47 protein-coding genes and 1 riboswitch (1 of these 48 running past the window's edge) are annotated in these 57,671 nt (G+C 39.7%); of the genes, 5 read left to right on the forward strand and 42 right to left on the reverse strand.

Going from position 1 to position 57,671, the window contains the following annotated elements; genetic code table 11:
• Positions 1-279 precede the first annotated feature (279 nt).
• From mntA to I0Q91_RS10525, 25 genes are all read right to left on the reverse strand, one after another.
• A complete protein-coding gene (gene mntA, locus I0Q91_RS10405) occupies positions 280-696 on the reverse strand; it encodes a type VII toxin-antitoxin system MntA family adenylyltransferase antitoxin (RefSeq protein ID WP_270454464.1) in 417 nt (138 codons plus the stop codon).
• A gap of 55 nt (positions 697-751) precedes the next feature.
• The gene (locus tag I0Q91_RS10410) at positions 752-1,018 is read right to left on the reverse strand and encodes a UPF0175 family protein (protein WP_270454466.1); all 267 of its coding nucleotides are present in this window, start codon (positions 1,016-1,018) and stop codon (positions 752-754) included.
• Between the two features lie 144 nt (positions 1,019-1,162).
• Positions 1,163-2,386: a Zn-dependent hydrolase gene (locus tag I0Q91_RS10415; protein WP_270454468.1), complete on the reverse strand. Its 1,224-nt coding sequence runs from the start codon at positions 2,384-2,386 to the stop codon at positions 1,163-1,165.
• A 349-nt stretch (positions 2,387-2,735) separates the two neighbouring features.
• On the reverse strand, positions 2,736-4,034 hold the full coding sequence (locus tag I0Q91_RS10420) for an amidohydrolase (RefSeq protein WP_270454470.1): 1,299 nt from the start codon (positions 4,032-4,034) through the stop codon (positions 2,736-2,738).
• A gap of 69 nt (positions 4,035-4,103) precedes the next feature.
• On the reverse strand, positions 4,104-4,571 hold the full coding sequence (locus I0Q91_RS10425; RefSeq protein ID WP_270454471.1) for a hypothetical protein: 468 nt from the start codon (positions 4,569-4,571) through the stop codon (positions 4,104-4,106).
• Positions 4,571-5,458: a DUF3100 domain-containing protein gene (locus tag I0Q91_RS10430; protein ID WP_270454473.1), complete on the reverse strand. Its 888-nt coding sequence runs from the start codon at positions 5,456-5,458 to the stop codon at positions 4,571-4,573. Before I0Q91_RS10430 ends, I0Q91_RS10425 begins: the two co-directional genes overlap by 1 nt.
• Positions 5,459-5,476: 18 nt before the next feature.
• Positions 5,477-6,694, reverse strand: a complete 1,218-nt coding sequence (locus I0Q91_RS10435; RefSeq protein ID WP_270454474.1) for a Zn-dependent hydrolase — start codon at positions 6,692-6,694, stop codon at positions 5,477-5,479.
• A 14-nt stretch (positions 6,695-6,708) separates the two neighbouring features.
• On the reverse strand, positions 6,709-7,887 hold the full coding sequence (locus I0Q91_RS10440) for a M20 metallopeptidase family protein (protein WP_270454475.1): 1,179 nt from the start codon (positions 7,885-7,887) through the stop codon (positions 6,709-6,711).
• A 33-nt stretch (positions 7,888-7,920) separates the two neighbouring features.
• Entirely contained in the window at positions 7,921-9,210 is a 1,290-nt protein-coding gene (locus I0Q91_RS10445; protein ID WP_270454476.1) for a serine hydroxymethyltransferase, read from the reverse strand.
• Between the two features lie 177 nt (positions 9,211-9,387).
• A complete protein-coding gene (locus I0Q91_RS14455) occupies positions 9,388-9,948 on the reverse strand; it encodes a helix-turn-helix domain-containing protein (RefSeq protein WP_270454477.1) in 561 nt (186 codons plus the stop codon).
• A gap of 187 nt (positions 9,949-10,135) precedes the next feature.
• Positions 10,136-12,892, reverse strand: coding sequence for an HD domain-containing phosphohydrolase (locus I0Q91_RS10455; protein WP_270454478.1), 2,757 nt, complete (start codon positions 12,890-12,892; stop codon positions 10,136-10,138).
• Positions 12,879-15,404, reverse strand: a complete 2,526-nt coding sequence (locus I0Q91_RS10460) for a diguanylate cyclase (protein WP_270454480.1) — start codon at positions 15,402-15,404, stop codon at positions 12,879-12,881. Before I0Q91_RS10460 ends, I0Q91_RS10455 begins: the two co-directional genes overlap by 14 nt.
• 185 nt (positions 15,405-15,589) lie before the next feature.
• Complete coding sequence (locus I0Q91_RS10465; protein ID WP_270454481.1) at positions 15,590-17,131, reverse strand: S41 family peptidase; 1,542 nt, start codon at positions 17,129-17,131, stop codon at positions 15,590-15,592.
• A gap of 37 nt (positions 17,132-17,168) precedes the next feature.
• Positions 17,169-18,986 (reverse strand): TolC family protein, encoded by a 1,818-nt coding sequence (locus I0Q91_RS10470; protein ID WP_270454482.1) that lies wholly within the window; start codon positions 18,984-18,986, stop codon positions 17,169-17,171.
• Positions 18,987-19,020: 34 nt separating this feature from the next.
• The gene (locus I0Q91_RS10475) at positions 19,021-22,080 is read right to left on the reverse strand and encodes an efflux RND transporter permease subunit (RefSeq protein ID WP_270454484.1); all 3,060 of its coding nucleotides are present in this window, start codon (positions 22,078-22,080) and stop codon (positions 19,021-19,023) included.
• On the reverse strand, positions 22,077-23,543 hold the full coding sequence (locus I0Q91_RS10480; RefSeq protein WP_270454486.1) for an efflux RND transporter periplasmic adaptor subunit: 1,467 nt from the start codon (positions 23,541-23,543) through the stop codon (positions 22,077-22,079). Before I0Q91_RS10480 ends, I0Q91_RS10475 begins: the two co-directional genes overlap by 4 nt.
• Positions 23,544-23,624: 81 nt before the next feature.
• Complete coding sequence (locus I0Q91_RS10485) at positions 23,625-24,293, reverse strand: TetR/AcrR family transcriptional regulator (RefSeq protein WP_270454487.1); 669 nt, start codon at positions 24,291-24,293, stop codon at positions 23,625-23,627.
• A 242-nt stretch (positions 24,294-24,535) separates the two neighbouring features.
• A complete protein-coding gene (locus I0Q91_RS10490; RefSeq protein WP_270454488.1) occupies positions 24,536-25,276 on the reverse strand; it encodes a family 16 glycosylhydrolase in 741 nt (246 codons plus the stop codon).
• 8 nt (positions 25,277-25,284) lie between these two features.
• Positions 25,285-25,362, reverse strand: a riboswitch (cyclic di-GMP riboswitch).
• 201 nt (positions 25,363-25,563) lie between these two features.
• A complete protein-coding gene (locus tag I0Q91_RS10495) occupies positions 25,564-26,298 on the reverse strand; it encodes a polysaccharide deacetylase family protein (protein ID WP_270454489.1) in 735 nt (244 codons plus the stop codon).
• Between the two features lie 20 nt (positions 26,299-26,318).
• Positions 26,319-27,488, reverse strand: a complete 1,170-nt coding sequence (locus tag I0Q91_RS10500) for a glycosyltransferase family 2 protein (protein WP_270454490.1) — start codon at positions 27,486-27,488, stop codon at positions 26,319-26,321.
• A gap of 365 nt (positions 27,489-27,853) precedes the next feature.
• The gene (locus I0Q91_RS10505) at positions 27,854-28,570 is read right to left on the reverse strand and encodes a hypothetical protein (protein WP_270454491.1); all 717 of its coding nucleotides are present in this window, start codon (positions 28,568-28,570) and stop codon (positions 27,854-27,856) included.
• A 13-nt stretch (positions 28,571-28,583) separates the two neighbouring features.
• Entirely contained in the window at positions 28,584-30,470 is a 1,887-nt protein-coding gene (locus tag I0Q91_RS10510; RefSeq protein WP_270454492.1) for a carboxypeptidase-like regulatory domain-containing protein, read from the reverse strand.
• 337 nt (positions 30,471-30,807) lie between these two features.
• A complete protein-coding gene (locus I0Q91_RS10515; RefSeq protein WP_270454493.1) occupies positions 30,808-32,865 on the reverse strand; it encodes a hypothetical protein in 2,058 nt (685 codons plus the stop codon).
• Between the two features lie 88 nt (positions 32,866-32,953).
• Entirely contained in the window at positions 32,954-33,976 is a 1,023-nt protein-coding gene (locus I0Q91_RS10520) for an ABC transporter substrate-binding protein (protein ID WP_270454494.1), read from the reverse strand.
• Positions 33,977-34,052: 76 nt separating this feature from the next.
• Positions 34,053-34,931 (reverse strand): periplasmic substrate-binding domain-containing protein, encoded by an 879-nt coding sequence (locus I0Q91_RS10525; RefSeq protein WP_270454496.1) that lies wholly within the window; start codon positions 34,929-34,931, stop codon positions 34,053-34,055.
• A gap of 626 nt (positions 34,932-35,557) precedes the next feature.
• Between I0Q91_RS10525 and I0Q91_RS10530 the strand changes: the two genes are divergently transcribed.
• Positions 35,558-36,250, forward strand: coding sequence for a hypothetical protein (locus I0Q91_RS10530; protein ID WP_270454497.1), 693 nt, complete (start codon positions 35,558-35,560; stop codon positions 36,248-36,250).
• Positions 36,251-36,333: 83 nt separating this feature from the next.
• Here the strand turns inward: I0Q91_RS10530 and I0Q91_RS10535 are convergent, their stop codons facing one another.
• Positions 36,334-36,765, reverse strand: coding sequence for a DUF8052 family protein (locus I0Q91_RS10535; protein ID WP_270454499.1), 432 nt, complete (start codon positions 36,763-36,765; stop codon positions 36,334-36,336).
• Positions 36,766-37,149: 384 nt separating this feature from the next.
• Between I0Q91_RS10535 and I0Q91_RS10540 the strand changes: the two genes are divergently transcribed.
• Together I0Q91_RS10540 and I0Q91_RS10545 are read left to right on the forward strand one after the other, a co-directional pair.
• A complete protein-coding gene (locus tag I0Q91_RS10540) occupies positions 37,150-38,457 on the forward strand; it encodes a hypothetical protein (RefSeq protein ID WP_270454500.1) in 1,308 nt (435 codons plus the stop codon).
• A gap of 57 nt (positions 38,458-38,514) precedes the next feature.
• Positions 38,515-39,372 carry a hypothetical protein gene (locus tag I0Q91_RS10545; protein ID WP_270454501.1) on the forward strand — a complete coding sequence of 286 codons (858 nt, stop codon included), beginning with the start codon at positions 38,515-38,517 and terminating at the stop codon, positions 39,370-39,372.
• An 88-nt stretch (positions 39,373-39,460) separates the two neighbouring features.
• On the opposite strand, the gene I0Q91_RS10550 is transcribed toward I0Q91_RS10545, so the two are convergent.
• The gene (locus tag I0Q91_RS10550; RefSeq protein WP_270454502.1) at positions 39,461-39,655 is read right to left on the reverse strand and encodes an HD domain-containing phosphohydrolase; all 195 of its coding nucleotides are present in this window, start codon (positions 39,653-39,655) and stop codon (positions 39,461-39,463) included.
• Between the two features lie 79 nt (positions 39,656-39,734).
• Complete coding sequence (locus I0Q91_RS10555; RefSeq protein ID WP_270454503.1) at positions 39,735-40,349, reverse strand: class I SAM-dependent methyltransferase; 615 nt, start codon at positions 40,347-40,349, stop codon at positions 39,735-39,737.
• A 224-nt stretch (positions 40,350-40,573) separates the two neighbouring features.
• Between I0Q91_RS10555 and I0Q91_RS10560 the strand changes: the two genes are divergently transcribed.
• Positions 40,574-41,896 (forward strand): CsgG/HfaB family protein, encoded by a 1,323-nt coding sequence (locus I0Q91_RS10560; protein ID WP_270454504.1) that lies wholly within the window; start codon positions 40,574-40,576, stop codon positions 41,894-41,896.
• Between the two features lie 12 nt (positions 41,897-41,908).
• Positions 41,909-42,769 (forward strand): hypothetical protein, encoded by an 861-nt coding sequence (locus I0Q91_RS10565; RefSeq protein ID WP_270454505.1) that lies wholly within the window; start codon positions 41,909-41,911, stop codon positions 42,767-42,769.
• Between the two features lie 54 nt (positions 42,770-42,823).
• On the opposite strand, the gene I0Q91_RS10570 is transcribed toward I0Q91_RS10565, so the two are convergent.
• From I0Q91_RS10570 to smc, 14 genes are all read right to left on the reverse strand, one after another.
• Positions 42,824-44,956, reverse strand: coding sequence for a diguanylate cyclase domain-containing protein (locus tag I0Q91_RS10570; protein WP_270454506.1), 2,133 nt, complete (start codon positions 44,954-44,956; stop codon positions 42,824-42,826).
• 333 nt (positions 44,957-45,289) lie between these two features.
• A complete protein-coding gene (locus I0Q91_RS10575; RefSeq protein WP_270454507.1) occupies positions 45,290-46,132 on the reverse strand; it encodes a ribonuclease HII in 843 nt (280 codons plus the stop codon).
• Between the two features lie 2 nt (positions 46,133-46,134).
• On the reverse strand, positions 46,135-47,010 hold the full coding sequence (ylqF, locus tag I0Q91_RS10580) for a ribosome biogenesis GTPase YlqF (protein ID WP_270454508.1): 876 nt from the start codon (positions 47,008-47,010) through the stop codon (positions 46,135-46,137).
• A 133-nt stretch (positions 47,011-47,143) separates the two neighbouring features.
• Complete coding sequence (gene rplS, locus I0Q91_RS10585) at positions 47,144-47,503, reverse strand: 50S ribosomal protein L19 (protein ID WP_270454509.1); 360 nt, start codon at positions 47,501-47,503, stop codon at positions 47,144-47,146.
• A 57-nt stretch (positions 47,504-47,560) separates the two neighbouring features.
• Positions 47,561-48,169: an RNA methyltransferase gene (locus I0Q91_RS10590; protein ID WP_270454510.1), complete on the reverse strand. Its 609-nt coding sequence runs from the start codon at positions 48,167-48,169 to the stop codon at positions 47,561-47,563.
• The gene (gene trmD / locus I0Q91_RS10595; RefSeq protein WP_270454511.1) at positions 48,156-48,917 is read right to left on the reverse strand and encodes a tRNA (guanosine(37)-N1)-methyltransferase TrmD; all 762 of its coding nucleotides are present in this window, start codon (positions 48,915-48,917) and stop codon (positions 48,156-48,158) included. The genes I0Q91_RS10590 and trmD overlap by 14 nt, the downstream gene beginning before the upstream one ends.
• 18 nt (positions 48,918-48,935) lie before the next feature.
• On the reverse strand, positions 48,936-49,472 hold the full coding sequence (rimM, locus tag I0Q91_RS10600) for a ribosome maturation factor RimM (protein WP_270454512.1): 537 nt from the start codon (positions 49,470-49,472) through the stop codon (positions 48,936-48,938).
• Positions 49,473-49,510: 38 nt separating this feature from the next.
• The gene (locus I0Q91_RS10605) at positions 49,511-49,741 is read right to left on the reverse strand and encodes a KH domain-containing protein (RefSeq protein ID WP_270454513.1); all 231 of its coding nucleotides are present in this window, start codon (positions 49,739-49,741) and stop codon (positions 49,511-49,513) included.
• Positions 49,742-49,764: 23 nt separating this feature from the next.
• A complete protein-coding gene (gene rpsP, locus I0Q91_RS10610; RefSeq protein WP_270454514.1) occupies positions 49,765-50,031 on the reverse strand; it encodes a 30S ribosomal protein S16 in 267 nt (88 codons plus the stop codon).
• Positions 50,032-50,086: 55 nt separating this feature from the next.
• Positions 50,087-51,424: a signal recognition particle protein gene (ffh, locus tag I0Q91_RS10615; RefSeq protein WP_270454515.1), complete on the reverse strand. Its 1,338-nt coding sequence runs from the start codon at positions 51,422-51,424 to the stop codon at positions 50,087-50,089.
• Between the two features lie 30 nt (positions 51,425-51,454).
• Positions 51,455-51,823, reverse strand: a complete 369-nt coding sequence (gene ylxM, locus I0Q91_RS10620) for a YlxM family DNA-binding protein (protein ID WP_270454516.1) — start codon at positions 51,821-51,823, stop codon at positions 51,455-51,457.
• Between the two features lie 216 nt (positions 51,824-52,039).
• On the reverse strand, positions 52,040-53,179 hold the full coding sequence (ftsY, locus tag I0Q91_RS10625) for a signal recognition particle-docking protein FtsY (RefSeq protein ID WP_270454517.1): 1,140 nt from the start codon (positions 53,177-53,179) through the stop codon (positions 52,040-52,042).
• A gap of 36 nt (positions 53,180-53,215) precedes the next feature.
• Complete coding sequence (locus I0Q91_RS10630) at positions 53,216-54,391, reverse strand: peptidase S7 (RefSeq protein ID WP_270454518.1); 1,176 nt, start codon at positions 54,389-54,391, stop codon at positions 53,216-53,218.
• 102 nt (positions 54,392-54,493) lie between these two features.
• Positions 54,494-57,671, reverse strand: partial view of a chromosome segregation protein SMC gene (gene smc, locus I0Q91_RS10635; RefSeq protein ID WP_270454519.1) — the 3' portion only. 440 nt of this gene lie beyond the right edge of the window; only the last 3,178 of its 3,618 coding nucleotides appear in the window; its start codon lies beyond the right edge, outside the window — the gene reads right to left on this strand; it ends in the stop codon at positions 54,494-54,496.

The following is a 57,671-nucleotide window of genomic DNA, read 5'->3' on the forward strand; positions in this document are numbered from 1 at the left end:
AACTTTACCATCAGTAATTTTCTCAGGCATAGCTTCCTCGCTTTCCCTTAATATAATTATATCATACTGCTGTTTTACTTACATAATCTTAATATACCTTTATTGGTATTATTTGTCAAGTGGTTTATTCTACTCTTATGATCAAAGCTAGAATCTCATTAACTTTAGCCAGCATTTATTACTGGATAAAAAAAGACCAGAGCTTATGGCCCTGGTAAGAAAGTTATTAAGAATATCTATCAAAAATTTGTTTTATACAATAATCAAAATCTTCAAGGTTTATCTAATTTCCTCCCTCAAACCTTCCTTGAAATCCTCCCTGAAACGTTTCATTTTTATCCTGTAATCAAAATAATACTTCAGGACATTTTCGATAAAATCTGCCGTTTTTATTTCATCCTGCTCATAGATCTTCTCGCCTTCTTTAATCACTTTATGTTTTAGCAAAATATTGCATTTATTAAGAGAGACAATATCGACTTCCTGGCCTATAATTTCCTCAATTTCAGCCTCTAAGTTCATTTGCTTTAAAATTTCAGGAGGTTTTGAAAATAAGATTCCGAGATCTATATCGCTGCGGTCATTCTCATAATCGGTGCCATGGGAGCCAAAGATATATACTGTATTGATGTTATTATGGTTTTTAAAGAAATTTATCAATTTATCTTGATTAGGAATATTAATTTCTCTTTTCATATCTTTTATCCCTCTTCCAAAAATAAATCACCTTAGAAGCTCAATTATTGTTTTATCAACTACCATACTCAATATCCTCTTCTAAATTTTCTTCATTATAATGCCTCTTTATTCCCCTTTTATTGAGTAAATCATGAAATTCCCACTTACTCATATCAGCTAATTCTCTGGCTTTCCCAAATGAAAGGATCTTTTCTTCATATAAAGCCAGAGCTAATTCCTCCATCAATCTTTCCTCTTTCTCGCTTTCAGGCAATTTCATGGCCTGATAGACATCTTCTGGTATATTCAATACAAACTTCTTATCTCCAGCCAGTTTCATAATAATCCCTCCATTTCAAAGGTTTAAATTTATATTTCTTATCTTCATTTTACCACATAAGACCACTATTTTCATTTATTCTATCTTCCACCCCGGGCTAGACCTGGCTGCGGATTGGGTTTTCCTGGACCTTTCCAGAAAACATTAATGTTTCTTGGGTTTATCCAGCCGCTTGATTGTTTCCAGGAGGACGTTGGCTCCTTTTTCGATATCCTCCCAGTCTGTCCATTCATCGGGGCTGTGGCTGATGCCGTCTTTACTGGGCACAAAGATCATGCCTGTCGGGGCTACTCCGGCCATCGGGCCTGCATGGTGGCCTGAGCCGCTGAGGATATCCATGTAATCATAGCCCAGGCTTTTAGCTGCGCTGGCTATCTCCTGCTGGACAGCTTTGTTGAGATAGGTGCTCTCTTCATAATAGGTCTCTTTAATTTTTAAGCCTTTGATATTAAGGTCTTCGATTGACTTGAAGACTTTATTGATATTTGCCTTTTCCATATCTCTGATCTCGATTAAAAACTCGACTTCATCTGGAATTATATTGACTGCGCCAGATTTCACCTTTATATCGCCAACTGTTACTACCATCCGGCCGCCGTCTTGATTGAGCTTTTTAACTGTTTTCTCAAGCTCCAGGATGATTCTGCTGGCCTTGATTAAGGCGTCGTCCCGGAGTTCCATCGGTGTTGTTCCTGAATGGTCGGCCCTGCCTGTCGTTGTGGCTCTGTATCTGGAGATGCCTACTATTCCATTGACGACGCCGATTGGTTTTTCCATCTCTTCTAAGACCTGACCCTGTTCGATATGGAGTTCCAGGAAGTTTTTGATTCTGCTGGTATCGACTGCTGAAGCTTCGAGTTCGGCCTCGCCAAGCCTGGCTGACCTTATCTGATTTAGCTCGTCGTATGAGAATTTGTCGCCGATAAAGGCCCTGCTCCCTAAATAAGGAGGATATTTTACCCCGGCCTCGCCATTAAAGACTGCTGCCACCAGTTTATGATTGCTCTGGTAGCCATTTTCTTTGAGCACCCTCAGGCATTCAACTGCTGCCAGCACCCCGAGGCTGCCGTCAAACAGGCCACCTTTGACGACGGTATCGATATGGGAGCCGATCACTATCATCTCATCGGTCTGGTTTTCGCCAGGGAATATGCCAAAGAGGTTACCGATCGGGTCTGTATAAGTCTCCAGCCCTGCCTCTTCCATCTGCTCCCTGACAAACTCCTCTGCCTCTGTGTAAACTCTGGTATATGGCAGCCTGGTGATGCCTTTGTCGCCGATTGGTATTTCTTTATTTTCATCACCGGCAAAGCCGAACCAGCCCAGTCTGATTATGTTGTTTTTGAGTCTATCTAAATTTATATTCATTAGCTTCCTCCTCCAACGAATTTTAGTCATGCCTACCTGATTTAGTCTTGCTTACCTGGAACAGTCATGTCTACCTAAGTTAATCTTGCTTACCTGGATTGGTCTCGTCTTTCTGAGTTAGTCTTGCCTGGACCTGCCAGGGAATGTTTTGGTTATTTTGTTTAATTATATCACAACCTGGTGATTGAGGCCAGAGATTAAGTCAACTGGGTATGATTAAGCCAGACTAACCGGGGTAGACTTTCTTAAAAACCATTAAATAAAGCCCAGAGTGAGAGAATATATTCTCTCACTCTGGGCTTTAAGCAAATATTAATACCTATAATTTTAAATTCTCATCTAGTTTAAATTAAATATCTGCCAGTAATTCAAGATATTCTTCTTTAGTTAGCTTGGGTTCATACTGATTAATTACTTTATTGGCCCTGGCAGCATCATCTACGAGTAAATCTATTAATGTTAGCGCCATTAATTTAGCTGATAAGATGTATGCTGTCTCAGGATCTTTCATTCTAAAGTTTCTGGTGTGAATATCTCCTTCTACACCACCAATAAATGGATGAAGTCCTGGCATGATATGTGTAATATCACCAAAATCAAAGGAGCCGGTAAAACTTACACCTCTGACTATTTCTTCTTCAGTAACAAGGCCATCAGTGTTTTCATGTAGAATATCATCTAAATTTTCATCATTTAGAAGGGGCATATAGCCTGGGATATCATTTATATCAACATCAGCACCTATAGCCATGCCACCGGCACGGAGGGCATTATTCACTTTTTTATTTGCCTCCATTAGAGCATCAATAGTCCGGCCTCTAACATAGGATTCCATCCTGACATCTGCTGGAACAATATTAACTATATCGCCACCTTTGGTAATTATCGGGTGGACTCTTATTCTATCCTCATCTTTAAAGGTCTCCCTCAGGGCATTAATATTATTAATCGCCAGCATTGCTGCATTGAGGGCATTTATTCCCTGATCAGGGGCACCACCGGCATGGGCTTCTTTACCGGTAAATTGAACTTTTTTACCAACAAAGCCATTACCACTAGGGCTAATTAAAACTTTTTTGTCCTGTAAATCCATCGAGTGGATCATCATTGAGATATCAATATCATCGAAATGGCCTCGTTTTATCATTTCCTGTTTGCCGCCAAGATAACTTATTTCTCCGTTTTCTTTTAAGTCCAAGCGATACTCTATCTCTACATATTCTTCAGCAGGGACTGCCATAAATTCAATCTGCCCTGCCAGTTGATCGAGTACTGACTGATCATTTAGGCCAAATGCGACACCAAGCATTGCTGCTGTTTGGATATTATGACCACAGGCATGGACGGCACCTGTTTTCGGGTCAGCATCAGGATGTTCTCTACAGATAACAGCATCCAGTTCTCCCATGACAGCAATTTGGGGACCTTTTTTTCCTGTGTCAAGGATCCCATTACATCCAGTAACTGCCAGGTTTTTCTCAGGGTTGAGTCCTAGCTTATCCATTTCATCAAAAACTAAATCTGTTGCAAAATTCTCTTTATAGCCGAGCTCCGGGTTATTATATATTTTCTCGCCAATTTCAATTATTTTATCTTTATTGGCTTCAATATTCTCTAAAGCTTTATTTTTCAGTTCTCTGATATTCAAATTATCACACCTCCAGTTTATAGTTAAGAGGCAGCCAATTTATCTGGCTGCCTGATTTTATAGGTAGATTTAAATAATTCCCTGCATTGTTAAAACAATATGTGCAACAATGGCTGAACCAAAGAAGGTCCCAACAAATACAAATATGGCAACGACAAAGACTTTCCAGCTTAGGGATTTTAGCTTCTGGATTTTGTTACCGACAGAAATACCGGCAAAGGCAAGAATTGGGGTAGTAGTCCCTAAAAATTCTATTCTATCAGTGTATTCAAGAAAGATATCCTGAGTGGGCATAAATGGCATTGAAAGTAATAGAGCTGCCAGTGATGCCCAGGCAAAGGCTGGAAATCGGATATTAGGAAAGGCATCTTTGATTATTAAAGCAAGCTGAGATAAAACTATGATCATTATCATCCCAGGTATTGCTTCAATAGCATCATGGCCATAACCAATTCTCTGTCCAACCAGGATCATAATACCAACTACTATTAATACTTTTAGCTGATTTATTATTTTTCTACCATCTAATTTACCCATTATTTATCCTCCTTCTTTTTGCCTCTTCCAAGGATGGGCTCAAGTTTATCATATAAGAAGTTTACTAGTGGTACTGCAACAAAAACTACAACATATAATCCTGTAACACCGGTAAGCATATTACTGGTTGCGGCATAGGCTAGAACTGTTTCTGACATTTCTGGTACTGCTTCAGCAAGAGAACCAGAACCAGCTGCCATCATACTGCCACTACCCATGCCTGTTCCCATAGCCAGAGCCAGTGGATGGAGTCCGGTAACAGTTGAGAATGCACCAAGTATTCCAAAAAAGATTGTACCAAAAACAGTACCTGTCAGATAGGTTCCCAATACACCTGTACCCTCAGGGGAATCTATTCCGTATTTTTCTCCGATAACTCCTAATGTCGGCTCACGGGCAATACTTACAGTTGCACCAACAGCCTCTCTTTTCATTCCTAATAATAAGGCTATCGGGAGTGATATAAAGATTGTACCTAAATTACCTAATTCCTGGAGTAATAATGCAGGTCCAGCTTCTATTATTGCAACTATATCAGGGCCGACTAAGGTTCCATACTTTACACCCAGGGGTAAAAGTGAAATCATTACTATTGGAGCTGCTAGTTCCATCACATCATCATCGACCAGTTCTCTTAATACTCCAATTTTTGAACCGAGCAAATCTGGAGTTATTGTCATTCCAATAACTACTGCAAAAAGCATTGGCAATAATACAACTTCTCCTGGTCCAAGCTCAAATTCCTGGGTACCTATAAATTCTGAAATGATTACAATTGCAAAAACAACTGCATAGATTTTAATGAAAATATTTAATCGATTATTAGTTTCAATGACTTCTGCTATAGTTTTGCCATTATTATTATTCTGTTTTTTATTTTCACTCATAAAATTTGACCTCCCTGTTTAATTCTTATTATCAAGCTTTTTAACTGTCTCAAGTATTAGATTTGCTCCTTTTTCAACATCCTGCCAGTCTGTCCATTCTTCAGGACTATGACTTATTCCATCCTTACTTGGTACAAAGACCATTCCAGCTGATGTTACTCTAGCCATTGGACTGGCATCATGGCCGGCTCCGCTTAGCATCTTAAGATAATCATAATTTAATGCTTCAGCTGCACCAGCTATTTCCTTTTGAACTTTCTTATCTAAATATACACCTCCTTCATGGAATTGTTCTTCAATCTCTAATCCTTTGACTTCAAGGTTTTCAATTGACTTTATAGCTTTATCAATATTTTCTTTTTCCATATCTCTTAATTCAATGGAAAATTCGGTTCCGCCAGGTATTACATTGACAGCACCAGGTTTAAGATTAAGCTGGCCAACTGTGCCTACCATTCGGCCATGATCTCCATTGAGTTCTTTAACAATTCTATTTATCTCTAAAATAACTTTGCTGGCTTTAAGAAGTGCGTCATCTCTCATATCCATTGGAGTTGTGCCGGCATGATTGGGTTTGCCTGTTACTAAAGCTTTATATCTGGATATACCAACAATCCCCTCAACTATGCCAATATTTTTGGCTTTCTCTTTTAAGACCTGCCCCTGTTCAATGTGAAGTTCAAGATAGTTTTTTATTTTTTCAGTATTTACTGCTGATTCTTTAAGCTCTTTTTCTCCAACTCCTGTATCTGCTAGCTCCTTTATTTCTTTATCAGAGAATTTATCACCAATAAAGGCCCGGCTACCAAGATAACCAGGGTATTTAACGCCTTCTTCTCCGGTAAATACTGCTGCTATAAGGTCATGATTGTTCTGATAGTTGTTTTCTTTTAGCACCCTTAGAGATTCTACTGCTGCCATCACCCCAAGGCTACCATCAAATAAACCGCCATTTATTACTGTATCTATGTGGGAACCGATTACGATCATTTCACCTTTTTCACTTTTGCCTGACAGCTTTCCAAATAAGTTTCCTGCTGGATCTTTCCATACTTTTAGTCCAGCTTTTTCCATGAGCTCTCGAACATAATCCTCTGCCTTTAAATAATCAGTGCTATATGGCAATCTGGTAATACCATTATCTCCAGCTGGTATTTCTTTATCTGGGTTGCCATCAAAACCGAACCAGCCCAATTCTATTAAATTATTTTTAAGCCTCTCTAAATTTATCTTCATTTAATTATTCCACCTCAACTATTTGAGTTAAAAAATTCGATAACAGCCTGGGCAAGTGAGCCGGCTCCAATCGGAATAGCAGTTTCATCAACATTATATTTTGGGTGATGCCATTGATGGACTATCCCCTCATCTTCATTTCTAACACCTAAAAACATGAAACAACCAGGGACTTCTTGCATATACATAGCAAAGTCTTCTCCACCACCGGTTGGTTCCGGTTCAATGAGACCATCTTCACCTGCAATTTTTTGAACAGCTTTTGCTGCATGTCCGGCCATCTCATTGTCATTAATAACTGCAGGCAAATCATTTATATATTCTATTTCAGCCTCGGTATCATGTGCTGCACAGGTGTTATTTACAATATTCTTTAATAGTTCAGGAAGTTGTTCCCGAACCTCAGGTTTAAAGGAACGGCCTGTTCCTGTCAGTTTTACTTCTTCAGAAATCACATTATTGGCAGTCCCACCATTAATTGTTCCAAAAGAAATTACTGCTGTTTCAAATGGGGAGATTCTTCTGCTAACTATTGTCTGTAAGTTTTGGATTATTGAAGAGGCGGCTACTATTGAATCTCTGGTATGATGGGGAATAGCACCATGACCACCCTCGCCTTTAATTGTAATTTTTATGGTATCTACTGCTGCCATTAACGGGCCATATTTAACACCTACCTGGCCAGCAGGTATATCTGGTTTTGTATGGAGGCCAAAGATGGCGTCAACATCAGGGTTTGAGAGAACTCCATCTTCAATCATTGCCTTTGCTCCTTTGTTTATTTCTTCAGCTGGCTGAAAGATAAATTTTACCTGGCCAGGTATCTCATCTCTTTTTTCACTTAAGAGCATTGCTGCTCCAAGCAGGGAGGTTGTATGGACATCATGGCCGCAGGCGTGCATTTTCCCTGGGTTTTCTGATTTAAACGGAATATCATTCTGTTCTTCAATTGGCAGGGCATCGATATCTCCTCTTAAAGCAACCACCGGTCCAGGCTTTTCTTTATTAAGAATGCCGACAACCCCTGTCTTTCCAACTCCTCTTGTAACATCAATATCATGTTCTTTTAAAATTTCTTCTATTAGATCTCCAGTCTCATGCTCCTCAAAGCTCAATTCAGGGTTCCTGTGAATTTTTCTTCTGATTTTTACTAGCTTCTCTTTTAAAGCCTGACTCTCTTCTCTTAGATTCATAATCAGTCCTCCCTGAAATAATTTTATTGGTAATTATTTAATATAATCTTCTATCAGTTCATTCTCCAGTGGAGATAGATATAAAGGATTTTTCAAGCAGAGTTCTTTGACTTCTGCTTTTAGTTCTTTCTGTTTTGTTTTATCAGAGGTTTTATTATCAGCTTCAATTCTCAATGCTTCTATTATTATATCTGCCAGCTTTTTTATATCTTCCTGGCCAAAACCACGTGATGTAACTGCTGCAGTTCCAATTCTTATTCCACTTGTAACTTTTGGAGATTTCTGATCATAGGGGATTAAGTTTTTATTTACAGTAATGCCAATCTCATTTAATATTTCTTCTGCTCTCTCACCTGTCAAATTCCAGGGGCATAAGTCGACTAGAAATAAATGGTTGTCAGTTCCACCTGAGACTATTCTTAAACCTGCATCATCTAGCAATTCAGCCAGATAATTTGTATTCAGGCAGATCTGTTGCTGGTATTTCTTAAAAACTTCAGTAGCTGCTATTTTAAAGGTTATTGCCTTGGCAAATATATTTTGAACTATCGGACCTCCCTGAACTCCTGGGAATACAGCTTTGTCAATCTTTTCTGCCCATTTATCTTTTGTCAGGATAAATCCACCTCTGGCTCCCCGGAGTGTTTTGGTTGATGTACTTGTTACTACATCTGCATAAGGGACTGGATTAAGGTGTTCTCCAGCTGCCACCAGACCGGCTATATGAGCCATATCTACCATTAATTTTGAACCAACTTTATCCGCTATTTCTCTAAACTTTTTAAAATCAATTTCCCTGGAATAGGCGCTGGCTCCAGCTATTATTAATTCTGGCTGATGTTTAGTTGCTTTTTCTTCAATTTCAGCAAAATCTATTCTTTCATCATCTTCTCTTACGCCATAAATTATAGAATTATAATATTCTCCAGTTATACTTACTTTACTGCCATGGGATAAGTGACCACCATGACTTAAATTCATACCTAAAATTGTATCTCCAGGCTCTAGCAAAGCCATGTAGGCTGCAAGGTTGGCATTTACTCCAGAGTGAGGCTGAACATTGGCGTGATCGGCATTAAATAGTTTGCATGCTCTTTCTATGGCCATTGATTCAATACAGTCTATATTTTCACATCCGCCATGATATCTTTCTCCTGGATAACCTTCAGCGTATTTGTTCGTAAAAATTGAACCCTGGGCTTTTAATATTGAGTTATACACAAAATTTTCTGAGGCTATTAACTCAATTGTATTTTCCTGACGGTTTAGTTCATTTTTCAGACAGCGACTGGCCTCTGGATCGATTAATGAAAGATTATCCATATAAACCCTCCTCTAATAAGCTAATAAGTAAAATTTAAAATATATTTTAATGAAATGTTCACTATACTTTAGTCTATTTTCACTTTACTATAATTAATCTTCTAGAAATATCTTTGAATTCCTTTAATCAATGATTAATTATTTATTTATCATGAGAAATTTCTGAATTTTGTCAAACTAAAATGATGGAGGGGTGACAACCCAGAGGCTGATAGAGGTAATATTACCTTCATTTTTATACGAGTGAAAATCTGAAGCTTTGTGATAAATAGAATCTCCTGCCTGAAGATGATATTTATCATCACCGACATAATATGTTAACTCACCTTGAATAATAAAGCCAAATTCTTCTCCCTCATGCTGGTGCTGCTCTTCACCGGAAGATGCCCCTGGCTTAACAGTGAGTAATAACGGTTCCATTTCTTTGCAGATGTCTGTTGTTAAAAGTTCGTATTTAATTCCTTCTTTTTTTGATCTGATAATCTCTTTTCTTTCAGATTTTTTAAGATGTTTTCTTTTTGAGCAGTCGTTATTAAATAAATCAGGGACTGTTATGTCTAATGCATCAACTATTTTTCTCAAAGAGCTGACGGTTGGACTATTTTTATTCCTTTCGACATTGCTTAAATAACCAACAGATAAACCAGTTAAATCAGATAATTTGGCCAGGCTATATCCCCGGCTCTTCCTGATATCTTTAATAGTTAAACCAATATTTTCATCACCTATTTTAATCACCCCCTAAATTAATATAATATTTATTATTAATATTATATCAAAAAGAAACTATTCTGACAATTTTTATTATTAAATAATTTAATTTTGATTAGGGTGGCATTACTCAATTTTACTTTAAAAAAGTTCTTGAAATAAATAAAAAAACCAGCTAAGTGCTAAAGATATAGCTGGTTTGGATTAAAACTTTTCAAATACTATTTTCACCTTTTATATCGAAATTACCAGTAGTTATAGGAGTATCTGCCTCAGCAAACATCTGGACAAACTTCTCGGCCAGCTCCGGATCAAACTGGGTACCGGCGCAGGCCTGGATCTCGGCAATGGCTTCGGCTTCAGTTAAGGGTTCCTTATATGGTCGGCCATTGGTCATGACATCAAAGGCGTCGACGATTGCTATAATCCTTGCCAGCACAGGGATCTCTTCGCCGGCTATACCTCTGGGGTAACCGGAGCCATCCCAGCGTTCATGATGGGAGAGGACTTCTTCGGCTATATGGGAGAAATCTTCAATTGAGGAACAGATCCGGTAGCCGCTAACTGGATGGCGTTTTATCAGTTTCCACTCTTCTTCGCTAAGGCTGCCTGGTTTATTTAAAACCTTATTTGGTATCATTATCTTGCCGATATCATGAAACCGGGCCAGGACTGCCAGTCCATCCAGCTCATTAGCACTTAGACCGGCTCTCCTGCCAAGTTCTGTTGCCAGGTCGGCCATTCTAACTGCATGGGATTCTGTTTCCTGGCTCTTTTCATGGAGGGCTGATAATAAGAGCTTGACCAGCCTGCTTTTTGTACTTTTCTCTTTAAGGAGTTTATCTCGATACATGTTGTTTTCAGCATCATGAAGGGTATCAAAGATATTTTCCTCAGGTTTTCTCTTCATGGAAATACCATAGGCCACTGAGATAAATAAATCGTCGCCATTATTTGAATTAATCTGTATTTCCTTGCTGGTTGTTTTTTCTGCAATTTGCTCAACCTCCTGTCGGGTAAGATCCTCCGGGATAATAGCTAGAAATTCGTCGCCGCCCCAGCGGCCAACAGTTGCCGGGTCTGAGAAGCTATCCTGCAGGATCTCAGCAAATTTGGTTAAAAACAGGTCACCTGCCCGATGGCCATAGCTATCATTAATCAGCTTTAGGCCATTGAGGTCAAATATTATAATACTTACTGGACACTCTTTAAATCTATTTAAATTCACCAGCTCTTTTTCCAGGTGAAATCTATTATACAGATCTGTTAGGGGATCGTGGGTACTTGTATATTGCAGTCTTTCTTCCTGCTCTTTTCTGGCTGTAATATCGATATACTGAGCATAGCCACCAACCATCTGGCCGTCTATCTCAACTGGAATGCCGCGAATCAGGCAGACTTTTTCTTCTCCAGATTTAGTATACCTGATTCCTTCTAATTCCACCTGCTTGCCGGCCAGAAATCTACTAGTCACTTCTCTATTTGCAACTTTTTGCTCTGGCTGATCCAGGACATCATCCAGGTCCATGCCTTTTATCTCCTCAAGGCTATAGCCAAATAGCTCTGTGAACTTCTGGTTAATAGCCTGAATCTTATGATTGGCATCAAGTCTGGCAATTGCATCATTGCTATTTTTGAAAAGTGATGAAAGCCACTGCTGTTTATAGGTTAGTTCCTGCTGAGAGTTCTCAAGCTCTCGTTTATAATTATATTCTGCAGTGACATCAGAAAAGACCAGGATTGTCCCGGTTACTCTGCCTAAATGGTCCCTGATCGGGGCAGCTGTATCGGCTATCTGGTGAGCAGTTCCATCTCTGGCTATTAAAGTCGTATTATTAGCCAGGCCTACAATCACGCCTTGCTCTAAGACCTGATGGACCGGGTTTTCAACTCTCTCACCGGTCCTGGCACTGACGATTTTAAAGATTTTTTCGACTGGCAGGTCTGCAGCCTGTTCATATTCCCAGCCAGTTAGTTCTTCGGCAACGCCGTTCATAAAGGTGACTTTGCCATCGAGGTCTGTAACGATGACGCCATCGCCAATCGAATAGAGGGTGGTAAAGAGCTGATTTCTGGCAAGGACAAGGCTTTTTTCCTTTTCTTTGAGTTCAATTATACTTGAAAGCTGATTGGCTACAGCTTTGAGCAGAGATTTTTCTTCAGTCAGGATTTCTGGCTTTTCACTGTCTTTGCTATCCAGGCTATTTCTGTCTAAATCAACTTTTATCCAGGCATCCTGGCAGGCATCGCACTTAATATCCTGCTGATATGTAAAACTGTCATCAGGCGATTTAGTTTCAGGGTAGATGTTTGATTTATATTTGATAGTTACTGTTGTTTTTGCCGGGTTTTTAAAGTATGCAGGGAGCAAGTCTGCAACTTTTGATAATATTTCCTCTAATTTCAGCTCCTTTTCCATTAATAGTTCACTGATTTCAATCAGGCAGGAAAGTTCTTTGGCTCGCTCAAATAGGTCATCTTTAAGTTTAATGATATTTTCCTGCTGTAATAACATTTTTAAATGGAGTTCAACTGTATCTTTGAATCTATTCATTAAATCAATGATATCCTGGCTGAAATGGCGCTCGCTGGTATCTAAAATACAGATAGTGCCAAAGACCTGGCCGTCTGGCCAGTGGAGGGGCAGACCAAAATAGGAGATCATCCCTAGCTCAATATCAGGGTTGTCGTTCCAGTCTTCATCTAATAATGCATTAGGGATATTAAGGCTCTCTCCAGTTTTAATAACATGCTCGCAATAGAGGCCATCCATATCATCTTTATCTTCAGGATGATATGGATTATCTTCGCCTTTACTGGCAATCAAGACTTTCATATAGGGAGGCTCGGCCTTCATAATCAGGGCAGCCGGCACCTCTGCCAGGCGTGCAATTACGTCGACAGTCTGCTGCCAGCCTGTTATTACTTCTTCTGAAATTTTAGGTCTTTCAGTAGTATCAGTCTGATTCATTTTTGTCCTCCTCTATTTCTCTTAACTCCTCGATAAAATCAATGAATCTATCGGCCAGCTCAGGGTCAAACTGGCTGCCGGCATATTCTCTAATTTCATCCAATGCCTCTTTACTGCTAACTGGCTTCTTATATGAATACTCTGAGGTCATAATGTCGTAGGTCTCAACTAACTTAATCACCCTGGACCCCAGTGGAATTTTCTCGCCGGCTAAATTCTTTGGATAACCTGTGCCATCCCAGTTTTCATGATGATAAAGGACATAGCTAGCTATTGAAACTGTGTCTTTAAAATAATTTAGTATCCTGTAACCTATTACAGGATGAAGTTTCATCTCTTTAAATTCTTCATAAGTCAGCCTACCTTCTTTATTTAAAATTTCCGGGTCAATGCCAACTTTACCAATATCATGATAAAAGGCGACTTCGCCGATTTTTTGAATCAGAGAATCTTCTAGATTTAGATAGCTGGCAAATTTCAGGGCCAGGTCTTTAACCCTGATGGCATGTCTTTTCTCTGCTGGAGATTTATTATAGAGATTTTTAATAACGCTTTCTATTTGGCCAATATTCTCTTCTTCCTTATTAACTGCTTTAGTTGAATACATTGATTTCTCGGCCCGGTCGAGAATTTTATTGATATCCTGTTCCTTTTTCTCTTTGGTGCCTGCCCCCAGTGAAATCCTGGCTGTTAATGCTTTAAAGTTCTTATTGGAATAGCTGGTTTTGATTCTCTCAATAATACTCAGGGCTGCACTCTTTGGCGTTTCCGGCAGAAGAATTATAAATTCATCACCGCCCCAGCGGGCAATAATATCGTCCTTCCGGCAGACTTCTCTAAATGTTTCTGCTGCCTTTATAATCAATTTATCTCCAGCTGAATGGCCAAAGATATCATTGGTAAGTTTTAAGCCATTAAGATCGCCAATTATAATAGATATCGGCAGATTTCTCGGCACATCCAGCCTCTTTAGCTCTTCTTTAAAAAATCTGCGGTTATATAGGCCTGTTAAGTGATCGTGATAGCTTAGTTGCTCTATCTCTTCCTGATGCTTTTTCTGCTCTGTGGCATCTCTAAAAACAAAGACGACTCCCCTTGTTTTCCCATTATCATCTTTGATCGGGGCTGCCGAATCTTCCAGGTAATAGCGGCTTCCATCTCTGGAGATAAGAATCAGATTTTCCTGCAACTCCTGAATGCTTTCCGTTGCAAAGGCCTGCTCGATTGGGTCTTCCAGTTCTCGCTTTTTGCCAGAGCTTAAATCTTTACCTGAACCTTTCCCATTTTTATCTGCCAGCCGCCAGTTTAAGATCTCCCTGTAATTCTTTCCTTTAGCCTCTTTGTAATCCCAGCCTGTCAGTTCCTGGGCCACTTTGTTGATCATCTCGATCTCCTGTTTATTATTAATAACAATCACACCATCGCCAATAGAGAGGATCGTCTGGAGATATTTATTCCGTTCAACTGCCAGCCTGGATTTCTGCCTATAATCCTCGGTGATGTCTTTAATATAGGCACCGACGCCATAGCTGCCATCGATAAGTTCAACTGGAAACTTATTGGAATGATAAATTCTGCCGTCAACCTGGACTTCTTCGACAACTCTTTCCATTCTATCGAGAGCTGTCCTATCGGTTCTCTCCTTGAGGCTGGCAAACTCCTCATTGGAGATCTGGTAATCGTCTTTCCCGATTATTTCCTCCTTTTTCAGGCCATAAAAATCGGCGGTTTTCTGATTGACAAAGATATATTTTAAATCGTTATCTTTTAGATAAATCAGGCTATCATCGGCATCGATAAAGGTCTGCCGGAGTTTGTTAAAGTTGTCTATCTCATCTTTTCTGGCCTGAAGCTTTTTATAATTACGGTAGAGGAGGCTGCTGAAAATAAGCAGAGTTAAAATTATTACCCCCAGGGCTATATAAAAGTTGCGATTGATTGCCTGATTTCTAGCGGCCAGCTGAACCCTTTCAGTGACATCATTAAATATAGAAAAAAGTATCTCTCTATCCTGAAATGTCTGGGGATATGAATATACCTCTACATGCCTGATCTGGCCATCAGCCAGCCTGTGTTCAAAATGGAAATAATTGCGCTCCTCCCTGGCAGCTGCTGCCATCTCACTGGCAACTTCTTCTTCAGAGAGCTGGTTTATCTCATTTATATTCTGATTTAGGAGTTCTTCTCCTGGATACCTGTAAAAGTCATGGGCAGCCTGATTGCCATAGATGATCTCTCCTGTATTTTGATCAATCATCAGCATTATAGAACCATGGCCATCAAAAATCTCCATGGTTTCATGGGAATTTCTGCCTGGATAGTTCCAGGCAGCATAAATAAAAATAAAAATAAAAATAAAAATAAAATTATGACAATTTTTAATTTTATAATCCTTTTTGTATTCCCCATATATATTCCTCCAGAGAATTAATCGTATTATCCTTATTAAATTAATCCTATTAACCTTATTAGTATGTAATTCGATAAATATCGAAGAACTCCTTCTTTTCAAATCAACCCCCACCTGGGTTAGACCTTCCTGGACTTTTTTAGAAAGTTATCACTTGGCTTTCTAAAAAGTGTTGTGAAATCTAAAAGGTTAGATAATTGTATGATTGCTATTTATTAAACAGATAAAACCAGGGCCAACATTTCTGCCTGCCCTGGCTTTAAGTTGGCTGTTATTATTTTACGATATTAATCCAGAAAGAGCTCATTGATTTCATGTTGATCGAGCCAGTAGTCTGGAAGACGCCCAATTCCTTCTCTTATTACCAGGTCTGCATCTAAAAATAATGATACACCAAAGATTAAGCTAATTTTAGAATTAGGCAGTAAAGTTGAGCCAACATTACCGACTGTATAGCCACCTATGGTATTTGTACCGTAGATTTCAACATTCTCCATATTTCTAAAGTTATTTACAAAGCCTTCGCCAGCTGACATTACCATCTGGTCGATTAAAACTATGATTTCTGTATCATTTGATATTTTATCCTGAGAAACATATTGTGGTTCTGGCCAGCCTCTTGGTTCTATCTCAAAACCAGCAAGCATATCAATTATTTCTTCAGCTCTTTGCTGACCGTACATTTTAACCATATTATCTTTAAATACTTTTCTGGAGGATTTAGTACTAAGATGGAGAGTTATTAAATCTCTGGAAATTTCTTCACCGGTAAAGTTTTTCATCCAGCCTTCAACGTATTCTGATGAACCACCGGAATTGGCTCTGATATCAATTATTATTTTATCTTCATCCTGTAATTCTTTAGCATCTTCTGCAAATTTCTGCAACTGTTTTTCATCTTCATCTTCTCTGGGAGCAAGAGACCGTAATTCTATAACCTTTACTCCATTTCTTTCAGTGAGATTATATATATCATCAGCTGGTTCAAGGTAGCCGCCTCCATAGGCATCGTTAACTGATAGTGTTAGCTCAGCTGACTCATTTGTATTTTCAGCTTTATTGGTGAACTCCCACTCTCTGGTAAATTCTTTTTCCTGAATGTTTACTTCTTGTTGTATCTCCTCTAATTCCTGGGGAGAAAAGCCTCTTAAGACTCCAGGATAATAGACAGTTTCACCATCGCTAATTGTTGGCCATAACTGGAGGGTGTCGGTCTCAGGCTGATTTACTTTTATTTCATCTTCTACAATTAGTATCTCTTCATCTTTAGTCTGGAAATCTCCTTCAGAGTTCCTGGTAAACTTATACCGGTCAGATGTAAATAGGATACTGGTCTGACCAAGCTGTCTATCTTCTAAGAAAAAGTGGTTATCATTGATAAAACCTAGCTCCTGATAGATCATATTTATTAATTCTTCTCTGGTTATATCATCCTGGTTTTTAAAGGAAGTCTCCAGCTCTGAAATGATCTTACCTCTGGCTTCTAAAAAGTTTTCGTCACCGCCAAAGAGCTGATAACCAGCATAACTGTATTTTAATATTTCAAATAAGTATTCGATATCTTCTATTGCTTTATTATAGCTTATCTCTTCTGGCTTTTCAGTTGTTTCCAGGTCAATTGATTTGAGGGTTTTGAAATGGTCTGACTCATAGAACTCATTTAATTCTTCTTCAGTATAAACATAAACCATTTCCCTGAGCTGATCTTCATCAAAGCTATTTCCTGCGATAACAGGATTGCCTTCTGTGATTGGAATCAATGAGTTGACAACAAGAACTAATAATATAAGACAGAATATCATAAGTAACTTTTTAGTTAACTTAGACATAATATCTTAGTTATCCCCCTTGTTTTAGTTTTTGATATTAATCCCCTAGCTCGCCACGATACCAGTCTGCTGAGAGTCCTAATGCCAGGGCCAGTTCTGCCTGTTCCTGCCTGAGGTGATAATAGGCGGTAATGACATCGGCAGATGCCTGATAGTAATTTAGCTCCAGCATATTATATTCGTATTCGGTGATCATCTCGGTCTCTAAGAGATGGTCGCCATCGGAGAGCCGTCTGGATGCCAGGTTGAGATTGGATTTACTATTCCTGAGTTCCCGGTAGGCTGACTCCAGTTCCTGCCACTGGGCCTCAACTTCTAAGCCAATGCCGGATTCGGCTTCAGCCAGGGATTCCAGCTGACCCTTTCTCTCAGCTTCTATCTCTCTGAGCTGTTCTTCTTCCAGGCCTGAGTCATAGAAGTTATATTCCATGCCCAGGCTAATCTGCCAGGTGGATGAGGAATTGGAACCAGAGTTGGAATTTGAGTTGTTACTGGTGTTCATTGGTTCCAGGTTATTATTATTCTGACTGCTGGTCTGAACCTGGTCCATGTCACCTAAATCGATTGAATCCTGATTATCAGGTGCATCGAGATCTATTCCGTTCTGGTCCAGATCAATATCATTAAAGTCGTCCCAGCTTACATCTACTAACTCAAGCAGGTCTTCTAAGATCTGCTCAACTTCTTCGTCATCCAGGTCTTCAAGTTCAGGCAGGTCTGGCAGATTTGACTCGACTCTTGTCAGGGAGGTGATTAGCCGGCCGCTATCATCCAGGTTGACACTTGCCAGGATATCGATATCTGCTGGCCGATAGCTAAAGCTGGCTGTAAAATCAGGGCTCTGCTCGTCTTTTAACCTGGCTTCTTCTGCGTCGATTAAGTCGATGGCCTGTCTTAAGCGCTCAAGGTCTAGCCTTTCATCTCTGGCTATCTCTTTGCTGGCCTCAAGATCCCAGGGCCAGGGCGAGGCTTTTTCAGGGAGATCGATTTCTTCTGCAGCAGCCAGGGCCAGGGTATCAATCTGCTGGGAGTCCAGGCTGGCTTCGCCTAAGGTCTGCTCAAGGTTTTCTCTGGCCAGGCTGACCATCTCTTTAGCTGTCTCCAGGCCATCTCTGGCTTCTTCTATTTCTAGTTCAACTTCTTTTAGGTCTGTCTCTGTGGCCTCTTCGGCCTCATAGAGCACCTGGACCTGTTCCAGCTGTTTCTCGCTTATCTCAACTGCCCTTTCTGCCAGCATCTGGCCGGTTTTGGCCTCCTTTAGATCGTAATAGGCACCGGCAACTTCCACAATCAGCTCCTGTTCTTTTCTGCTTAGCTCCAGCTCAGAATCGCTGATATCAAGCTCCAGGGCCTCTCGCTGAAAGTCTGTCTCTGGATCTGAGATAATATCCCGACTGGCTGCAACTGTAAAGTTGACAAAGCCCAGGTAGTCGTCGATATCCTCTTCTGCTATGTCATAGACTGTTTTTAGAACTTCTGGCGTGTTTACTAGCTCTAAATCGGTCAGGAGATCGCCACGCCAGTCCAGCCCTGCCTCAAGCTGGGCCTTTCTGGCCTCGGCTTCTTCAAGCTGATACTGGAGCTGGCTGTAGCCGTAATTGTTCTCCAGGGCCAGGTCGATTATCTCCTGGAGGCTGGCCTGATCTGGTAGCCGGGCTTCATTCTGATTATTGGACTGGCCAGCCTGACTATCGTTATCTCCAGGGCTGGCATCACTGTCGGTTTCAGCGGCTTCACCATCTGCGGCGACAGCAGCAGTTTGATTAAAACCACTGGAACTGGTTGCTGTGATTAAGCCAATTCCTGAGATTATCAGGAGCAGGCAGATAAATGTAATTAATAATTTATTTTTCATTGTTATGATTTCCTCCCTTTTTGAGCAATTTGAATTAACCGCTAATTTTCTTGCTTAGGTCGTCAAAGACGGTATATAAGACTGGCATGATTATTAATGTCGAGACTGTGGAGACCAGCAGGCCACCGATTACTGCTGTTGCGATCGGGGCCTGGATCTCTGCGCCTTCGCCAATCCCCAGTGATAGGGGAAACATGGCCAGAACTGTTGTTAATGTGGTCATAAGAATTGGTCTCAGCCTGATCTGACAGGCCTCAGAGATGGCGTCCAATCTGGATTCGCTATCTTTCATTCTGATATTGATATAATCGAGGAGGACGATTGCGTTATTAACGACTATACCGACCATCATGATAACGCCAATATATGAGGCTACGTTTAGACTCCGGCCGGTTAATAGCAGGCCGACCACAACGCCAACCAGGCCAAAGGGCACACTGAAAATTACGACCAGTGGCTGCCAGTAGGATTCGAACTGTCCGGCCAGGAGCATAAAGACTATTACGATTGCCAGCATCAGGGCCAGAAAGAGGTCGTCAAAGGCGTCCTGCATCCATTCTGTTTCGCCACCGAATTCGTAATCGATACCGGCAGGGAGATCGAGACCGGCGATCTCGGCTTCAACCATTTCAACAGCTGTACCCATATCGACATCTACATGGTCGCCATAAATGCTGACTGCCCGGGTCTGGTCTATCCTGTTGATCTCGACTGGACCTTCACCTCTGGTGATTGAGGCGACGTTATCCAGGGGGAAGACCTGGCCCTGAGCGCTAGCCAGGGGCATCCGTTCGATGTCAGAGAGGCTTTCTCTGACTCCCTGGCCATATCTGAGCCTGACATCTACCTGTTCTTCATCGCCGGCATCATAGCGGGTGACAACTTCGCCATCGATGGCAGTATTGACTCCCTGGGCGATTTCGCCGGCAGTCAGGCCATAATTGCCGGCCTGTTTTCTATCTACCTGGACCTGGAGTTCCGGAGTAGGATCATCGACACCAAAGCTGACATCGGTTAGGATCTCCATCTCGCTTAAGGCTGCTGTTACTTCCTGGCCAGATTCTGTCAGCTGGTCTAAGTCTGAGCCCAGGAGATTGACCTCAATTGAGGCGCCGCCGGTGGCTTCATCTCCACCGGTAACCAGGGAGAGGTTTGTGGCCTCCAGGGTGGCCTCTGGAACCAGTTCGGCCAGCCCCCTGACCTCGGCGGCAACTTCCATGGTGCTCCGGTCTCTATCGGCCAGATCAACCAGGGCCAGGGTCATGCTGGCATCTGATGAGCGGCCATCGACTCCAATCTCTGATTGAATATGCTCAATCTCTGGCCAGTCCATAAGTTCGGCCTCCAGTCTCTCTACCTCTCTTTCTGTCTCTCTGAGCGGTGTGCCTGGCTCCATTTCCAGCTCTACTGAGACCAGGCCTTCATCGAGTTCCGGCAGAAATTCCTGGCCCATCCAGCCGGCTATAAATATTGTTCCGGCGAAAAGGGCTCCGATTACAATCAGGGTTATAACTCTGGATTTAATAAGTCCTCTGATGATGCTGTCATATTTTGTTTTTACTTTTTCTAATAATCTATTAACCCTGCTTTTCTGCTGCCGCTCCTGGAGTTTTTCCAGGTCGATCTTATCCATCAGTTTTAATGAAAGCATTGGGATAAGGGTCAGGGCGACAAATAGTGATACTACCAGGGAAAAGGCGACACTGAATGAGAGGTCTCTAAAGATCTCCCCGGCTATGCCCTCGATAAAGACGACTGGCAGAAAGACTGCTGTTGTTGTCAGGGTTGAGAAGGCGATTGGCCCGCCAACCTCTGAGGCCCCGTCTACTGAGGCATCCAGGGTTGCTTTGCCCCCTTCCCGCATTCTAAAGATATTCTCGGTTACAACGACTGAGTTATCAACTAACATACCTGTTCCCAGGGCCAGTCCACCTAATGTCATCATATTAAGGTTGAGGCCGGCCCAGTAGATTAGAAAGAAGGTTGCAGTGATGGCAACCGGGATTGTTACTCCAACGATGACAGTTGAATAGAAACTGCCTAAAAATATGAATAAGATTATGATTGCTAGAATTCCACCTATAACTGCGTTGGAGATAACTGTCTCAATTGCGACATTTACGTATTCAGCCTGGTCCTGGATGGTTGTAAAGTTGATTTCCTGGTCAAGTTCTGGCAGTAAGCTTTCAAGTTCTGCCTGGACGCCTTCGACTGTATCGACTGTATTGGCATCGGCTTCCTGCTGGATTGAAAGGCCCAGGCTTTCTTCGCCGTCCTGGCGAACTATTATATCCTGGTCGGTATAGCCGTCATAGATCTCTGCTATATCGCCAAGGTAATACATGCCTGCATCGCCGGCCACCGGGACATCGCCTATTTCTTCTATTGTATCGAACATCCCCAGAGTTCTGACCAGCAGTGTTTCCTGCTGATCCAGGGTTACATCGCCTCCAGGTAGATCCTGGTTGGAGGCATAGATACCCTCCATGACCTGGGTTACGCCGATATTGTTCCGCTGGATCCGGCCTGGATCCATCTCTATCTGGATTTCTCTCTCCTGGGAACCGGTGATATCTATCTGGGCGACGCCTGAGAGCCGCTCCAGTTCAGGAACGATCTCATCTTCAACTGTCTGGCGGATTTCTGTTAATTCGCCCTCACCGCTGACACCGTAATCCAGAACTGGCATCTCTGTGGGGTCGAACTGGATAGAATAGGGATCTTCGGCTTCATCCGGGAGCATCGGGCCGACAAAGTCAACCTGCTCTCTGACATCCTGGATGGCGTAATCCAGGTCGGTGCCCCATTCGAATTCTATGATGACCTGGGACTCGCCTTCCTGGGAGATAGATGAGATTGATGATACGTTGGTTACTGCCTGGAGGCTCTCCTCCAGGGGCCTGGTTACCAGGTTTTCTATCTCTGAGGGTCCGGCTCCTGGGTATTCAGTCAGGACTACAACTACTGGCAGGTCAAGATCTGGCATTAGTTCCAGGGGCAGGTTGGTCAGGCCTATTCCGCCCATCAGGATTAAAAGCAGGATGATCATTGTTACTGCAACCGGTCGTTCTACTGCAAATTTAGGTAATCTCACCAGTCGATCACCTCCAGGAGTTCTGCCTCCTGGCCAGAATAGAAATCTTCGTCATACTCTGCAGCAACTAATTCGCTTGATTGGAGATCACCTTCTATGAGATAGCTGTCTGCTTCTCCGTTAAAATCATTATTTTCTCCAGCTGCTATTTCGTCTAAAATCTCAATTTCAATTTCTCTTAGCATCTGGTCTCTGATTACATAGATATAATCCTGGCCAGCCTCTGAGAAAACTGCAGATTGTGGAACTCTAAAGGCGTCTGATTCCTGGCCAATCTGGACTCTGGCCTGGCCGTATTCGCCTGCCTTAAGGCTTAAATCCGGGTTGGCGATTGCTATCTCGAATTCAAAGAGACCGCTATCTTCATCGGCTGCCGGTGAGATTGAGCTGATTTCTCCCTGATAGGTCTGATCTGGCTGTGAGTCAAATTCCAGTTCTGCCTGCTGGCCGACTTCTATATCTGTTAATCTCCTGGCCGGGGCTTCGACTTCAAAGATTATTTCATCGAGATCCAGGATGGCCATGGCCAGGCTTTCACCTCCGGTTAGTTCTCCTTCAGATAGCTCAATCTGAGCTATTACTCCTGATTTAGGGGCTGTTACCTGGAGGTCATCCTGAGAGACTCGGGCTATCTCCAGGCCATATTCGGCCTCTTCAATACCTTTTCTGGCGATATCCAGCTCTTCAGGCCTGGCACCGGTCTCGGCCATCTCCAGCTCCTGGCTGGCGGCCTCCAGGGAGGCTTCGGCTTCAATCAGGGCCATCTCGGCCTCATCTAAATCTGATTTAGGCACAACTCCTTCATCATAGAGATATTCGATTCTTTCATAGGTATCCCGGGCCAGCTCATAACTCTTTTCGGCAGACTGCTTCTGGGCTTTAGCCATCTCTAGCTCTTCCTCCCGGGCACCGGTCTCTGCCATATCCAGTTCCAGTCTAGCCTGTTCCAGGGCAGCCTCGGCCTCTTTAATGCCTAGATCAAGTTCTTCTGATTCAAGTTCTAAGAGAAGCTGGCCTTCTTGAACCTGGTCGCCTTCAGAGACGTGGATATTTTTGACTTCACCACCGATGCCAGGCACAACTGGCACTGTCTCGCCTGGAACAGTAAAGCCGTCAAACTCCTGATATTCGGCTGTCTGCTCTGCTCGCAGCTGAACTGCCTGGATTGCGTCGTAATTACTGGCGTTATTATTATCAGCCTGATCTAAATCATTGTTATCGTTAGGGCTATAATTATCCGCAGCATCAGGATTACTATCATTATCAACGGTATCTCGATCATTATCACCATTATTATCTGATGCCTGGATATCAGTCTGACGCTTAATCTCTATTTCTTCTTCTCCATTTTCCATTGAACTCCGGATAAGAGGAACTGTTAAAAGGGTTGTTATTAAGATAAGAAATAATATTTTAGATATAAATCCAGATTTCCTTTTAAGTTTAGTTAGGAATTTCATCATCTTTAACACTTCCTTCTTTTAATCTTGAAACTATATGGATTGTTCAAGGCTAAATTTGAGCATTATCTAATATTATATTAGTTATTTATTTTTGTATTTGCTAAAAATTCTTAGCAACATCTCCACCCAGGCCTGTCTGGCCTGTTCAATATTTAGCCCACAGGGGCCCTTAAGATAATCCCAGTTCTTTGGTGATAACGAAGATTCCAGGGCATAGATAAAGTTGGATTCTATATCAGTATCATCTAGAAAGATTTCAAAGTATTTTTTTAAGCCATCTCTGAGTGTCTGGCTCTTTAAAGTTTCGATTCGCTCCCTGACTTCAAGTGGCATTCCTCTTTCTGAGAGAAGATTTCTGATTGATGCGGTGAATTCATAGATATCGCTTAAATGGTTAACGTATCTGGTTATTACTTCCTCTATATTATCGGTTTTTATTGGAACTTCTGGCTCTGGAAACTTTTCTCTGATTTGATCTAGCTTGTAATGGTAGGCTTCTTCGATTAATTCATCTAAGTCATTAAAATAACGAAATATTGATCTCCTTGAAACGCCAGCTTCACTTGCTATTTCTCCTGTATCAGGCAGAGTTCTTTTTTCAGCAATTAAATTTAAAAAGGTTGACAGGACTTTTCTTTTATTCTGCTCCCGTCTTGATTTGCGGCCATCTGTGATTGTCTCTTTCTTAGGATCAACTGCTTTGCTCTCCATTTGATTACTCCCCTGTTCTTCATCAGAATTAATAGTCATATTTATTTCTCCTCCATATTATAAATATGTCACCTGTAATGACAATTTGATTTGTCACTACTAGTGACATAATGTTATCAAAGATTAGGCTGTCAGTCAAATAAGCCCCCAGCCCTGGTTAGACCTTCCTGGACCTTTCCGGTAAATATCACATAAATACAAAAAACCCTGACAGAAAACTGCCAGGGGTAATATTCATAAAGTCGTACTATACAAAATTATATAATTGTAATTGAAAGTGATTATATAAGTTTCTCAATCTGCTTGAGATAATTTCTGCTCTCACCATGCTCCTCATCAGGCTCAAGCCATTCTGGCCACCAGTGATTGGCAAGCAGATACATCTCACTTCCAGGAATATCATCAGTAAATAAGGCCATTAGCTCTCCATTTATAAAAAAGGCTACATAATCAGGTTGATAATCTATTCTGTATTCATTAAAATCAGCAGTTGGGTCAAAATCAAGCTTCCGCTGGACATAGTTAGTCCTAACTCCATCTTTCCAGATCACAAAATCAACCCGCCTGGAACCATCATTATATATCTCAATATCAATTTCATCATTTTTTTCAGCTACACCCTGATACATAAAGAAAGCTGTATAGGAACCGGCTGCATAATCTGTCTTTAGATTGGCAATATAACTGCCATAGCCTATTCTATCAACAGTTCTTTTCTGGCCACCATCAAAGTTATTCTCCGGGGAGACTAAGACCATACTATCGTCAGCTTCAACTACATTATCGGAAATTACTTCTCCTAGCCCTAATTCATGATTTGAAGCAATAAATTCACTCCAGCAGATAGCTTCTCTCTGGCCATTATTATAATTATCCCTGACTATTTCAGCCAGTTCATCTTCACTGAGATACTCATCGGTCAGATTATCCTGCCTTAAAATATCTGAGCTACTTGCTGAGCCACAACCTGTAAAAACTAAAATTATAACTAAAATATAAATAATAAATAAAAACTTCCTCATGTTATCCCTCCGGTAGCCGAACTACCCGTTTAGACGGGCATCTAGCTTTGCGACTCTGCCTCTCAGCAGGATTGCCTTTTTCAAGGATTTATTACTATTAATCTCATTTATCTTCTATAAGCATACCTTAGTATTAATATATATTAATCAATCAGCATTGTCAACTAAAAATCAACAGAAAACCCCTTTCTGATTTTAGCGAAAGGGGTTTAGCTATAATATATTAATAGTTAATCATTGAGAAAACTATATTATTGAAAGTCAAACTTTATAATATTTATCACTAGCTATTCAGCATCAGGCCGATTTACAGCAACAAAATCTCTCTCTGCAATATAATCGACTAATTCAGTAAAGTCCTCTTCTGACCAGTTATGATTCCTGCCTACTCCAGTCAATGAAAGCATTATCCATTGATCTTCTTCCATTAGATTTATTATAGCTTTGACACCATTTAAAGCAAGGTTATTAATATCTAAAGCCATAACTCTGTGCTGGTCACCGGCATTCATTGGAATCTCATTTACAGCTTTCCAATAACTGACTACAGTGGCTGGATAAACTTCAGCAATTAAATCTAAAGTATGATTTGTATAATTATCATGGGTTAGATAAGATCCATAAACTTCTGGAACTATTTCAGATAAAATCTGTTTTGACTCTTGGAGTTGTTCTAAAACCTCTTCATCACTAAGGAGGGCTAGATCCTGATAAACAAGGCCATGGGATCCAACACCCCAGCCAGCTTCATATAAATCAAGTAAATCTTCTTCTGTTAATTTACCAGGGCTTCCAATACTATTAGTTGCAACATAGACATCACCTCTATAATCATATCTACTCAAAATCGGATGAGCAGTTTCAATTACGGAAATATCGCCATCAGTAAATGCAAAGGTTACCATCTGCTCGGGCATGTCAGCACCACTTCCACCCATAGCTAAAACTAGACCTACAATTAAAATCACTACAGCAAATCTTCCCATTAGATATAAACTGGATAAACCTGATGGTATATACATATAAACGACCTCCTTCTAATTCAATGACCTTTATGCCAGACGACAAGTTTATTGTTCCGATATAACTCTATATAACCTGATTCGATAAAGATTACATTATCGATTATTAGCGATAGCCAGTAAAAGGGAATTCCAGCCAGGGCCGGTCTGATTCTCTTGTATTTTATAGCTCCCTTTAAAACCATAAATACTGTAAAGGAAAAATCAAATAATAGAAAATAAAAGATTGCTTGATATAAATAAATTCCGGTACTGCCCTGAATGGTCATTGTTATAAAACCTACGACTAAAAATATCCAGAGAAAATTGGACAAAAGATGGACAGTTGTTAAGGCTAATAGTTTTTTGTTTTTAGACAAGAGATCGCCTTTATACATTTTCAAACATTGAAAGAAGCCTCTGTACCAGCGCCTGATCTGATTTCTATAAGTCAACCAGTTGTCAGGATCTTTAGGATAACTGACTGCATCTTTAATAAATTTTACTCTATAGCCCTCTAGCTGGGCCTGGAAAGTTAAGGCTAAATCCTCAGCTATTGAATCTTCCGGGATATCAATTGATTTTAGTAACTCAGTCTTATAGATAGAAAAACAGCCGGAAACTACAAAGAGTGTGCCCCAGAAATTCTGAGTATTCTTAAAGAAGCCGATACCAAAGAGGTACTGGACAAGTCTAACTGATTCCCAGATACTACCTATATCCTGGGGAATGACAAAGCCGCAGGCTGAAAAGGTATTGTCATCATAGGTTGCCGGCACTATCTTTTCAATGGCGTCTTCTTTTAAAACAGTATCTGCATCCAGCATTACTAAAAGCTCAGTCTCTACAAATTTTAAGCCATATTTCTGTGCCTTTGCTTTCATTCCAGTCTGTACAGGGGTTCTCAGAACTCTTACACCGGAGAAACTTCCGGCGATCTCTCCAGTTCTATCAGATGAAGAATCATCAACGACTATTATCTCTTTAACAGGATAGGTCTGATCAAGAACACTTTTAACAGTAGCTCCAATCCAGTCCTCTTCATTATAAGCCGGTATCAAGACAGTAACTTCTGGCCTGTAATCAGTAGGCACCTGATTTTCAATTCTGATGCCTATTAATAGCAGAAAGATCTTGATAAATCTATATGAAGTCAATTTGTTTTTATATGAGACCAGTTTATCTTTATATGAATCCAATTTATCTTTCATTATTCGGCCTCCTATCATATTAATGCTGCCCTTTAATAATCATTATTATTAATGATGATTAAGTATATCATAATAATAGTTATTTCTGGTCATATCTCAGTCATATTTCAGTCATATTTCAGTCATATTTCAGTCACGTCATTTCCATATATTACTTCTAACCGACAAAAAACCCCCTTTTTTGGATCTTCCTGAGCTTTTTTAGGTTTAGATAATATTCTAGAAACTATAAATTTATGCTTAAAAAAGAAAAACGCCAGCAACTAAGCTGACGTCTAATAGATATTGCTATATTTAGCTCAATTAATATTCAAACTGGCTCTTTTCTGGCTGGTAACTACCTGGAATCCCGAGCATGGCAGCAATTATTCAGACAAGACCCGGTAGGATTTCACTTCTAGCTCTCCGCTGTAATCTCCTAGCTGCCTGAATGAGCCAGTTATTACGATTTCTTCATCAGTATAATCGCTGATGGAGCCATAATCTTCTAAGCTCCCTGAAGTATCAGCGCTATCATCTTCTTCAGATTCAGCATTGGGGGAATTCCCAGGCAGAAGCTCAACAACTAGCTGATCTCTGCTTAAAAGATATAACCTGCCTTCTGCTGCAACCAGTTTGCCCAGGATTGAAATCTCTTCCTGCCAGTCCTGACTGCAGGAATCATCGGGGCTGCCACTAGCTCCATCAGGTAAATCGGCTTCAGGACAATCATTAGGTCTGTCTGGGAAATAAGTGTTGTACTCTTCGACATTTATCTGGCCGAGAAATGGGCCGGCATCAAGATCCTTTATCCTGCCGGTTAAGAGCAGGGACAGGCCTTTTAAGTTTTGCAATCTGCCATAGCTGGCATTGGCCACGAGATAATCGCCGTCACTGGTGCTAAAGACCAGAAAGGGCATTTCACCGGTGCCAATGTCAGAAAGCTCACCCTGGATGGTCTGATAGGCCGGGCCGGTTAATGAACCTGGCTCTGGATCGGCCTTATCATTGTCTGCTATTGCGCAGTCCTCAGCTCGAGCTGTCAGGCTAAATGCAGTGCCTATCACCATAATCATCAACAATATCAAAAGTATTCTCTTCAAGTTCTATCCTCTCCTAGTCATTGAAAATAATAATCCCGGTATCTTCGTTCAGATTATCGACCTGCAAACTGACTTCTGCACCAGTGCCTTCTATCTTGAAATATTTAACAGCTGTCGATTTAACGCTAAAACTGCCTGAAAATGAACCATCGATTGTAGCCGCCAGGGCCGGCCGGGCATCAAGGTCAAAGCCTGAATAGCTAAATTTATCAAGATTTTCGCCATCTATATAATTACTGAGCATCCAGCCAAGCATCAGGCCGGGAAAATCAATATATTTATCAGAAATTACCTGGCTGGCAGGATTACTGCTGGTCTGGATATCTTCAATGATCCCTGAACCTAATTTTTCATATAGATAATAGCCTATTAAAGCGCTGGCGCCATAATCGCTTGAATTTTGATCCCAGTACATAGTTGAGGTCTGTTCAGGCTCCGAGAAATAAAAGCTGTTTATCCTGAGGTCACCATTATAATCCCGGTAACCGGTCAGGTATTCAGCCAGCATCGAAAAGCCCTCATTGATCCAGGTATCGGTTCCTTTTCTGCCGGCATTTCTTTTATTTACAAAGAAGACTAAATGCTGGAACTCATGGGCAACTGTCTGCAGGACGTTGTCCATCGTAAAGCCGGTTCTGCTTTCAGCCTCTTTGACTGCCTGATAATTTATGTAGAACATATCGGCTTCATTGGATATATATTTGTCATTTAACTCGTTATTACTAAAATAATCTTTCGAGTGGAAATAGCCCATAATCATTCCGTTCTGTGACGAACCGCCCATATCTTCAATAAAAATTATCGTCCTGCCATTGCCGTCCCAGTCGTATTCGGTCTTGGCATGGAAGCCAAAATGATCCATCACCGTTGGATAAATATTGTCATCATAGGCAGCCGCCATCTCTTCCAGGGTCTCCGTTTCCAGCTGATAACCATCTTCAAGGTAGATCAAAACTTCATCGCCAATGGCTTTTAAGGTTGCATCTATTTTTTCATTATCTTTATTGTAAAAAGCTCTGCTATCTCCGATTTCATAAGCGTCCTGGGCAGTCACATCAGCTCTAGTATCAGCTGCCGGCTGTAAATCCTGGTCCAGAAGTTGATCCTCCAGCTCTCTTAGCTCAGAATCCAATTCTGCCTGGGCTGAACTCTGACTGCCATCCTGACTGCTGGAACTAAGGGTTTCTGCTGTCGACTGACTCGACTGAGAGCCGTCAGAATATGTAACCTCCAGACTGCCATCATAGATAGCTGAGCTATCTGGATCTATGTTTAATGGGCTAATTGCAACTATTGCTGATTCGCCATCGGCCAGCTGGCCTAAATCAATCTGCTTGCTCTCAGCTGCAGCAAACTGCCTGGCTATTACGCTATCTTCATCATCAGCCCAGGTGAAATCAGACTCTGTATCGCCAGACCTGGAGCCGTCTTTGCTGTCATCATCGTCCTGGCTATCATCACCATCCTGGCTGTCGTCATCATCGTCCTGATCTGAATCGTTACTGTCATCACTATCGTCCTGACCTGTGTCACCGCTATCACTATCGCCTTCAACCATTACCACAGTAAATTCAGTCGAATCCTGGTCAACAGTTACTGTTCCAGTATCTTCGCTGCTAGCTGTATAGCCTGTAATTTCAACATCAAGTTCATAAGTAGCCTCAGCAACTTCTTCAAACTCCGCCAGGCCATCATTATCAGTACTTTTTTCCAGCTGACCCAGGGTCACTTCAGCACCCTGCAGAGCTTGATCCTGTTCATCGAGAACTAAAACCGTCACATCATATTTAAGCCTGCTATCTTCAGCTGCAGGCCCTGCTGAATCGCATGCCCCTAACGCCACTATCATAACCAGAGCCAGGGCCACCAGTCCAGCAAACTTAGTCCTATCGAACTTCATTCAAATAAATCCTCCTAAATTGTAATATTTTGTAGCCTGTTGTATGAAATGTATGTTTGGTGTATAAATATCATCTTTTTTATTATATCATAACTTGAAGAAATTAAACCCCTTTTAAAACTAATTGCTACTTATCTACCGTTAATTTTTTATTCTTAATCTCCCCCCTAAAGCGTTAACCCGGTTTAGATCTTCCTGGACCTTTCCAGAAATATTTTGTATAGTAATAAATTTTTCATTATAAAGCATAAAAATAGACCAGGCTGAGTTATCTAGCTTACAACCCAGCCTGATCTGATTAGTTTTCATATTTATATTTTTAACATTGAAAATAAGTTTAATTTCCATCATTTCCAGTAGTATCAACATTTATTTCTAACTCATCTTCATCAAAAGAACCAATATTATCATCTGTTTCATCAATATTTGCTATAATACTACCTTCTTCATTAACATCAGCCGCAAAAGTAATATCTATTAACACTTCACCTTTATCATCTGTTGTAATTTTCATGCCACCATTTATGAAATCACTGATATCTCCCTGGCTAATTTCTTTTATATCCTCATCAGCAAATCCTTCTAATTTTAAAGTCACAGGTGCTTCAACTTCATGGTCCATGGAAACTGTATATTGAGCAGTAAATACTTTATTTTCAGATTCAACATAATTATCTCCGGTTATAAACACATGTCCTGCTTTGTTTAATGGATTATAGTTAGAATTAATAAACGGCACCATATAATTAATTCCATATCTATCATAATAATTGATATCAAATACTTCTACGTCCTGCCAATAAATTTCTTTATGACTTAAATCAATTTTTTCATTTATATTCATATGATATTCTTCATAAAATCTGCCATCATTATAATAACTTTCAGATGTTTTCATATCATCAATATCTAATATATTATCATAAGAACCAATTATATTACCCTCACCATCAAATCGTGGCTGCATTGAGAAACCAATACTACCGTCAAGTATTATTGTTTCTGGATTATTAATAATATTTCCAGATACTGAATAAAAGTCCCAAGACATAGACTGTACTATACCTTCTTCATTAACTTCAACTTGAGGAACTGGAACAACTAAATTTTCAACTGCTGCAGTAGTAATATCTGGCAATTGGAAACTAATATCAAATAGAATATCATCAAACATTCTATATTCTCCTGGCTGTGGAATTGGTTCTCCTTCATATCTTGCTCTTTCCACATCACTTACACCTGGAAAATGAATTGAAGTATAACTATATTCATCTCCTTCATTCCATTCCTCAGGTATAACTATAGGCCCATTAATTTCACCATTAGGATAACTTAATTTCATGTCTGATGGATTATTGAAGTGACCATGCTCAATACCAAAACCCATTCTGTGAGCTTCAATTACTTTTTCAATATTCTCAGGATCAATTTCATTATTCTCATCAAGCCATGAATGATTTATAAAATAAGTATTATATATTCTTAATTTTTCGCCCTCCTGTGTCATTCTTTCAACAAAATCAGCATTCATTGCTACAGCACTAAAGAATGTATCAGCCACCGCCATTGAAGCCAGATCATTCTCAGAAATATCATATTCATTGCCAATCGGATCATTCTCTGGTTCTCCATCTTCATCTATTTCTCCTAAGTCTACCAGCCGGGTTTCATCATCCAGGGACTGAGATGGAATTGAATCAAGGCCTTCATCTAATTTTAAATGGCCGATGAAATTTCCATCCTCGTCAACAAAGGCCATTCCACCAGGTTCTCCTCTTTCCATTGCAATCTCAAAGGTTCCATCTTCTTCCACATCATGTATTTCATAATCACGAGAATATATTAATACAACCTGAGCAACAGCTTCAACATCCGATTGAGCTGCAACCTGGCCTTCTGCTCCAGATTGAGCAAAATTGCCTGTCAATAAATATTGATTACTGTCAAGATCGTTATCGCCTTCATCTTCATCATCGCCTTCATGACCGTCATTGTCTTCATCGTCTCCGGATTGTTGCCATTCAACTACAAATATTATATTATCTCTGCCAGTAACAGTAATAGTATCTCGAGCTAGTTGATATGATCCTTCAATTTCATCATTATCAACTATTAATTCAATATCAACACTGCCTTGTAAGTTGGTTAATTCAGCAGTCAAGCTATTATTGACTTCATCAAAATTATCTTCTTCAAAGGTAGTCCTTGAAGAATTATCAGCAACAACAGAAAAAACATCAATATGTTCTTCACTTTCAATTTCTTCAATATTTACAGTGACTGAATAATCATCTCCTATAATATTACTGGAACCATTTTCACAGCCAGTCAGCCCTATTGTCAGAAAAACAACCAAAATTAACCCGATATAAAATTTAATGTTTTTGTTTTTCATTATTTCCTCCCTTTATCGTCATTATTTTTGTTAGAACCCTGCTAATGTTAAATTAGCAGGGCTTTATATTGTTATCGAATAAATAATTTTACTCATCAGGGTAACTGGCCCTATAGAATACTGGAATTATTCGTGCTTCTTCGATTATCAATTCTTCATATTCTAATATCTTTTCATTAAAAACCACTGGATTATCTATATTCAGCCCGGCATCATAACGTAAATCTTTCATTTCATCTGTTAAATCAATATTATAATTTCTTAATGGAGATCTCATGAAATTTAATGCTATAGGATAAAATGACTTTTTATCATCAATTATCTCGGAATCTTCTACTGGAATTGGATTAATAGTCAGACCTGTTACATCTTCTAATTCACTTTTTATATTTTCTACAACTTGAGAATATATATCATCATCAAAATGATAAAAATCTAAAGTAATTTCTTCATCATAATTAGTATTATTCATATATTCATTTGCCTTACCAATATCAAATTCTAAATTTATCTTTTGGTCTTCATCATATCCGACAACTACTGGTGGACTTAGTCTATTAGCTAGTTTTACATCATATATCCACTCACCTGGAGAATTAATATTATCCACAAAAATTTGTTTAATTTCTCCTCTATTAATAGCATGGGCAATTGCTAATCGAATATTTTCATCGTTTACAAACTCTTCATCAGTATCAAATGATAATACAAAAGTTCCATTCATTTCTTCAACAGGGATATCATCAGGCTCTATTTCTATTTGTCCTAAATTTAATGAATCATCATCTATTAAAATATCTTTCTCAATAACATTTTCACTTGTATAATATACCTTTAAGTTATATTCACCTTCCTCTAAACCATCAAACTCAAATACGGATTTATCAAAATCTATAAACTGCCTTTCTATTTCTTCACCATCTTTTTCAAGGACTAATAAGGAATAAGTATCATGAAATTCTTCATCATTATCATTATAAACCACAGGGTTACCAGTTAAAGTTGCATTTTCAATATCACCATTTAATCCATTTATATCACAGCCAGTTATACTAAACATCAATAATATAGCAACCAGCACAAATAAATATTTAATCATTTTTCTTTTCATTACTATCTCCTCCTCTTTAAATTTTTTTATAATTTTTATTTTAAATTACTAATATTAAAATAAAAAATAACTTAAATTAATTTTCATAATAATAAGCAATTGGAATCACATAACCTCCATCAATTAAAAACTTTTCTACCGGAAGAAGTAATTCCATTACTTTGTCTATGTTATCCTGATTTAATTTTGCAAGATCAATAATTTCTTCTAAAGTTCTACCATCTATTTTCTTATCATTTAAATCTATTTGATTTACATATGTTTCTATAAAAATTGGAGTATAACCTGTAATGCCTATAATAGATACTGAATTGAGTTCTATAAAATTTTCCCAATCTACAATTCTAGTATTAAAATTAATATCTAATTGTTCTAAATCATTGAACTGGCTCTCAATCTCTTCAGCAACTACATCTCTATGATTACTTTCTTCATTGGCAAAAATATCTATATTAACTTCATTAACAAATTCTGATTCCTCTCGATATTCTTTAGCTTGTTCTAAATTGTAATCTATAGTCAAATCAATATCTTCAAATCCAAACCTTGTAGGAGTTAATAATCTTTTTGAAATTTCAATTTCAAAATCATCTCCCATATGTTCATCCATTTTTTCTATAATTGCTTCTTTATTTATAGCTGAAGCTATTATTAATCTTATATTTTCATCAGCAATTTCATCTTCATCAATATCCATAATTAACGTAGTTTCGAGTGCTCTTTTCTTATCTAATTGTTCTAAAACAATTGGATCTGAAAGGCTCAAGTCTTCTCCTTCGTTTAATTGAACTTTGACTTCTTCATTTTCTAAATTAAAGTTATATACATATACTGTATACTCTCCACTTTCTAACCCATCAAAATGAAATGATGTATTATCTTCATCATATTCAATATATTGTCTATCAACTTCAGAATTATTTTTTTCAAGAACTACTAACCCATTAGTTGTCATTAAATCTCCTTCATTCATTCTCTGTCTTATATCCCCAGTAAGCGTAGAATTTTCAAGTGTAATATCTCCATTATCACAGCCAGTTAATCCAACCATTACTATTAAAACCATAATCAAAAATACAGTAGGACTTTTCAAATTAATTTTCATTCTTTTAATAACCCCCTTTTATTTTATATTCATAATCCCCAATTAATTATACAATTAACGGCTAACCAAAAAGTTCCTGCAAATATTTAGAATTTTTCTAATAATAATCTGATATTTAATTTTTATACTCACTTATTATCAATTAATTAATAATAAAATTCACCTCCTTCACTAATATTAGTGTTAATATAATAAGTTTTGTGACATCAAAATAATAAAATTATCTCTTTTACTAATTAAAAATCATCCCAAAGAAATTGATTACTGAGCCATCGAACTCAAAAAACCAGAGCACCTCGCTCTGGCTCTTACTTTCCTTTTAAATAAATATCCCTGCATAAATCTCCACTAGCATCCAGCCATAAAACAAGATATAATATTACTAAACTCGCAAAAAAAGGACAATCTGATTTAATCCTTAACTATTTATATAGGAAGCTTCACAAATCTAAGATTTGCCTGAGGGGGCAAAAAAAATGTTTAAAAAGACTGTTTTCACAGGAATGTCCTTAGTTCTTATTCTTGCAATAGCAATCACCTTTAGTTCTCCGGCAACCATGGCAATCTCTGAGCTAGAAGCACTGCTGGCAGAAGATCTTGAAATTCCAACCCGGGTTGAAGATCTAATTGCTAAATTCAGTCTTCTGGATTATCAGGTAAAAACAATTCAGGGCGGCACAACATCCTATGATGCCAATAATTCCTATCAATATTTAGGCCAGGAGAATATTCAGGGCGAGACCACTGATAAACTAAGCCTGGAAATTCAACCTCTCAATCAGCAATCCAATTCTATTATATTATGGATGGCAGATGGCGAGTTCAAACAGGCTGAATACCAGGGACAAATAATACCTGGTGAGATCTTTAATATGATGGCTGAGAATATACTTGGCGCATTATTTGCTCCATTCCACAGCATTTCAGAATATAATCTCGAAGAATTAGCTGATGTCGGTGAAGTTTCAAGCAGCCAGAAAATGATTGGAGATAAAGAAGTTGAAGTAATAACAGTCACAGTAGACGATGTTCCAGAAGAAGAAATTGAAAGCGGCAAAGTCCACCTGGCCAATCTTGATAATTTCCTTATGGTCGTTGGTTTTGATTATATCTCTGGTGTCGAAGATATTCAGCAGATATTTGAAGTTACAGCCTTTGAGCTCCGCTAAACTAATATCTAAAATAAAACAGAGAAAAAATAACCCTGCCCGGGCTGAATTTATCAGCCTGAGCAGGGTTTTCTCTGTTATCCTTATAACTCCAATAAACTCTTATAACTCTCAGCAACTTCTTTCCCGGCCTTATTTGTATAAATCTGGTTCCTGGGAATATCAACCACAATCAGCCGGAGATCGCACCAGCCTCTGAGGCCAAGTCTGAAGGTCTTAGAGTATTTCAGCTCCTTGATTGCCTGAATATCTTCTGGCCTCAACTGACTTTCAACGATATTAACAAAGGTGAAATAGGACTGATGGTGATTGGGATGAGCATCTACTAGTTCTGCCACAACTTCATCAATAAACTGGCGATTGTAAAAATCAGCAGCATATTCTTCAGTAATCCGCACCAGAACATGTTCATAATCAGTAAACTCCCAGATCTTAACAGAGCGGGTGGCGACATATCTTTCATTATCAAGCCGGCAGAAGCCGTATAAATCAAAGCTTCTGCCTATTTCATTCACCACCTCAACTATATACTTAATGATATCTATACAAAGTGATTCTACAAAAGTGTTAGAAATTGAAATTTTACATAACGAAATCTTAGCTAAATTATTATATACAAATGAGGGCACTATGCAATTTAAATCCATTCCAGAAACTGCCTGGTATCGCATAATCATTTTAAACCAATATTAAAACACCTCCGTGATTGTATTGCCATTATGTCTTCAAAATTATTTGTAATATCAATTCATCATACTATTATTATTATAATATGTATATTATGATAAAAATATACTATAAAAAGTCTCGGCAAATTAAATTAAAATCTGTAAAGAATTAAGACTATATTTACAAGAGAAAAACTTTTGACAATAAGATAAAATACAGGAGGAATTACAATGAAAAAGAGAATTATATTACTAGCAAGTTTTTTAGCAGTGGTCATGCTCTTTGCAGGAACAATTGAAGCCCAGGCAACCAGAGTTGCAGTCATTGGATTTGAAGCAGCAGATTCATCCTGGTTTGAAAGTAGTACTCGTCAGCGGGAAATACTAGAATTTATTAGAGAAGAATTTACTGATAGATTGGCCGATGTCGAAGATTACACTGTTCTCAGTAGCACGAGAACTCAAGATTTACTTTACGAGCTCAATGCAAGACCTGGCCGCAGGCCATCCCATTCTATCATGAATCAGCTTCGAGGCAGAACAAATTCCGATCTCTTCGCCTATGGCAGCATCGATAGGATTGAAATCAATGAACAAGATGAATTCAAAATTGGTCCAGTCCGGTTCAGCGAAGCTGAATTAACTGTTGAACTAAGTCTTGAAATGATTGATGCCAGAAATCCAAATTCCAGTGATACTTTTATCGGTATTGGTCAGGTTTCTCATACCGGCCTTAATATTGTCGATTCTGAGGGAGATAGAATTCGCCTTCAGGCTTTTGACGATGATGCCCTGGAAAGAACGATCTCTCAGGCCATTGATAATCTAATAGCTGATATTACCGGTGAAACTGTAGATGAAGAAGAACCAGCCGAGCGTACAGTCGAAGCCCAGGTCATCTCTATTGTTGGCGACAGATTAGTAATTAATAAAGGTCACAGCGACGGCCTCGAAATCGACCAGATAGCTAATATTGTTAGATACACTGATGGTGGAGATTCATCACTTACAATCGGAACAGCTTTTGTTGATGAAGTAGACAGTAACTCAGCCAGTATAGTTCTTGAATCTATAAATAGACGCCCTCAGGTTGGCGATTATGTTTATATTACAGTTGGTGAACAAGTAAGGACTCCTGAATCAGATAGAGATCCAATTAGAGTCGTTGATACCCGTAACTTTAGAATCGAAATATTAGATGCCGATTTATCTGGAAATCGAGTTACTATTTCAGGTGAGGCAACTGCTAAAAGCAATAATGTTGATTTAAGAGTTTTATTATCCAGCACTGAGTTTTTTGACCATGAAAGCAACCGCACTCAAATGACAGGTAAGAGAGTATCTATTGGTGGCTGGTCACAATCTTCAAGTGGCACTCCATCAATTACTGAAACTTTCCGGAGAAATGAAACTAGAGAAATTAGCTGGAGCTTTACCAATGTACCTGCCAATGCTGATAGATTAGCTAGAGTAACGCTATGGTTAGAAACTGAATATGAAGGCAATATTTCACTAGATTTTAGAGATCTAGAATTATAATCTCTCCAATTTTATTGAGAGAGTGATAAATTAAAGGTAAAATCAGGAGGGATAACTATGAAAAAGAATCTAAAATATATTTCAATTTTCGTTTTAATGTTTAGTTTTATGTTTTTTCTAAGTAGTTGTGATTCTGGTAGCAGTAGTAGCTCAGATACTATAGCTACAACTGTTTATAATTTAAATGCCCAAACTGCTGGGATTGGAACAATAACAGATATTGATTCTGGTGAAGTCTTAACAGGTAATCAGGATTCCATGTATAGTGATAGATTTTTAAGAGATGATAGAATAAGACTAAGAGCAGAAGGTGCAGGAAATAGTGAATTTCTATTCTGGGCAGATAATAATGTAGGTAATATTTATAATCCAAGACAGGACATTACAATGAACTCAAATAAAAGTGTGATGGCCGTCTTTGGTGGGGAAGAAGTATTTTTAGCAGGATATATCCATGAAAATATCCAGAATAAAAATGTTATTGGCTTCTGGAAAACCTTAAATGATTTCCCTCATTTAGAAATCTATGTTAGAGATACTAGATATGCAACTGAAAGATATAGATACTTCCTGGATGCAGAAAATAGGCAGGAAGACCATAGGGACAATGCTATAGTAAAAAGTGATCAAGGTGCTGATTCTGAATTCATTGCCGCTATTTATAGAATAGAAGAACCTGAGGATGATCTAGATTATACTAAAATATTATTTGTATATGCAGATGTTTTAACTTTTCGCGCAGTAGTTTTAGATTCTCAAATTACTGAAAATGAAAATCTATTTGCTGAAGCTTATGAAAAGAAAGACTCTACAGATGAATTTATCACTTTTGTTAGACAAGTAATTCATGAAAACAGAAATAAGGATATAATTCTAGGTTCAACAGAATGGCCATATTATGACATTAATAACTAAAACCCCAACCCCCTTCCCCTCACAGGCAGGGGGTATTTTTTTGGCTAAAATTAAACAGAAACATCTAGATCATTGATTTCAGCCTCCATCATATCAATAATAGTATAGGCCAATTCAGGGTCAAACTAATCGCCAGCCTTATCTCTTCTCCCTTTATCCCCTGAGGATAACCAGTTCCATCCCAGCGCTCATGATAACAGAGTATTGAATCAGCTACTCCTGCATATTTTTCAGTCGATAAAGCAATCCGGTAACCTCTCTCAGGATGTTTCATGGACTTCATTCAGACCATTATAACAAATAAAAAAAACAGGGCTAAATTTAATCAAGCCCTGACCGGAATCAAAATACATAAACCAAAACTATTCAGCTGTCAAAATATATATCGAACCGGTTATATACCTATAATTATAGCCAAAACCGACTTTCTCCAGCATAGCCCCTAGCAGTTCAGGCTTATAGAAATTAGCTGGCTCACCGGCTAAACCTTCAGCAGTTGCAATAAACTTTGTAAAAAATGTCGATGGATCAAATTCCATAATATGAAGCTGGCCACCAGGCTTTAGCACCCGCTTAATTTCAACAAAGGTCTCCTCAATATTATTAAAATGATGGAGAGCATCGGCAATAGTCACATGATCAAAACTATTATCAGCAAGGGGCAGCGCATCGCCAGTAGCCTCAACCAGCTCAGCCTCTAATCCCGGCTCACTGCTATCCCTGGCATCATTATCTAATTTTACGAGCCTGTCTCTGGCCCTGGAAAGCATGGCCTCTGAAGGATCAGCGATAATCACCTCAAGCCCCATATCCCCTGGCAGCTCCTCTAAAATCTGGCCAGTTCCACCGCCAAGATCCAGCAAACTCTGCCCTGGCTGCAAATTAATATGCTCAACCAACTCTGCCAGCGTCTTATTGTGACCGGTTATCTTCATCGCTGTATCATAAACCGGCGCCACTATCTTAAAGAAATCCATCCCAATCATCAACCTCCTTTTAACCAACTAACTCGTAATAATATATTTCTATCAACTGTTTTAATTATATACCCTCCCAGGGCTGCCATTCAGTTAAATACAAACTACCATTTTGTCTTCTATCATATTTATTTCTGCAGATTAATGATATAATAGTATTAGATGTAATGAAATTAAGATATTACTAAATCTTAAATAGTCATATAAAACGAGGAGGAGTTACAATGAAAAAAAGAATTATCTTTATAGCAGGTGCAGGGCTTTTGGCACTGGTCATGATCTTTGCAGGAGCCATTGAAGCTCAGGCAACCAGAGTCGCAGTTCTTGGCTTTGAAGCTGCAGATTCTGACTGGTTTGAAAGCAGCAGCCACGAGGAAGAAATGCTGGAGAATATTACAGATGAATTCAACGATAAACTCTCTGATATTGCAGATTACACTGTGCTTAGTAGAAGCAGAATTCAGGATTTATATGATGAATTAAATGCAAGACCTGGCCGCAGACCAACCCATTCTATAATCAATCAAATGCGTGGCAGAACAAATGCCGATTATTTTGCCTATGGCAGCATTGATCGAATCAATGTTGAGGAAAAAGATGATTTCAATATTGGCCCGGTCCGGTTTAGCGAAGTTGAATTAACAGTTGAGCTTAGCGTAGAAATGATCGATGCCAGGAATCCCCGTTCAAGTGACACCTATACCGGTACTGGTCGCATAACCCACACTGGTATTAATATTGTTGATTCCCGTGGAGATAGAATCCGCCTTCAGGCCTTTGACGATGATGCCCTGGATAGAACAATTAGCCGGGCCATTGATAGCCTGATAGCTAATATTACCGGCGAAGATACAGATCAAGATGAAGAAATCGTTGAACGGACTGTTGAGGCCGAAGTCGTCTCAATCGTCGGCGACAGACTTGTAATCAACAAAGGCTCCCGGGACGGCCTGGAAGTTGGCCAGACAGGAGATATTATTAGATATACCACCACTTCTGCAGGTTCTCGAAGAATTCAGGTCGTTGGAACTTCAGAAATAACTGACCTTGATAGAAACAGTGGTTTTGCTGATGTTATTTCTAGAAATATCACTCCTGAAGTTGGCGATATTATTGAATTTGAAGTTGAAGAAAGAACTGAAAGGGATAGGACAGTTGATCCTATTGAGGTTGTTGAAACAAGAGATTTAAGAATAGAAATTCACGAAGCCGTTAAAGCAGACGATCGTGTAACTATCTATGGTGAAGCATCTACAAGAAGAGGTGATGCTGAATTGACATTAGTTCTTGGAAATAGAGATTTTTATGATCACAATGAAAATAGAAGAGATATGACTGGAAAAAGAGTTTCAATAGGTGGCTGGACTCATTCTTCAAGAACAACAGCTAGAGTCACCGATACTATTCGAGAAAATGAACCGAAAACTATAACCTGGAGTTTTACAAATGTACCTGAAAATGCAGACAGAATAAGCCGTGTAATTTTATGGTTTAGAACTGAACGTGACGGAGATATTTCTATTGACTTAAGAGATTTAAGGCTTTAAGGGTTGGTATTTATGAATAAAAACAATAAAAAACTAACTTTAATGATCCTTTTGTTAAGTTTCATATTCATTATTTCTGCTTGTAGTCCAGATAGAACCAGTTTTCAATATGATCTAAGTTTACAGGTTGCAGGAGAAGGTGAAATCAGAGATTCTGCTGGAAGAACACTTATAAGCTCAGAGAATTCAACTATTTTGGATAGGAGAGTTTTAAGAGTTGATCGAAATTCAACTGTAAGATTAAATGCTTTTCCAGATGAAGATAATAATTATGACTTTTTATTCTGGGCTGGTAATATTGGTGAATTTGATAGAGCTAATAATAGAGTTTATATGAGTTCAGATAAAGATTTGATTGCTGTTTTTGGTGATGAAAATGTATTTATGTCTGGTTATATTACACAATCAAATCGAACAACAGATGTTACAGGATTCTGGAAAGCTTTTGCTGAACCTGATAGTCTAGCAAACCCTAACCTTGAAATTTACTTGAATCAAAGAAATAACTCTCAAGACTCTTATCGTTATATTAATGATCAAGATTCAGAAGAAAGTTTAATGAGAGCTATACCAGATGGTAGAGGTTCTCAATTTATTGCAGCAGCTGAAAAATTAGAGAAATCTGATATGATCTTCGGTGATGAAGCAACAAGAATAATATTTGTTTATGCTTATATAGGTGGTTTTGAAGCTTTTGTTGTTTCTGAGGAGCATCCAGATTGGATTGATATTAATGATGAATTTCTAGAAATTATTCAATTAACTGGTGAAGAAAATGAAGAAGAATTTATTAGTAGGGTAGACAATATTATTGATGAATATTATGATGATGATATAATTAAAGGCCAAACATTCATACTCCCCGCCGACTAACAAACACTCAAACCCCCTGCCAGCACAACCAGCAGGGGGTTTTTCATCCCAAAATCACATAGAAACACCTAATTCACTGATCTTATCCTCCATCATATCAATAAAAGTATAGGCCAGTTCAGGGTCAAACTGCTCGCCTGCCTCATCTCTTATCTCCTGTAAAGCCTTTTCAGGCGAAATCCTATCTTTATAGACCTGCTTATTGGTCATAATATCATAGGCATCAACAATAGCCAGAATTCTCGCCAGCAAGGGAATCTCCTTTGCCTTAATCCCCTGAGGATATCCAGTTCCATCCCAGCGCTCATGATGACTAAGGATCGAATCAGCAACTCCAGCATATTTTTCAGTTGATAGAGCTATCCTGTAACCTCTCTCTGGATGCTTTCTGATCTCCTCCCAGTCTTCCTCATTTAGAGGTCTCCTGTCAAATAATATATCATCAGATAGAGTTGCCTTGCCAATATCATGAACTATCGCCAGCAACGAAAGTTTATTTAAATCAGAATCACCGAGCCCAATTTTCTCGCCTAATTCCTGGGATAGCCTGGCCAGCCTGAATGAATGTTCCTTTTTCTCATGGCCTTTAGATCTCAAATCTTCCAGCAGATGCTCAAGCACGTCATTTTTAATCGAGCTACTTTCATTCATCTTCTTCACATACATCTCTTCTTCGGCCTGCCTCAATATCGCCTCTTTCCGCTGTTTTGGCCTGGTCTTTGTGGCAGAGCCAATAGCCAGCGAAATAGGTAGCCTCGCATCCTGGTTAACCCCCTCTGATTCCTTTTTAATCCGCTGACAGATCTCCTGGGCCTTAACCTCTCCAGTCTGGGGCAATAGCAGAATAAACTCATCACCAGCCCACCTGGCTGCAATATCCTCCTGGCGACAGCTATTCTTTAAAATCCTGGCCGCAGCATTCAATATCTCATCGCCTTTTTGATGGCCAAAGGAGTCATTAATTATCTTTAAACCATTAAGATCAGCCATTATTATACTCAGCGGCAACTGTCTTTCAGTATCCAGACGCTTAAATTCTTCCTCAAAGAACCTCCGATTATAAAGCCCTGTCATACTATCGTGATATAATAAGTAATCCATCTCCTCTTCCTGCTCTTTAAGTTCAGTAATATCCTGCAAAAAAGCGAACTCATAACATTTCCCCTTATATTCAAGATAAGCTGAATTAACCCTGACAGGCAATATCTCTCCAGAGCTTTTCTGAAGCGCTCCCTGAAAACTTATCATCTTCTCTTTTCTTAATCTCTGCCAGAATTTAAGTCGATCATCTCTGGTGTAATCTGGTATTATCTCCCAGACATCCATTCCTATCAGTTCAGACCTATCATATTCAAGGCAATTGGCTGCCTCCTTATTCACAAACTCAATCTTTCCTGACTTATCAACTCTAAAAATTAATGCCGGTACGTTTTCAACAGAAAACTCAAGCAGTTCCAGCTTTCTATCAACTTTTTCCTCCTGAGTATAATCCCAGATCATCCCCAGGACATGATCTTCTTTCCAGGGAAATTCTACAAGTCTCTGCTTCTCCTGCACCCAGCGGACTTTACCCTTTCCAGTTTTAATCTTATAATCAGCCAGTCGAACTTCTTTCTGCTGATATAATTCCGGGATCCGATTCCTCTGTTTCTTTAATCCCTCAATATCTGCTTTTTCAGCACCATTAAAGGGGTCAAATGTTCCCTGTTCAAATTCAAAAATATTATCAATATTTGGGCTTACATATTCTTTTTCTGGCCAGCCATCAACTATCTTATAACTATAAATCCCTAAAGGAGTCTCAGTAAAAAGCTCTCCTATTTCATCCTGACAGAGCTCAAAACCCTCAATTCTTGAACCTCTAGCCATTAAAACATTTCCTAGCCCTAACGCTGAAACCCCATATAAAATAATAACTGGTAGAATAGCAAAGACAGAAACGCCAGTCAGTAAGCTATTAATTACTAAGATTAATCCAGCTACCCCTGAGCCAATCAGTCCACCTCTAACTTTAAATTCAGATGTTGACATAATAATCAGAGGAAAACCAAAGACTGCCTGTAATAAAGGTTCAATAAAAAGTGTCAGTATTATAAATATTACTGAAAATATACATAAAACCAGACAGGTCTGGTTATTCTGAAGCTGATTCTTTTCAATCTCTCTATCATTATTGCCACTCTGCACAGACTCCACCCCTTATAATTATAACCTATAATAATTTAAGTTAATAATAATTTAAAACAGTAATTCGTCATAAAACAACAATTTATGTAGTACTTTAGTACTATTAACTTAATCTAATTATAACAGAGAAATATTATAATGACAAGAGAAATCTTCCTGAATAAGGATAAAATTTCTTAATAAAATAAATTCCTGATTAATCGGCAGTTAAAAACAAATAAATCAGGCATAAAAAAAAGCACCAGGCATAGTACCTGGCACCTGTGTAAAACTACTATAAACTTTGTAACATCTATAAAAACAGCCAATTCAGATAGGTACCAGGTACCTATCTTATATAAACGATCTCCGGTGAATCGGAGTCGGCCCAGCTTCTTCAAGAGCGGCCATATGTTCAGCGGTTCCATAACCTTTATTACTCAAGAAATTATATTCAGGATATTCCTGATGATACTTATCCATCAGATTGTCTCTGGTAACTTTAGCCAGCACAGAGGCAGCGGCAATTGCATTAACTTTAGCATCGCCATCTATTACTGCCTGCTGGGGCAGATCAACACTATCAAGCTTTAGGCCACCATCCAGCAGCAGATAATCAGGCTCTCTATCTAATTTGCTGATAGCTGACCTGGCAGCCAATCTGACAGCCTGACCGATATTGACCTCATCTATCGTTTCATTATCGATTAAAGCTACAGCCGAACTTACCGCCTTCTCCCTGATCTCAGAGGTCAGGCTCTCTCTCTTAGCAGCTGAAAGCTTCTTGGAATCATCAAGGCCGGCAATATAGGTCTCTGCAGGTAAGATCACAGCCCCAACTGCCACAGGCCCGGCCATCGGTCCCCTGCCAGCCTCATCAATACCGCAGATATACTGATAACCCTGGTCTCTTAACCTGGCAACCATTTCTTCCCGCTTATCCCAGGCCTTTAGATCAATACTGGCTGCCAGCTGCTTTTTCTCCAGGGATTCAGCCAGTCTGCTGGCTCCCTTCCGGCTATCAGCCTTTAAGGCCTCAATCAACTGGTCAACCTCATCAGCTAAAATTGGCAGATCAGCAGGCCTATCAGCCTGATGACTGCTCTCAATTTCAACAAGCCTGGAACTAACATATTCCTTTAGCTCTTTTATCGTATAATCAGAAGCTATAAACTCTCTCTTTTCTATATCTCCCATCTCTATGCCTCCTCAGGCATTGCATCAGGTTTTTCTGGTGGCGGCTCTTCCAGACTAACCGGTCCCAGGGTTCCATCCTGAAATTCCTGGAGCAGAATTCTGGCAGCCCGCTCCCTATCAACCTTGCCGCCAGACATCAGACAGCCCCGGTTTCGGCCCAGGTCAGCCAGTAGATCATAGCTATGGCCGGCCAGCTGAACCAGATTATAGCGTTCCTTTAAAACTTCAGGGTTTAAATCTACTAAATACTCGATTAACTTACAGCCTAAAAGCTCATAATCTATGATCTCAGGCCGAATCATCCCGCAGATAGCAAGCTTATAGCCATGTTCTTTATCTTTGATATCAGGCCAGAGCAGCCCTGGAGTATCAAGCAGTTCAGCCTCTTTACTGACTTTGACCCACTGCTGACCTCTGGTAACTCCTGGCTTCCTGCCAGTTTTAGCCCTGCTGCCCCCGGCCAGTTTATTGATTAAAGTCGATTTCCCGACATTGGGCAGACCAACAACCATAGCCCGTAATTTCCGGCTATTTAAGCCCTTTTCTTTCCTGGCAGCCTTTACCTCCTGATAATATTCCTTGAGCTTATTCTTTAAGTTTTTAAGCCCCTGACCGGTCTCAGGCGAGACAACCAGAATATTATCACCAAAATAATCCAGCCAGCGATCAGTTACAGACTGCCGGGCTAAATCTGCCTTGGTTAGCAGGGTTATAACTGGCTGGTCTGCCAGCAGGTCCTGGAGCTGTGGATTGGCACTGCTTTCTGGCAACCTGGCATCCCTCAGCTCTATGACAACATCAACTAGATTTAATTTTTCCTTGATCTGGCGGGTAGCTTTGGCCATATGGCCAGGATACCAGTTTACTTTATCTGACATGATATCAATCTCCTTTTAAATAATTTAAAGATAATAATATGTAAAAAAGGGCGAGAGCCAGCTGGCCCTGCACCCTGATAATTCGCTTATTCAAATATGTTGTCGGTCTGGCAAAACTATTACCGACTCTGTCTTACTCAGGCTTTGGCCCTCTGGCTTTCTCTTTAACCTTAGCCTTTTTACCCATTCTTTCTCTTAGATAATAAAGCTTGGCTCTGCGGACATCACCGCGGCGGACAACTTTAATATCAGCAAGAGTTGGTGAATGCACAGGGAAAGTTCTTTCAACACCAACGCCATGGGAAACCTTTCTGATTGTGAAGGTTTCTCTGGCACCACTGCCCTGACGGCGAATGACAACCCCTTCGAAAGGCTGAGTTCTTGTCTTTTCGCCCTCTTTAACTCTTACCTGTAATTTAAGAGTATCACCTGCAATAAATTCAGGTATATCTTTTTTACGATTTTCTCTATCTATTTTATGAAAGATATTCATCTTATTTCCTCCTTTCGTTCTGAGATTCTGACTTTCTGACTCCCTGACTTGACTGAATTATTCCCACCAGGGGCTGGCCAGAAGTCTATCTAATATTATCGAAGCTGCACTCCTGACTGAGAGGTGATTGTAATCGCCTCTCCCATTCACTGGAGCTAACAGCAGATCACATTGATCTAAAACACTATGGCTTAAGCCCCAGCCAGTACCAAAAATGATTAGATACGGCCGGTCACTATCTATAAGCTGACTCCGAAGTTCTTTAAAACTTACTGGATCAATATCCTTATAACTTTTAGCAGAGGTTGTAACCAGAACTGGCTCTTTGCCAGTCTCCTCTTTTATCTGGCTGGCTGCATCTTCAAGGGTATCGACAACTTCCAGAACTGAAAAGGCTTCATGTCTGGTTGAGTTGTAATCAGCGCCTTTACCGCCAGTCCAGTATTTCTGCATCCGGTGAACTAAAGCCTGCTGTGACTTTAGCTGATTGACCACAAAATACCGCCTTGCATTATAGGTTCTGGCTGCCCTTGAAATATCATGGAGATCCAGATTTGTTATAGTTGTTGTAATTTCATCACCTAGTTTATTATAAACCGGGTGATGGACCAGCGCCAGATAAAGATCTACATCTGGAGTCTGATTGATTGGATTAGCTTCTGGCATTTTTAATATCATCCTCGATTTCAGCTTTGACTTCTTTTAATAATTCTTCTTCTAATTCTGTTAAATCCCTTGCAGCCAGTAAATCCGGTCTCCTGAGTAGAGTCCGCTTAATCGACTGCTTTTTCCGCCAGCGATCTATCCTGGCATGATGGCCACTTAACAGAACCTCTGGAACTTCCTGACCTTTATACTCTCTAGGCCTGGTATAATGGGGATAATCAAGTAATCCGTGATAGAAAGAATCGTCTTCAGCAGACTCACTGGTACCGACAACACCAGGTAACATCCTTGAGACTGCATCGATTAGGACCATGGCCGGTAATTCGCCACCGGTCAAAACATAATCGCCAATCGAGATCTCTTCATCGACTATCTCCTGGCGAATTCTTTCATCTACCCCTTCATAATGGCCACAGAGCAGGATTAAGCCTGGCTCTTTAGCCAGTTCTTTAACCTTTGGCTGGTCAAGCTGCTGGCCCTGAGGTGAAAAGAAGATCGTCTTCGACTCCTCATGACGGCTTTCAGTTACAGAGCTATATGCCCTGTCAATTGGCCCGGGCTGCATCACCATGCCGGCGCCACCGCCATAGGGTGTATCATCTACCCTATTATGTTTATCCTGACTGAAATCCCTGATATCAACAGCATTGATCTCTAAGAGACCATTCTCAATGGCCCGGCCAGTTATGCTATGGCCTAATGGCCCAGGGAAAATTTCAGGAAATAATGTTAAAATGTCGAAGTACATTTCTCTCAGCTCCTGGCTTTAAAGTTCCAGCAATCCAGGGATCGGTTTAATTGTAACTATGCCCTCTTCCTGGTCTATTGAGACAATAATCTCTCTGGCCACAGGAATCAGGTAATCCCTTTTATCTCCTTTAACCTGGAGAATATCTGTACCAGTATCTGTGCTGACAGCTGTAATTTCTCCCAGCTGGGCTCCAGTATCTGTCTGAACTTTAAGTCCTTCTAATTCAAAGACATAAAAGCTATCTTCAGGTAATTGAGGCAGTTCAGTAATTGGAATGCTAATCAGATGGTCTTTAATGGCATCTGCTGCTCCAATATCATCTATAGTCTCAAGTTTAAGGACGATAAAGCCCTTATGCTCTCTGACTTTTTCGACTGCAAGCTCCTCATTACCTGTAGCTCTCTCCAGGATCAATCTATCATAATCATAAAAACGTTCAGGATAATCGGTAAGTGGAACAACCCTGACTTCGCCTTTATTGCCCTGATAACGGACTATCCGTCCAACTGCTATCAGGTTATTCTCGTCATTAATGTCCAGTTTATCTGTCACGATAGCTCACCGCCTGAATTAAATTGCCTGCTCGGCGTTTATGATTTAATATCAACAATCGCTTTTTTACCGGCTTTAGTTGCTGCTGCCTTGACAACAGTTCTAATAGCTCTGGCTATTCGGCCCTGTTTGCCGATAACCTGACCCATATCTTCTTCAGCAACTGTAAGCTTTATCCTGATACTTTTCTGGCCAACTTCTTCAGTAACCTCGACCTGGTCAGGATGATCAACGATTGAGCGAGCTATTGTTTCAACTATCTCTTTCACAGGTAGCCCTCCTTTTTAAGTGCTTACTGTTTACTTTCTATATAATCGGCCCAGATACCGCTATCTTTAAATAGACTGCGGACTGTATTGGAAGGACGGGCACCATTTTTTAACCATTCCAGAGCTTTCTCTTCGTCAATTCTGACTTCAGCTTCCTCTGGAGTTGGATTATAGATACCAATTTCTTCAATAAAACGACCTGTTGGGGCCATGCTTGATTCAGAAACTACCAGTCTAAAATGGGCGTTTCTCTTTTTACCTACTCTTTTTAATCTGATTTTTAAGGCCATACTTGCACCTCCTCTCAAGTGATACTTACAATTTATTTATTAACTGCCAGTCTTATTACATAAATGGCAGATTAAAACCTGATTTCTTCTTGCCACCTTTACCGCTTAGCTGTTTCATCATCTTTTTAGTCTGTTTAAACTGTTTTAGCAGACGGTTAACTTCCTGAATCGATGTACCGCTGCCATTGGCAATTCTCCGCCTCCGGCTACCGTTAATAACCTTGGGATTCCGTCTTTCTTCCGGGGTCATAGAACTGATTATAGCTTCAATTCTATCCAGCTCACTATCATCCAATTGCATGTTTTTAAGCTGTTTGGCCTTGCCGGCCCCTGGAATCATACCCATCAGATCACTGATAGGCCCCATATTCCTGACCTGATCTAGCTGATCAAGGAAATCTTCAAAGGTAAAGGAATCCTCCCGGAGTTTACGCTCTAAATCTTTAGCCTTCTCTTTATCAATGGATTTTTCTGCTTTCTCGATCAGGCTTAAAACATCGCCCATCCCGAGAATTCTGGAAGCCATCCTATCTGGATGGAACGGCTCCATCTGATCAAGTTTCTCGCCCATACCGGCAAATTTTATCGGTTTGCCAGTAACCTCTCTAATTGAAAGGGCGGCACCGCCACGGGCATCACCATCGAGCTTTGTCATGATCATACCTGATATATCAAGCTTTTCTGAGAAGTTATCGGCGACATTGACTGCATCCTGACCGGTCATTGCATCCACAACCAGCAGGGTCTCTGTCGGATTTATAGCCTCCTGAATATCCTGAAGTTCCTGCATTAATTCTTCATCTATATGGAGACGACCTGCAGTATCAATAATTACTGGATCAAGCTTTTCTTTTTCTGCTCTAGCAAGTCCAGCCTTAACGATATCTACTGGGTCATTCTGGTCTCCCATCTGGAAAACCTCGACATCCAGCCTCTCTCCAAGAACCTGGAGCTGTTTGATAGCCGCTGGCCTGTAAACATCGGCTGCAACTAAGAGCGGCTCCTTGCCCTTTTCTTTAAATTGACGAGCAAGTTTACCTGTAGAAGTCGTCTTACCTGAACCCTGGAGTCCAACCAGCATGTAAATTGACGGCGGACTGTCAGCTGATGTTAGTTCACTTCTTTCTCCACCCATCAGATCTGTCAGCTCTTCATTTACAATCTTGATAACCTGCTGGCCTGGTGTCAGGCTATCCATAACTTCCTGACCGATAGCTCTTTCCTCTACTTTGTTAACAAATTTCTTGACAACTTTGTAATTAACATCGGCTTCGAGCAGGGACATCTTAACCTCTCTTAAGGCAGATTTAACATCTTTTTCATTTAATTTACCTTTGCCCTTAAGTTTGGCGAAGGTATCCTGCAGTTTTTCTGCAAGGCTCTCGAATACCATCTTTTATACCTCCTGTGCTGCTTTGCTTAATTATAGACAGCTTTTAATAAGTTCAATACTCTCTTTTAATTCCTGACGATCTTGATCAGTCAGGGGAGTTGTATCTTTAAGTCTATCTAAAATCTTACCGGTCTCTTCCTGGACTTCCTGATATCTACTGACCAGTTCTAACTTTTCTTCGTAATCTATTAACTGACCTTTAGCCCTTGATAAATGATCATAAACTCCCTGACGACTGATCTCAAGATTGTTTGCAATCTCAGCAAGAGATAAATCCTGATAATAATATGCTCTCATAATCTCCTGCTGCCTATCAGTCAAGAGAGGACCATAAAAATCAAAAAGCCTGCCAAAGGTTAATGTCTTCTTAATCTGAGTATTATTTTTAGTTGCTGGCAAGTTGTATTCACCTGCTTTCAACCCCGTTAAGTATTTTACCTTTACAGATGGTAGTATAACGGATTTTTAGCAGTTTGTCAAGTACTTATTTCAAAAGAATTTTACAATCTTTATTTATTACCAGAAACAGTCCTAAAACTATGCTATCTATCGCCGAATATTTATAAGATTCCAGCAAAAAACCAGACCTGTATTTCAAGGTCTGGCAGGTCTTTTCTATTCATCAGTAAAGAGTGCTTCAACAAAATCTTCTGGTTTGAAATCCTGTAAATCATCAGCTGCCTCGCCGACACCAATTAATCTAACTGGCAGTCCAAGCTCATTTCTGACAGCAATTACAATGCCACCCCGGGCTGTTCCATCGAGTTTTGTCAGGGCTACTCCATCAACATCGACTGATTTATTAAAGAGATCGGCCTGATTTAAGGCATTCTGGCCGGTTGTTGCATCCAGGACCAGTAATGTTTCAACTCTTTCTTCGCCGGCTTCTCTGCCGACAACTCTCCGGACTTTCTGGAGCTCATCCATTAAATTTTTCTGGGTATGGAGACGGCCAGCTGTATCTATTATCAGAAGGTCTACATCCCTTGATTTAGCAGCCTGGACAGCATCATAGGCAACTGCTGCTGCATCTGCTCCTTCAGACTGGGCAATTACATCGACTCCTAAGCGATTACCCCAGACCTTAAGCTGATCAATAGCTCCGGCTCTAAAGGTATCACCGGCGGCAAGTAAAACTTTTTTGCCATTATCCTGATAGCGGTTAGCCAGCTTAGCAATAGTCGTTGTCTTGCCAGCACCATTTACCCCGACAACCATTAAAACCTTTAAGCCTTCCCAGTCTGTTGCCAGCGGTAGTTCTTCATCATCTGCAATTAGAATCCGCTTAATCTCTGCCTGGAATGACTTATAAAGCTCTTCTGGCTCAGTTATCTCTTTTTCTTCTACCTCAGCTTTCATCTTATCAATTAATTCCATTGTTGTTCTAACGCCAACATCGGCCTGGATCAGTGTCTCTTCAAGCTCTTCATAAAGGTCATCATCAATATTGGTTCTGGAAAAGATAGAGCTTATTTTGGAGACAAAATTATTTCTGGTCTTACTTAAGCCAGCTTTAAGCCGGCCAAAGAAACCTTTACTGGAATCATCTTCTAAAATATCAGCTGATTCAACATCAGCTTCAACTTCCTCTTCAGTCATATCTTGATTTTCTTCTTCACCTGAATTTTTATTCTTTTCTTCCTCATTTTTATTTTCATCGCTATCTTCACTATTTATATCTTCATTCTTATCTTCATTTATATTATCATTTTTTTCTTCATCTTTATCTTTGTTTTTCTTAAAAATATTGAACATAAAATATTTCACCCCGTATTAAATTGTTTGAATTATTTAATTAGAAGCTGCAATTTTCCGCTCAGCCTTGCTCTCAGTGGTCTTTAATTCCAGCTGGTCACAGAGATCAGTAAATTCCTGGGCTATTTTATAGCGCCTCTTTCTTAATTTAACCTCTTCTTCTGGCTTTTGCACCTTAAAGAACTGTTGCTCTAAAAATTCATTCTCATCGGCCAGCTCAAAGAGCTTATCCTGCATTTTTATCGTCATAACACCTTTAATGTCGCCTTTTTCGTCATGGCCAACAGCAACTATTGGTCTGCCCCACATTCCAGGGCCTGCCATAGCATCACTCATATGCATAACCCCTGATCCACCTGGATGGGTATGGACAATAGCTGTATTAAGGGGCATCTTTTCTGAATAGAATTCTCTAAGAGAAAGCCCGGTTATATCTTCATAGCTTGAAGCAAGTAACCTTGATGGAATATAGCCCATCCCACCAACAACAATATTGCTACAGCGAGTAATATGGCCATTTTTATCTATTCTTCCAAAAGCAGCAACCTCACGTCCTGGCTCAACCTCCAGTGATTTCTGAACCAGTTCCTCAGCAAAACTCTCTTCGACTGAGATCGGCTCCTGACGTTCAATCACCCAGGGTTTCTTTGCACGCTGACAGTTCTGGGTCACATTTTCATCGTCTATAATAGGCAGCTCTTCTGATATATTTAAGAATTCAAGACGCAATTTAGTTACTTTCTCAAGGGCTTTCTTTTCAGCCTCCATATTTTTAGCTGCTAATGAATCAAGCTGAGCATTTTCAGATTTTGTTGCCAGGCGGAAATGCTTTTCTTCTGGATAAAGAATACCAATGCCGGCAACCTCGCCATGTTTTACTCCAATATTAACAACTGGCAGATTAAAGATATTGATTGCACTTGTTGAAACTATTATTCCTGTCTGGCCAGGATCTGTCCTGATATAGGCTGCATTATCTGGTAGAGAGTTAATCATCTCAATTAGAGAAGCATTATCTCTATGAGAGATCTCCTGTAACATATGGCGATGGGGAAGACCTGACACTCCTCCATCTATAATCTGATTGTAACAGTCTATTACTCCATTATCATTAATAAACCCGATAGTTCCTACCTGACGGCCCTGGCCGAGTTGATTCCCTCGACTGACCATAGTATCAATCAATTCGCGGCTTATGCCTTTTACCTTCACTTAATATATACACTCCTCATATTAATATACTCTTAAATTTAATTGAAATCTTTTAAGCCTTCATTTAATTATACCTAACTGGCTAATAAAAATCAATCGTAACTAGGAAATAGCTTCAACTGAATCTTCCTCTAAATTTAGTGATACAAGCCGGGATATTCCGCTCTCTGCCATGGTAACTCCATAGATGCAATCAGCTGCTGCCATCATCTGTTTTCTATGAGTAATTAAGATAAACTGGCTATCCTCAACAAATTCCTGAATAAAATCTGCAAAGATTTCAATATTGGCATCATCTAAAGGTGCATCGATCTCATCAAGGATATAGAATGGACTTGGCTTAACTTTAAGAAAGGCAAAAACTAAAGAGATTGCTGTCATTGCTTTCTCACCACCTGAAAGCAGACTTAATTTCTGTAACTTTTTGCCTGGTGGTGATGCAGATATCTCAACTCCTGTATTTAGAAGATCATCTGGCTCGGTTAATTCTAGACAGGCCTCCCCGCCCATAAAGAGCCTGGTAAAGATATCCTTGAATTGTTCATTAACTTCCTGATATGTCTCATGAAATAGAACAGACATTTTCTCTTCAAGATCTGCAATAACTTCTTCAATAGATTCTTTAGCTTTATAAAGATCCTCCTGTTCACTCTCTAAATAATCATAACGTTCCTTTAACTCTTTGTAATCATCAATTGCTCCCAGGCTAACCTGGCCCAATCTATTGATCTTTTTCTCCAGCTTTTTAATTGCTGCTGCTGGGTCTTTAACCTTTTCACTCTCTTCTTTAACATTATCAGAATCTGAATCTTTATCGTTATCAGCAGATTGGCTTTCTTTAGTTAGATGTCTGGCAGCTTCTTCAGGTGTCATACTATATTTATCCTCTAAACGTCCGATAATTCTTTCCTGTCTGGCCTTTAACTTACCTGTTTTTAGCTGAATCTGATGAATCTCATCCTCTAATTCTTTTTCTTCTTTTCTATCTAATCTAAGATTATCTGTTATTTTATCAAGTTCTGCCTTTAAGTTGTCTAGCTTATCCTGGGCTTTTTCTTTCTTTCTGCCAGCCTCAGTCTTCTTATTTTCAGTCTCTTCTTTTTTATTCTTAAGTTCCTGCTGACGGTCAGTCTGTTTTTTTAGCTCAGCTTCAATCCTTTTAAGTTCCTGGCTTATCTCATCCAGTCTTTCCTTATATTCTAAGAGCTCTGATTCCTGCTGGCTAAGCTGTCTTCTCCTGGAAGATAGCTGCTCTTCCTGCCTGGCCAGTTCTAATTGGAACTGTTGATAAGTTCTCTGGAGACTATTTTCATAATTAATAGCCTCCTGTAAGATTCTATCGATATCAGCCTGTTTGCTCTCCTGCTGACTGGCCTGATTTTCAACTTTTTCCAGTTTTAATTCTGTATCTTTCTTTTTAGCCTTTATAGTTTTCAGGTTTTTTTCTTCTGTCGTGATTTCTCCATTAACTGAATCAACCTCAGAATTAAGCTCGCTTTTACGTTCCTGAATATTATTTAACCTGGTCTGATAGACCTTTAATTCTTCCCGTAATTCAGCCAGTTCTTCCTGGATATCTGCTTTATTAGAGTTTATTTCCTCTAATTCTGCTTCTTTTTCTTTAAGTTTATTCCTGATCTGGCTCAATTGCTGGCGATTGGCTTTACCTTTTTCAGTTAATTCCTCTAACTGGCGCTGACGACTTAAAAGATGAGCTGTATCTTTTCTCTGGCTTCCACCTGTCATGGCTCCACCTGGATTAATTATATCTCCATCTAAGGTTACAATCTTAAACCGTTTGCCACTGGCTTTAGAGGCGGCAGTAGCTGACTTTAAATCTTTAAAGATAGCAGTCCGGCCTAAAAGATATTTGATTACCTCTTCCAATCTGGCCTCATATTCAATAAGCTCAGAACCAAGGCCTAGATAACCTTCCTGTTGATTTAAATTATAACGATCTGGATTAATCTTTCTCCCATTGATCATATTAAGAGGAAGAAATGTTGCCCGGCCTTTCTGCTGACTTTTCAAGTATTCGATAGCCTGCTGGGCAACTGAATCATCTTCAACAACCACCTGCTGCAATCTACTCCCTAAGGCAGTTGCAATTGCCTCTTCATATTTTTCTGGAGTTGTAATCAGTTCAGCCACTGGTCCAATAATCCCATCAAGTTTCTCATTCTGCCAGACTGAACGGACTCCCCGATAATAACCTTCCCCTTTATCAGCCATCTTTTTTAAGGCCTGCCAGCGTGATCTGGTCCGATTATATTCCTGCTGGGCCTTATTCTCCTCTTTTTTAAGCTTATTAAATTCGGCCTGAATAGTTTCAGAGCGATCATTAAGTTTTTCAAGTTGATCCTGATGTTCATTTATCTGATCAACAAGCTCACGACCTTTTTCCTCCAGGCTGGCTTCTTTTTCAGAGATAGCTTCAAGCTGATCATCAAGCTGATTTAATGACTCTCTTAATCTAGTAAGCTGGCGGAAATAAGATTGTTCTCTTTCCTGGAGTTCTGCCAGATCCTCTTTTAATTCTGACTGGCTGGCCATTAATTTTTGGCTCTGGTTTTCCTTGCTTCTGGCTTTAAGATATACCTGTTTTCTGGCATTATCTTCTAAAGCCCTGCAGACTTCCTCGAGCTTAAGCTGATAATTTTCAAATCTATCCCTGCCAGTATCGAGATGGCCAGAAAGTCCATCTAAATGGCCTGCTGTCTTCTCAATCTCAGTATTTATCTCTTCTTCTTCAGCTTTTAACCGGTTTTTTTCTTTAATCAGAGACTGCTTTCTTTCTAAAATAACCTTTAAATTATTTTCAATCTCCTGAACCCTGGTTTTAAACTGATAGTATTTATCTACAAGTTCGTCCTTTTTAGACTCTACATCTGCCACTTCTTCTTTTAATTCAGCCTCTTTAGACTCTTCAGTTTCAAGCTGTTGCTGCAATTTATGTAAACGGGTCTTTAATTTATCTGCCTTCTGATTTAATTCAGCTTCACTGTCATCATATTTTTCCAGCTGCTGACAGAGATAGCTAACCTCTATCTCTTTAAGCTGATTATAGAGTTTTTTATATTTTCTCGCCTTCTCAGCCTTCTTTTCTAATGGACCTAACCTCCGCTCAATTTCGTTAATTAGATCATTGACTCTTTCTAAGTCCCTGGCAGTCTTATCCAGCCTTTTTTCTGCCTCTTCTTTGCGATTTCTATGTCTGCTAATTCCGGCTGCCTCTTCAAATAACTGGCGGAGTTTTTCTGGTCTGCTCTGTAAGATTGCC

The organism is Halonatronomonas betaini (assembly GCF_015666175.1).
GTDB classification, from domain to species: domain Bacteria; phylum Bacillota; class Halanaerobiia; order Halanaerobiales; family Halarsenatibacteraceae; genus Halonatronomonas; species Halonatronomonas betaini.

What these genes read in the sequence shown, in the direction of transcription:
- I0Q91_RS10435 (WP_270454474.1), bottom strand. Translation starts at nt 6,694, where the DNA reads ATGAAGATAAATTTAGAGAGGCTTAAAAATAATTTAATAGAATTGGGC.
- I0Q91_RS10440 (WP_270454475.1), bottom strand. Translation starts at nt 7,887, where the DNA reads ATGAATCTAAGAGAAGAGAGTCAGGCTTTAAAAGAGAAGCTAGTAAAA.
- I0Q91_RS10455 (WP_270454478.1), bottom strand. Translation starts at nt 12,892, where the DNA reads ATGAATCAGACTGATACTACTGAAAGACCTAAAATTTCAGAAGAAGTA.
- I0Q91_RS10545 (WP_270454501.1), top strand. Translation starts at nt 38,515, where the DNA reads ATGAAAAAGAATCTAAAATATATTTCAATTTTCGTTTTAATGTTTAGT.
- I0Q91_RS10490 (WP_270454488.1), bottom strand. Translation starts at nt 25,276, where the DNA reads ATGAGGAAGTTTTTATTTATTATTTATATTTTAGTTATAATTTTAGTT.
- I0Q91_RS10515 (WP_270454493.1), bottom strand. Translation starts at nt 32,865, where the DNA reads ATGAAAAACAAAAACATTAAATTTTATATCGGGTTAATTTTGGTTGTT.
- I0Q91_RS10485 (WP_270454487.1), bottom strand. Translation starts at nt 24,293, where the DNA reads ATGACTATTAATTCTGATGAAGAACAGGGGAGTAATCAAATGGAGAGC.
- I0Q91_RS10415 (WP_270454468.1), bottom strand. Translation starts at nt 2,386, where the DNA reads ATGAATATAAATTTAGATAGACTCAAAAACAACATAATCAGACTGGGC.
- I0Q91_RS10565 (WP_270454505.1), top strand. Translation starts at nt 41,909, where the DNA reads ATGAATAAAAACAATAAAAAACTAACTTTAATGATCCTTTTGTTAAGT.
- ffh (WP_270454515.1), bottom strand. Translation starts at nt 51,424, where the DNA reads ATGGTATTCGAGAGCCTTGCAGAAAAACTGCAGGATACCTTCGCCAAA.
- I0Q91_RS10510 (WP_270454492.1), bottom strand. Translation starts at nt 30,470, where the DNA reads ATGAAGTTCGATAGGACTAAGTTTGCTGGACTGGTGGCCCTGGCTCTG.
- I0Q91_RS10470 (WP_270454482.1), bottom strand. Translation starts at nt 18,986, where the DNA reads ATGAAAAATAAATTATTAATTACATTTATCTGCCTGCTCCTGATAATC.
- I0Q91_RS10540 (WP_270454500.1), top strand. Translation starts at nt 37,150, where the DNA reads ATGAAAAAGAGAATTATATTACTAGCAAGTTTTTTAGCAGTGGTCATG.
- I0Q91_RS10480 (WP_270454486.1), bottom strand. Translation starts at nt 23,543, where the DNA reads ATGATGAAATTCCTAACTAAACTTAAAAGGAAATCTGGATTTATATCT.
- I0Q91_RS10495 (WP_270454489.1), bottom strand. Translation starts at nt 26,298, where the DNA reads ATGTATATACCATCAGGTTTATCCAGTTTATATCTAATGGGAAGATTT.
- I0Q91_RS10560 (WP_270454504.1), top strand. Translation starts at nt 40,574, where the DNA reads ATGAAAAAAAGAATTATCTTTATAGCAGGTGCAGGGCTTTTGGCACTG.
- I0Q91_RS10525 (WP_270454496.1), bottom strand. Translation starts at nt 34,931, where the DNA reads ATGACAACTAATGGGTTAGTAGTTCTTGAAAAAAATAATTCTGAAGTT.
- I0Q91_RS10500 (WP_270454490.1), bottom strand. Translation starts at nt 27,488, where the DNA reads ATGAAAGATAAATTGGATTCATATAAAGATAAACTGGTCTCATATAAA.
- I0Q91_RS10590 (WP_270454510.1), bottom strand. Translation starts at nt 48,169, where the DNA reads ATGCCAGAAGCTAATCCAATCAATCAGACTCCAGATGTAGATCTTTAT.
- I0Q91_RS10550 (WP_270454502.1), bottom strand. Translation starts at nt 39,655, where the DNA reads ATGAAGTCCATGAAACATCCTGAGAGAGGTTACCGGATTGCTTTATCG.
- I0Q91_RS10430 (WP_270454473.1), bottom strand. Translation starts at nt 5,458, where the DNA reads ATGAGTGAAAATAAAAAACAGAATAATAATAATGGCAAAACTATAGCA.
- I0Q91_RS10425 (WP_270454471.1), bottom strand. Translation starts at nt 4,571, where the DNA reads ATGGGTAAATTAGATGGTAGAAAAATAATAAATCAGCTAAAAGTATTA.
- I0Q91_RS10530 (WP_270454497.1), top strand. Translation starts at nt 35,558, where the DNA reads ATGTTTAAAAAGACTGTTTTCACAGGAATGTCCTTAGTTCTTATTCTT.
- I0Q91_RS10445 (WP_270454476.1), bottom strand. Translation starts at nt 9,210, where the DNA reads ATGGATAATCTTTCATTAATCGATCCAGAGGCCAGTCGCTGTCTGAAA.
- I0Q91_RS10465 (WP_270454481.1), bottom strand. Translation starts at nt 17,131, where the DNA reads ATGTCTAAGTTAACTAAAAAGTTACTTATGATATTCTGTCTTATATTA.
- ylqF (WP_270454508.1), bottom strand. Translation starts at nt 47,010, where the DNA reads ATGTCAGATAAAGTAAACTGGTATCCTGGCCATATGGCCAAAGCTACC.
- I0Q91_RS10410 (WP_270454466.1), bottom strand. Translation starts at nt 1,018, where the DNA reads ATGAAACTGGCTGGAGATAAGAAGTTTGTATTGAATATACCAGAAGAT.
- rpsP (WP_270454514.1), bottom strand. Translation starts at nt 50,031, where the DNA reads ATGGCCTTAAAAATCAGATTAAAAAGAGTAGGTAAAAAGAGAAACGCC.
- rplS (WP_270454509.1), bottom strand. Translation starts at nt 47,503, where the DNA reads ATGAATATCTTTCATAAAATAGATAGAGAAAATCGTAAAAAAGATATA.
- trmD (WP_270454511.1), bottom strand. Translation starts at nt 48,917, where the DNA reads ATGTACTTCGACATTTTAACATTATTTCCTGAAATTTTCCCTGGGCCA.
- I0Q91_RS10520 (WP_270454494.1), bottom strand. Translation starts at nt 33,976, where the DNA reads ATGAAAAGAAAAATGATTAAATATTTATTTGTGCTGGTTGCTATATTA.
- I0Q91_RS10555 (WP_270454503.1), bottom strand. Translation starts at nt 40,349, where the DNA reads ATGGATTTCTTTAAGATAGTGGCGCCGGTTTATGATACAGCGATGAAG.
- mntA (WP_270454464.1), bottom strand. Translation starts at nt 696, where the DNA reads ATGAAAAGAGAAATTAATATTCCTAATCAAGATAAATTGATAAATTTC.
- I0Q91_RS10575 (WP_270454507.1), bottom strand. Translation starts at nt 46,132, where the DNA reads ATGGGAGATATAGAAAAGAGAGAGTTTATAGCTTCTGATTATACGATA.
- ftsY (WP_270454517.1), bottom strand. Translation starts at nt 53,179, where the DNA reads ATGTTCAATATTTTTAAGAAAAACAAAGATAAAGATGAAGAAAAAAAT.